Source organism: Pseudoalteromonas sp. 2CM39R (genome assembly GCF_023161845.1).
This window is the reverse complement of sequence record NZ_JALNTM010000002.1, coordinates 57,672-115,342: the sequence shown is the minus strand read 5'-3', so window position 1 is coordinate 115,342 and position 57,671 is coordinate 57,672. Positions and strand designations below refer to the sequence as shown.

The following is a 57,671-nucleotide window of genomic DNA, read 5'->3' as shown; positions in this document are numbered from 1 at the left end:
TGCAGAGCCAATTACGCCGATACCTACCCAAACTGCATAAGCCAAACTAAGTGGTAATGATTTAAGCGCCACGCTTAAGCAATAGAAGCTCGCAGCCATGGTTAAGAGTGTAAAGAATGAAATGAGTGGTTTAGTAAAACCGTTTGATTGTTTTAGGCCATAAGCCCAAGCGACTTCAAGTAAGCCAGCAGTAATAAGTAGGATCCAATTCATGGTCGACCTCTTTATGGGGTCGTCCCCGAATTTAAATTACAACTTTAAGGTCGTCCTTAAAGCGGTGTAGTACATCACCACACCCGACTAAATCTAGCACGTCCAAGTTAGCAAGGCAAATATACAAAAAAAAGCGAGCAACCTGCTCGCTTTTCTCTACTTGGTTTTGTTTATCGCCTATTAACTCACATTTAGTGACCAATAATCAGTGCGCCACCTTGAGCTAATAAGTTTAAGGTTAACTTACCACTACTGCTTACAGTGACTTGCTTAGTACCTGCACTGCCATCTTTGTTATCAAACAACAGGGTGACTTTTTTGCCCGCTAACATAGGTAAATCAATATCTAATGTTTTGGCTTTATTTTCACCATTAACGGCTGCTACCCACCATGTTTGCTGATGACGCCTTGCGATCGTTGCATCTTGACCCGGCTGACCTGCAATATAGCGTGTTTCATCCCATACCGTTGGCATCGCCTTTAAAGTATCAATAACAAATTGAGGTTGCTCTTCAAGGTTATTTGGCGTCAGGCCAAAATGTTGCACTGGTGATTGATAAAGCACACCTGTTGCCAGTTCAAATGTATCTGTGGTTTTACGAATAGTGCCTACTGTTTGATCTTGAGATAAGCGTTTGTTTAAAAAAACTGGGGCAAAATCCATAGCGCCAATAGCATTACGGGTGAACGGTAAAATAGTCGCGTTATAGGCATGTAAGTCTAACGAATCTTGATGAAAAACAAGGTTTTCCGATGCCAGTACCGCTTCAGATGTGACGAAGTTCGGATACATTCTTTCCCAACCACGCGGGATGGTACTACCATGAAAGGTGATCACTAAACCATACTGATTTGCATCTGTGAGAATATCTTCATAAAGTTTAATGGTTTCTTGTTTATCACCACCAAAAAAGTCAACTTTAAGGCCTTTAACACCAATACTTTGCAGCCACGCCATTTCATTTCGACGTGCAGGTGCACTGTTCATTCTATTTTGCGGGGTCTGTGGTGCATCATTCCACCAGCCATTTGAGTTGTACCACAAAATAACATCAACGCCCTTTCCATTGGCGTACTTAACCAATTCAGCCATTCTCTCGCGGCCAATGTTTTTATCCCACCAATTGTCGATTAATACATATTCAAAGTTTAATGACGCAGCTAAATCGATAAATTTGATTTGGTCATCGTAGTTGATACTTGGGTCTTGCCAAACAATCCAGCTCCATGTTGAACGACCCATTTTATAATCTTGGCTTGGTTGATAAAGGGGTTTAACTAAATCAAACGCCACGGTTGATTCAACGATTGGTTTTAAACTTGCTCCTAACGTGATGGTGCGCCAAGGTGTTGTTGCAGGCATTGCCATAGCCGCATAAGTTGCACCAATGCCATTGTTTTCTCCAGCCTGAGGAAATGAAATACGATATACACCGTCTTTCGTGCCTTCGCTTAATTTTGAGCCAACATAATGGCTATCAACACCGGTTTCAGAAATTAAAAGCCAGCCTTTATCGCTATTTTTAAATAATGCAGGAAAGGTATAGCCCACGCCGTTCGTTGATGGTGTTCCAATGGCTTCGTTAAAGGTGTAAGGCTCTTCGTAACTTGGTTTTGTTTGCATCCAGCCTGTTTCAGGTAAGGCTTGTGGGCTTATAAACGTGGTTGCATTATCTGGTAGGTTAAAAGCACTGTATTCAGCTAACACCTTAATACGGGTATCAGTATCAGCTCCCGATATCTGATAACGAAATGCAACATCGCTATCAGACACGTTAAACTCGACACCAAGCATTCTGCCGTCTTGGTTTTCAAATTGCGCTTTTAAGGTATTCGCCGTGTAGTTTACTTCACTCACCTTTGCATTATGCAGCTTATATCTTTCATTGACTAAAGCTGTTGTATGGCTTTTATATTTTAGGCTTTGTGAAAAATCACCCAGGTTGGTATTTAAACCAAGCTGTGATTGCTGCAAAAACTCTTGGTTGCCATAATTTACGCTATAAACAAGCTGATTTTGTTGTTTTTCGAGTTTTACAGTTATTTGTCCATCTGGGCTTGTAACGCTAAGCGGTAATTGTGCGTGAGCAAGCATAGAGCTTGTGAGAAGTGATATATAGATACTTGGTTTTATCATTGTTGTTATCCTTAAGCTGCAAAAGCATTAAGTGATATCATAATACAAATGTAAACTTTTTGTCACTCAAGTCTATTAATATAAGCTGTGATCGAAAAATGTACTCCATCCGTTAGATATTGTTACAGTTACTAGGTTGTATATTTACGGCAAAAGGCTAAGCTTTAGATAAATAACAAAAACTTAAACAATTTATGAAACTACTGACCGTATTTTTTTTATTCGCCTCATATCAAGCTCTTGCGGGCCTAACGCCTGTTAGTTTTGTGAAAAATAGCGAAATTGCCACTGAAGAAGCTGTGCGTTTCAACGGCGGATACGGTTATAACCTAGATGCTAAACACGTTTTAAAGCTTGTTACTTTGGATTGGCCTCCTTATATTGATGAAAACTTATGTAATAAAGGCTGGCTTTACCAATTTGCTGTAAGCTCTTTACTTGAAAAAGGCTATGGCGTGCATATCAGCTTTTACCCGTGGGCACGTGCCGTAAGAGAAGCTGAACTAGGTCGCGCTGATATTCTCTTTCCTGAATATTTCATTGAAGATGATGTCATTTCAGATAACTTCCTTGATAAAACCCGCAACGATTTACTTGCCTTGAGCCATGCCATTCCAGGTGGGGATCTTTCTTTCGTGGCGTTAAAGGGAACTCAAATTCCATTTAATGGGGATTTAAACTCTGTAAAAGACTTGCCTATTGGCGTAGTTCGCTCATATAAAAACACCAAAGAACTCGATGCCATGATTGATAATAAAGAAATCGATACAATCGTCGCTAATAATGAGTACCAACTAATTCATCTCTTACTTAGTAACCGCGTAAGCCTGATTGTGGCAGATCTTGAAGTGTTAAAAGCAAGCGTTTACAAGTCTGAATTATCAATTAGCGGCAAACGACAAATGCTAGAATCACTGGTTGCATTGGAACCTAAACTTGAATACAAACCGCTATATTTTTCTGTCAGCAAATCAACGCCGCACTGGCAAAAAGTTTTAGAAGACTTAAATGACGAAATAGAACTAATGCAACAAAGCGGCAAGTTTGATGAGTTTATTGAAGGCATGAAGCAACAATGCTACGGATTAGACAAAGCGGCGTAACCGCCGCTTTATTTTGATTAAACGTACTACTGAGGCACTCGAACCCAGCCTTCCATTAATACACGCGCACTTCGGCTCATACTTGCTTTTGTGACTTGCCAATTGCCATCAACAAGTGTTGCAGCAGCGCCCACTTTTAAAGTGCCAGAAGGATGACCAAAGTTTACTTCCTGACGCTCACCACCACCTGCAGCAAGATTTACCAAGGTACCAGGAATGGCTGCAGCGGTACCTATTGCAACCGCAGCCGTGCCCATCATGGCATGGTGCAATTTACCCATCGACATAGCGCGTACCACTAAATCAATATCAGCTTCGTTTACAACTTTACCGCTTGATGCGTGATAAGTTTTAGCTGGTGCAACCCAAGCTACTTTTGGCGTATGTTGACGTGCCTTTGCTTCATCAATATTAGAAATTAGCCCCATTTTCAACGCCCCATAGGCGCGAATCGTTTCTAACTTTTCAAGTGCCGATGCATCACCGTTAATGGCTTCTTGCAGCTCTGTACCATCGTAGCCAACTTCACTGGCGTTAATGAAAACAGTCGGAATACCCGCATTGATCATCGTTGCAGACAACATACCAATACCTGGCACTTCTAATTCATCGACTAAGTTACCTGTGGGAAATAAGGCTCCTTCGCCATCTGCAGGGTCCATAAATTCAAGTTTCACTTCAGCGGCTGGAAAGGTCACGCCATCAAGCTCAAAATCACCAGTTTCTTGCACTTCACCGTTAGTAATTGGCACGTGCACTATGATGGTTTTACTAATATTGACTTGCCATACTTTAACTTCAACAACGCCGTTCTCTGGAATTTTGCTGGCATCAACAAGACCGTTTGACACAGCAAAGGCCCCGACTGCTGAAGTTAAATTGCCGCAGTTACCACTCCAATCTACAAACGCTTTATCGATAGCAACTTGACCAAATAAATAATCAACATCGTGATCAGCTTTAGCGCTTTTCGATAATATCACCGTCTTACTGGTGCTTGAGGTTGCACCGCCCATACCATCAGTTTGTTTTTGGTAAGGATCGGGGCTACCAATCACACGTAATAACAGATTATCGCGCGCCTCACCTGCCACTTGGGCAGGCTCAGGTAAGTCAGTTAAGTTAAAGAACACCCCTTTACTGGTGCCGCCACGCATATAGGTCGCTGGCACCTTAATTTGTGGTTTAAACGCCATCACTTAGTGCTCCTCAGATTCTAAGAAATCTTGCGCGAAACGTTGCAGTACACCACCAGCTGAATAAATTGACACCTCTTCAGCGGTATCTAAACGGCACGTCATTGGTACTTCAACGATTTCACCATTGGCACGGGTAATCACTAGTATCAGTGTTGCGCCAGGTGTTGGCTCACCATTCACACTAAAACTCTCACTACCATCAATACCTAGCGTAGTTCGCGTCGTGCCTGCTTTAAATTCTAGTGGTAATACACCCATGCCAATTAAGTTAGTGCGGTGAATACGCTCAAAGCCTTCTGCTGCAATCACTTGAACACCAGCTAGGCGAACACCTTTTGCAGCCCAGTCACGTGATGAGCCTTGGCCATAATCGGCACCAGCCACAATGATAAGCGGTTGTTTGCGCTCCATGTAGGTTTCGATAGCTTCCCACATACGCGTCACTTTGCCTTCTGGTTCAATGCGAGCATATGAACCTTGCTTCACTTCACCATTTTCTTTAACCATTTCATTCAATAACTTAGGGTTAGCGAATGTAGCCCGCTGTGCTGTTAAATGGTCACCTCGGTGAGTAGCATACGAGTTAAAATCCTCTTCTGGGAGACCCATTTTAGCTAGGTACTCACCAGCAGCACTTGACGCTAAAATCGCATTCGAAGGTGATAAGTGGTCAGTAGTGATGTTGTCGCCCAACACAGCTAAGGCACGCATATCACTCAAAGAGCGTTCACCCGCTAATGCGCCTTCCCAATAAGGAGGACGGCGAATATAAGTGCTTTGTGGACGCCATTGGTAAAGCGGATCGTTGTCTTCGCCATAATCTACACTTAAATCAAACATTGGCTCGTAAACCTTTTTAAACTGCTCTGGTTTAACACTTTGTTTGATCACCGCATCAATTTCTTCATCTGATGGCCATAAATCCATAAGGCGAATTTCGTTGCCTTGTTGATCATGCCCTAATACATCTTTTTCGATATCAAAACGAATAGTACCGGCAATAGCATAAGCAACAACCAGTGGTGGTGAAGCTAAGAATGCTTGTTTAGCATAAGGGTGAATACGACCATCGAAGTTACGGTTACCCGACAATACAGCGGTTGCGTATAAATCACGGTCAATCACTTCTTGCTGAATTTTTGGATCAAGCGCACCACTCATGCCGTTACAGGTTGTACAAGCAAAGGCAACAATACCAAAGCCAAGCTGCTCAAGTTCAGGTAATAAATTAGCTTCTTCTAAATAAGACTTAACCGCTTTAGAACCCGGTGCCAGTGATGTTTTAACCCATGGCTTTCGAGTTAAACCTTTAGCGTTGGCATTACGAGCAAGTAAACCTGCAGCAATAACATTGCGTGGATTACTGGTATTGGTACAACTTGTGATTGCAGCAATGATACAGGCGCCATCTGGCATTAAGCCTTCTTCATTCTCAACAACGCCAGTGATACCTGCTTTATCAAGTTCGCTAGTTGCAACACGGCGATGTGGATTTGAAGGGCCCGCAATATTGCGACCAACTGAAGACAGATCAAAAGTTAACACACGCTCATACTCGGCCGTTTTTAGGCTATCACTCCAAAGGCCAGTCTCTTTTGCGTAAGTTTCAACTAGTTTAACTTGCTCTTCTTCACGGCCTGTTAAACGTAGGTAATCAAGTGTGTTGTCATCGATGTAGAACATCGCAGCTGTTGCGCCAAACTCTGGCGTCATATTAGAAATAGTTGCTCTATCACCTAGGGTAAGTGCATCGGCACCTTCACCATAAAATTCCAGGTAGGTCGACACAACTCTTTCATTACGTAAAAATTCGGTGATCGCTAGTACGATATCGGTTGCAGTAATACCTGGTTGTGGCTTGCCTTTGAGCTCAACACCCACAATGTCAGGTAAACGCATGTAAGATGCACGGCCAAGCATTACGCTTTCAGCTTCAAGGCCACCTACACCGACTGCAATAACACCTAACGCATCAACCATAGGTGTGTGGCTATCTGTACCAACTAAGGTATCTGGGAATGCCACGCCGTCACGTTTTTGGATCACCGGTGACATTTTCTCTAAATTAATCTGATGCATAATGCCGTTACCCGGCGGGATCACATCTATATTTTTAAATGCTGTTTTTGTCCAATTGATAAAGTGGAAACGGTCATCGTTACGACGGTCTTCAATAGCACGGTTTTTTTCAAATGCGTCAGGTTCAAAACCTGCGTGTTCAACCGCTAATGAGTGGTCAACAATTAACTGTGTAGGTACCACCGGGTTTACTTTTGCAGGATCGCCGCCTTTTGCAGCAATAGCATCACGCAGACCTGCTAAATCAACTAACGCTGTTTGACCTAAGATATCGTGACACACAACACGAGCAGGAAACCATGGAAAATCTAAATCACGCTTACGATCAATCAATTGCGACAGTGCATCATTTAGCATTTCAGGTTCACAGCGACGAACTAAGTTTTCGGCAAGTACTCGCGATGTGTAAGGAAGTGTGGCATAGCTGCCCGGTTTAATTGCATCAACAGCAGCGCGAGTATCAAAGTAATCGACTCCGGTGCCTGCTAATGGTTTTCTAAAATTTGTATTCATGATGATTCTACTTGTACTTGGTGACGGTGAACAAAGGTGGGCTGATTGTTTTTGTATTTATTTCGCCCCTTCATAAAGGGGCAGCTAAGCTACCCCTATCACTGATTTAATTACAATTAACGCTCAGAAATTGGCGTGTAGCTACGCGCTTCAGGGCCCGTATAATCTGCACTTGGGCGAATAATACGGTTATTAGCACGTTGCTCTTTCACGTGTGCTGTCCAACCTGTTACACGGCTCATCACGAAAATTGGCGTGAATAACTTAGTTGGGATACCCATGAAGTGATACGCAGATGCATGGAAGAAATCAGCATTACAGAATAATTTCTTTTCACGCCACATAACTTCTTCACAGCGAACAGACACAGGATAAAGAACATCGTCACCCACTTCTGCAGCCAGTTTTTCTGACCATTTTTTGATGATCACGTTACGTGGATCTGATTCACGGTAAATAGCGTGACCAAAGCCCATGATCTTGTCTTTACGCTCAAGCATACCCATCAATGCATCTTCAGCTTGGTCTGCACTTGTAAAGCCTTCAATCATATCCATAGCCGCTTCGTTCGCACCACCATGTAATGGGCCACGTAAACTACCAATAGCACCCGTTACACAAGAGTGAATATCAGACAATGTTGATGCACACACACGCGCAGTAAATGTTGATGCATTAAACTCATGCTCTGCATAGAGAATTAAAGAGACATTCATTACTTGCTCAAACAGTGCTGATGGTGCTTCGTCATGTAATAAACGTAAGAAGTGTGCACCTACCGAATCATCATCTGTTTCAGTTTCAATACGAACGCCGTCATGGCTAAAACGATACCAGTAACAAATAATGCTTGGGAATACGGCAACTAGGCGGTCAATCGCATCATTCGCTTGTGAAAAATCTTGCTCCATTTCTAGGTTACCTAGCATTGAACAACCAGTACGCATTACATCCATTGGATGCGCGTCTTTAGGAATGTTCTCAAGCACTGTTTTTAGTGCATCTGGTAAGCCACGTAGTGATTTTAGCTTTGCTTTATATTCAGTAAGCTCAGCCTCTGTTGGTAATTCACCACGCGACAGTAAAAAAGACACTTCTTCAAACTGCGCTTTATCTGCTAATTCACTAATATCATAACCACAATAAGTTAAACCTGAACCTGATTGACCTACTGTACACAGTGCTGTTTCACCTGCTACTTGACCACGTAAACCTGCGCCGCCTAATGCTTTATCTACCATGAGTGTTCTCCTTATATGTTGTCGTTATGATTTTTTAGCTGAGAAAAGGTTATCGAGTGTGTTTTCATATGAGTGATAATCTAAAAACTCATATAATTCCGCACGTGTTTGCATATTGTCTACTTGGCTTTGTTGCGAGCCTTCGCTAAGAATAGACGAATACACATTAAGTGCTGCTTTGTTCATCGCTCTAAATGCACTAAGTGGATAAAGTACAATTTCAACACCCACTTCGCTCAATTGCTCTTTTGTATAAAGTGGCGTTTGACCAAATTCAGTGATATTTGCAAGAATTGGTACATTTAACGCTTTAGCAAACGCTTGGTAATCTGCTAAATCATGTACCGCTTCTGCAAAGATGGCGTCTGCACCTGCTTCAACACACGCTGCTGCGCGGTCAATCGCGGCATTTAAGCCTTCTTTTTGAAATGCATCAGTACGCGCCATAATATAAAAATCACTGTCTGTTTTGGCATCAACCGCAGCTTTAATACGATCAACCATTTCATCTTTAGACACGATCTCTTTATTAGGACGGTGACCACAACGTTTTTGTGCTACTTGGTCTTCAATATGGAAGCCCGCTGCACCTGCTTTGGTCATTTCTTTAACAGTACGAGCAATATTAAATGCACCGCCCCAACCTGTGTCAGCATCAACAAGAAGCGGTAAGTCGGTAGCGCTGGTGATTCGACGAATATCTTCAAGTACATTATCAAGGCTAGTCATACCTAAATCTGGCATGCCGTATGATGCGTTAGCAACACCCGCACCTGAGAGGTAAAGTGCTTGGTGACCTGTTTTTTCTGCCATCATTGCGCAGTACGCGTTGACGGTACCAACCACTTGCAATGGCTTGTTGTTGGCGATTGCCTGTTTGAATTTCAATCCTGCTGACATTGGATAACTCCTATCTTTGAACGGTTTTAGCTCTTTGGCTAACTCTATTTTTTAAATCTAAATTGTGACTGTTTAACTAAGGCGCTACTAATTTTTTGCTGCGAGTAAGTCAAACTTAGTCTGAATATTTGCCTGAGACGCACTGATATGGCGCTTCATAAGCATTTCGGCTAATTCACCGTCATGGTTTTCAATGGCATTAATAATAGCCAAGTGTTCATCAAACGCTTTTGATACACGTGGCCCAACCATCCCCATTTGTACACGGTACATTCGAATTAACTGGTACAACTCATTACATAAAAGATGAATTAAGTGTGCGTTTTTCGACCCTTTAATAATGCGATAATGAAAATCAAGGTCGCCCGCTTCTTGGTAGTATGATTCACCTTCTTTTACACGCTGTGTTTGTAAGTGCTGATTCAATAACTGTTTTAAACCCTGCACTTCTTCAGGTTCCATGTTGTCGGCAGCTAACCGACAAGCCAGCCCTTCTAAGGCACTACGAACCTGATAGACTTCGATTAAACGCTCGGCTGTTAGTGCAACAACACGGCAACCGACATTTGCTTTACGCTCTACCAAATAACAGCTCTCTAAACGATTTAGCGCCTCACGTAAGGTGGCACGGCTTACACCATAGCGTTTAGCAAGTTCTGGCTCAGAAATTTTGCTGCCCTGCTCAATGGTGCCTTGGACGATTTCACGACGCATGTCGACAAACACTTGGTCTGATGCTGTTGTTATCGTGATATCGTTGTAGTTATCGTTGGCTTTTTGCTCTGTCATAATAGGTCTATCAAAGTACTAAATTAAGATTGTCGACAATTCGTGAGTTCACTATGCGCCCTATCATTGCAAGTGTCAACCTTGAGATCGGATAAACAGGCTAAAAAACCAGCAAAATGTCGACACAAATTGATATTTATCAAAAATAATGGCTATAAAGAACATTTATATTGGCAATGTGTCGACACTTCAATATCACTGTTAAAAAGCTAAAAATATCCCCTGATAGCGCTATAAATGGTATGATCCAGCTATTATTACGTGATGTGAGAGCCATTTAGTGGACGCTAATACATATATTCCTGACTCATTTATTGATGATGTAAAAAGCTACCTTCCCGAACATTTATCATTAGACGACTTTATTGCAGCCTGTCGCCGCCCACTGAGACGATCTGTTCGCGTAAATACCTTAAAAATGTCAGTCGATGAATTTCAGCGTCAATGCGCCAAAAAAGGATGGGAGTTAACAGCAATTCCATGGTGTGAAGAAGGCTTCTGGCTAACACGCCCAAGCGACGAAGAAGCCGCCCTTGCAATCGGTAATACTGATTTACACTTAAGTGGTGCTATGTATGTGCAAGAAGCAAGCTCAATGTTACCGCCGGTAGCACTGAGAGCCGAAGTTAAGCAAAGCGATGCAGTACTTGATATGGCATCGGCTCCAGGTTCAAAAACATCACAAATCGCCGCAATGATGGATAATAGCGGTGTGTTAGTTGCCAATGAGTTGTCATCGTCACGCTTAAAAGTATTAGCAGCAACCCTCAAACGTATGGGTGTAGGTAATTGTGCATTATCACATTTTGACGGTGTGATATTCGGGGATTACATGTATGAGTGTTTCGATAGTATTTTGCTAGATGCCCCGTGTTCAGGTGAAGGCACGGTTCGTAAAGATGCAGACGCCCTAAAGAATTGGTCAATCGAATCTAATATTGATATAGCTGCTGTACAAAAAGCCCTTATCAAAAGTGCCTTTTATGCCTTAAAACCTGGCGGTACATTAGTGTATTCGACCTGTACTTTAACACCGCTTGAAAACCAACAAGTGTGTGAGTATCTATTAGCAGAGTTTCCTGATTGCATCGAAGTACAATCGCTCGATAGCCTGTTTGATGGTGCAGACAAAGCGACAACCAGCGAAGGTTATTTGCATGTTTGGCCGCAAACTTACGACAGTGAAGGTTTCTTCATCGCTAAATTTAAGAAAATAGCGTCAAGCGATAACCCAAATCAAAAAGTTAAGAAAGGCGCATTTCCGTTTGCTGAGTTTGATAAAAAGCAAAGCCAAGCGTTTATGCAAACAATTAAAAAACAATTCGGTCTAAAATCACTCAAAGGCACGTTAATGCAACGTGATAAAGAGCTCTGGTTGTTTCCAGATGGTTTTGATGAACTGCAAGATAAAATTAAATACTCACGTTTAGGTATTCAACTTGGTGTGATCCACAAAGGAGGAGTTCGCTTAACTCACGAGTTTGCCACTGTGTTTGGCCAAGATTGCGATAAAAATACCTTTGAGATGTCTGCTTGCCAAGCAAACGATTACTTTAACGGTAAAGATATTCGACTCGAAAAACCAACGCAAGATAATGGTGAAGTAGTTTTAATGTTATGTGGTTGTCCGGTAGGCCTAGGTAAGTGGCAAAAGAATAAAATTAAGAACTCATTACCTCGTGATTTGGTCCAAAATGCCCAGTTGATAACTTGGGTATAAGTTGCGCATAAAGACTGTATAAATAAGGTACTAATTTAGGTAAAAAGCTGTAACAGACTGATTTTAAACTAGTATAAAATTTGTACATTTACCGTGCAATTTCCTGCTGATTAACTACACTTAAAAGTACTTTCTACTTCTCCCTACTGAATTTAGAAGGTGTTTTTTTATAGTTAGCGCAGGCTCACACGAGCCACCCCCTAAGCCCAGAACAATGCGGATTCGTTCTGGGCGTTTTTTTATTCAAAAGTCGCATAGCAAAGCATTAGCCTTTTTGATTTCATTGTAAAAACAATGATAAAGGATTGATTATGCTTAAACCCTTGTGCGTCGTACTACCATTTTTAATAAGCTGCCAAACTCTGGCAAAAAGCAGTGACTACCTAGGCTTTGACTACCCTAATAAGGCTAAAAATGCTGTCAGTATCACTTTTGATGATGCAAGACATAGCCAAGTTGATAGCGGTTTAGCGCTCTTAAACAAGTACCAAGTAAAAGCGACATTTTATGTATCTCCTTTTAACGTTAAAGAACGTGTTGAAAAGTGGCAAATGGCAGTAAAAACAGGTCACGAAATTGCTAATCATACGGCAAGCCACTTATGTACCGGCAACTTTGAATGGCTACGTGAACTTGGGGTGTCGCTTGAACAATTTACGTTAAAAGAAATGGAGCAAGATATTCTAAAGGGGCAAGACTATATAAAAGCCACACTCAACGTGACACCAACCGCTTTTGCCTACCCTTGCGGTAACACCTTTGTTGGCCGTGGTGTAAATACTAAAAGTTATGTACCGTTAATAGCCAAGCACTTTAAAACAGGTAGAACTTGGCTCGACGAAACGTCGAATAACCCCAACTTTACAGACTTTTCGCAGTTAACCAGTTTACCCATTGATGGGCTTACTTTCGAAGAAATTAAAAAAAACATAGATCAGCACCGAACTAACAATAGTTGGATCATTCTGGCAGGCCACGATATTGGCAAACGAAATCAGTACACTACAGGCACCGACGCCCTAGAGCAGCTCATAGTTTATCTACAAGATCCTAAAAATGGTTTTTGGTTAGATACAGTAAGTAATGTTGCTGACTACGTTGAGGAGAATCGCAAAGCAATCGATTAATTATCGTTTAAATCAAATTCAGTTATTTGGTTATCAGCGTGAATAAGTTCATATTTAGCGAGTAAACCATCATTGAGCTCAATTAAGCTGATAGCCGCATTACTGACCAAATACTTTTGCCCTTCGCCTATGGTTTGGTGTTTATCAACTTCCATCTGCCAACGTTTAGTGAAAAAGTTAAGTGGGCTTTTCGGGGCATATAAAATTGAGTCGAGCTTATCGAGTACATTAATAAGTTTGCGTGGGAACTCATTTTTAATACCACTGGCGGTTAACTGCCAAATCCGGTTTTTATGTTTACCAAAGCGCTTTTGAACTGAAAAACAAAATGAATAATGAACATCACCAGAGAGGATCAAGGTTTCTTTTGGTGTATCTTCACGGCGAAAGGTATCTAGCAGCTTTTTAGCAGAACCTTCATGGGCCATCCAGTTTTCCACATCAACCAACAAGGGTTGCCCGCAAAAATTAAAAATCGCTTGAATTGCTTCAATCGATTTAACACCAAACACCGGAGCTGGAGATACGATAATAACTTTATCGTGAGACAATAAGCTTTCTTCTAATTCAGTGAGCCTTTCCCAATCAAGTAAACCTGATGGTTCATTGAAGTTTTGTTCATTGCGCCAGCGGTGGGTTCGGGTATCGAGCACCACAACTTTGGGGATGGTATTAAGCTCGTAATGCCAATGGTTAAAATTGAGTATTAGCTTATCAAAGTCTTTAAAATGCCAGCTCTGTTGTTGAAGACTTTGTTTAAAACTGGGTAATAAAGACAGTGATTTATCACCTGCATCATTACCAATCCCCTGCATTAACCAATAACTAATTAAGCCATTATTTACAATACGGCGGCTAGCTGGGTGCTGATAAATAGCTTGCTCCCAGCCTGCGGTTAAGTTCCAATCATCGGTGACATCATGATCGTCGAACATCATTAATGTCGACACATTGGCGAATAACCTTTCAACACTTTGAAGACCCTTTGCAAAGCCAACCAGTGCGTCCTTTTCAAGTTTAAATAGGTTAGCGTATTTAGGGGCTAATGCTGGGCATTCAATTGATTCAAACTCAATTAGCTGCCAAGTAACAGCGCTGAAGTTTAATAAATAAAGCGCTATAAATTCTTGAAAATGAATTAAGTGGTTTTCAGCTTTTAAGCTTGAGAAGTGTGGCTCGTCTTTTTTGAGCCAATAACCAACACCAAATTTGCTCCGTTTTTGCCAAGGTACTTTAGGTAAGTGTAAATGGCGCTGATAAAGTTGCTGCTCGAACTCTTCTGGTAAATCTAAATCAAGCGCTGGCTCTTGAAACACACCAAATAGACTAATCACTTTTTCAATCGCGAGCAGCATTGGCCCTGCGACATCATCCGCATATATTTGGTCGCCAGATAACAATAATAGGTCAGCACCTGCATTAAGCGATTGGCGCTGATCATTTTGCCAATTATCTGCAGCAACAAGGCTGTCTTTTGCAGGGTGATGAGGATTACGACACGAACCATGAAGAATTCTATCGAGTCGATTTGGGATCACAAATGCCGGAGATTCGGCACGTTCATAGCAATAAGACGACAAATCAAGGCTTTTATCTTCATCATGTAATGAATAATAGATCAGTGAATCAACTGCAAACTGGCCACTGACTGGCATGACATTAATGAAATTTAAGTAAAGGTGTTGTCCTAATTGGATTGACTCTAAGCTAGAGAATGTTTCAACACCTTTAAACTCTATTCGGTATTGGCAATGCTCAGTGGTTACAAATTGAAAGCATACTCGCCCTGCATCTGCTCGGCGTACCATTGGCCCCATAACTAACTGAGGTAAGTTCGATACGCCGTCCACTATTACGCTCTTTTAGCCTGATTGAACAATGAATAAAAGTTGTTAGTTGTTGCTTCAGCTAATTCGTTAAAAGTAAGCCCTTTTAACTCAGCAATGTAGTAAGCGACATCTTCAACATAGGCTGGTTGATTTGTTTTACCACGATATGGCACAGGCGCTAAATAAGGTGAATCTGTTTCGATTAGTAAGCGATCTAGCGGAATTTGCTTTACAACGTCTTTTAACTCTACTGCATTTTTAAACGTAACAATGCCCGAAATCGAAATATAAAAGCCCATATCAATGGCTTTTTTGGCCATTTCCCAGTTTTCTGTAAAACAATGCAATACACCGCCACAATTCTCGGCATTGTGAGCGCGCATTAAGTTAATAGTGTCTTCTCTAGCGTCTCGTGTATGAATAATAAGCGGCTTATTTAGCTCATTGGCAACGTCGATATGACCAACAAAGCTTTCTTGCTGAACAATATGGGTGTCTTTTGAGTAATAGTAATCAAGACCCGTTTCGCCAATAGCAACCACTTTGTCGTGGCTTGCAAGTGAAATAAGCTTTTGCTTATCGAGTGCGTCTTTTTGATCGAGTGGATGCACACCGCATGATGCAGAAACATCTGGATAGTTCTTAATTTTATCCAGCATACTTGGGAATTGATCTAAAGTTACGCTTACACATAAAAAGTGTTCAACCTTTTTAGCGCGAGCATTATCTAGTACTTGGTCTAAGTCTAAGTCTAGTTTTTCAAAATCTAAACGATCTAAATGACAATGAGAATCTACAATCATGGTACTACTTTTATTACATGGTATAGGTCGGATTGCCGGAGTTTAACATAGTACCGAGTAGTTTTTCGATTTTCGCATTCAAATTGGTTTTATCATCGATAAAATTAACACCGATACCTGGTGGGTTTGAGCTTTGTGCACCTTGCGGTGTGATCCAAGCAACTTTACCCGTTACTACATCATCTTCTAGTGCATCTGGTAATGTGACCTTTAAAGCCAGTGAATGACCCATTTCAAAGCGCATATTAGTGCGAACAAACAAACCACCATTTTTTAGATAAGGCATGTAACAGCGATATAATTCTTCTAAGTCTTCAATATCTACTAATAATTCTTGCACGATACTTCCTAATTTTGGCTTTCACGTAAAGTAAACGCTAATTGTGAAATGGCTAGTTCCATATTCAAGCCAAGCACATGTGAGTTATTATAAAGAAACTCTGAAATTGCAGTTTGTGCTTTCTGATAATTGAAAAAGTCCATTCCTAACATTAATTGCGTTTTAAGATGCTCTGTTAAGAACAAAGCAAATACATTAACCAAGCTATGATCTTTATTAAGGATGTCGACTAACGCACTGAAATTATGGCTGTCTTTTATCTCAGTTGCAAATTTATAAAGAGAATCGACTGCTTCAAGTTGGTTGTCATTTTGCCACTGCTGAACAAGTAAAGGTTGCCTAGCGAACAACTCTAACCATGAATAATTAGCAATGCTTAATGATGCTAACCATTTTTTCGTATATTCAGGGTTAACCTTTATTTCGTGTACGGCACAGCGACTTAAAATTGTTGCAGGTAATATTGCTGTTTGTTCGCACGTTAACAATAAATAACGGCGCAAACTTGGCTCTTCAAGGGTTTTTAATAAAGCATTAGCAGCTGCAGTGGTCATTTTGTGACACTGTTCAAGCACAACTACTTTGTTACCATTTTGCGCTGCTGAATGGTTGATAAAATCACTGATCTCACGAATTTCATCAACGCCTATTGTTTGGCCTTCCACCTTTACAACGCGTTTATCAGGGTGAGTACCCGCTTGATTAAGTTGACAGCTTTTACAATTACCGCAGGCTTTTAAGTTTACAGGTGAGGCACAAAGTAAGCCATCGGCGAGCGAATCGACTAAACCTTGTTTGCCAACACCTTTATCACCATTAAATAGCTGGGCATGATGAAAGCGTTGCTGTGCAAAACTTTGCGCTAGTTGCTGATAAAGCCCTTCAAGCCACGGCAAAGGCATATTAATTTAAACCTGCAAAAAAGTTATCAAGCACGGTTGTGATTGCCGCATGTACTTCAGGCATTGTTTGGTTTGCATCCACTGTTTTGATACTGCTATCAGTTTTAGCTATTTCAAGGTAGCGTGTGCGAGTGCGCTCAAAAAAGCCTAATGCTTCTTGTTCGATACGATCAAGTTCACCACGGCCTTTTGCACGAGCAAGCCCAACTGCAGGGTCAATGTCTAAATAAATGGTTAAATCAGGTTTTAAACCATTTAGCACCATATCAGCTAAAAAAGAGAGTTTAGTCTGTTCAATACCACGACCACCACCTTGATATGCTTGTGATGAAAGATCATGGCGATCACCTAAAACCCAAGTGCCCTTTTCAAGTGCCGGATTAATAACATTAGCAACCAATTGCGAGCGTGCTGCATACATGATTAATAGCTCTGTTTCACCCGTCACTGTTTCTTGGTGAGCCTGTTTTACGATATTACGCAGCTCTTCAGCCATAGCTGTACCGCCAGGCTCACGTACATTAATAAAATCGACTTGCTTGTTTTCTAAATAAGCTTGGCATACGGCAATGGCCGTTGATTTTCCGGCCCCTTCTAGGCCTTCAATCACTATAAATTTCGCTGTCATATGACTCAATTCTGGTTGTTAGTTTAATTGGTACTGCTTTACCGCACGATTATGTTCTTGCAATGTTTTCGAAAATTGATGGCTGCCATCCCCTTTCGCAACAAAATACACATATTCAGACTCAGGTGGATTAACCGCGGCCAAAATTGCAGCCTTCGAAGGCATGGCGATGGGTGTTGGCGGCAAGCCTTTTATCTTATACGTGTTATACGGAGTATAGGTTGTTAAATCTTTTCGTTTTATATCACCATCAAAATCAGCACCAATGCCATAAATAACCGTTGGATCGGTTTGTAAGCGCATATTCGTTTTTAAACGATTGGTAAATACCGCAGAAATTAATGGTCGCTCAGAAGCAAGGCCCGTTTCTTTTTCGATGATAGAAGCCAGTATTAACGCTTCATACGGTGAACTTAATACTAAATCTGGCGCTCTAGTTTGCCATGCGGTGTCTAATTCCTGCTGCATTTTGTTGTATGCGCGTTTTAATAAGCCGCTGGCACTATCTTCGCTATGGTAGTGATAGGTATCAGGGAACAACCAGCCTTCTAAATTCTCTTGCGAGTTACTTATCTGCGTCGCTAAATTTTCTGTATCTAAGTCTTGGCTTAAATGCGCTTGCTTTTGAATATTAGCAACAACGTCTCGAAGTGGCTGACCTTCAATAATTGTGAAGCTAAAGCTTACTTGTGCACCTTGATTGATACGACGAATATTATCAATAACAGCGCTTGTGTCCAGCTCATAAAGACCCGCTTTTAAATCAGTAAGCGTAGGATCTAATTTAGCAAGTACCTGAAATTTAAAACAGCTATCAACCCACTGCTTTGTTTGCCATGCTTGGCAAAGCTGATTAAAGCCAGTGCCACGTTCTACTTTAAATAAAGTACTGTTTTCAACCTTTAACGGCATTTTTAATGCTGATTGAAGCTGTTGATAGCCAATACCACAACATAGCAATGCTAATAACAGCACGCTAACAATGACTTTTATCACACACTCTCCTTGGCAAACTGCGCCGTTAATAGCGCTTTACTGCATTCAATATCAAACTGTGTATCAGCAATCCGTGCAACGGGAACCACGCCCATTAAACTGTTACACATAAATACGGCATCCATAGCTAAAAGCTCACCTAGTTGGATTGCTTTAAATTCAATGGCTAACTTATCACATAAAGCGCTGAGATAAACCCCAGTGATACCGCAGCGGTCTAACTTAGGTGACATAACTTGACTGTCTTTAATAGCAAAAATATTTGCAGCAGAGCATTCAATCACATTGTTATCATAATCAAGAACAACAACCTCTTCACATTCAAGGCTGCTCATTTGCTTTTTGATAAGTACTTGCTCTAAACGGTTCAATGTTTTTAAGCCTGCAAGTAAAGGTTGATGTGCAAGTTTCACGTCGCTGATTTCAAGGTTTACACCCTGCTGCTGCCAACTTTTATAATGTGAAACCGCAGGCATGATACTGATCAGCACTTGGATACTTGGTTTGTCTGGTAAGCCATAACCACGCCCACCTGCACCTCGGGTGATAACTATTTTTAAAATACCGGTTTGTGTATCACTGATTGCGTGATTTACTTCATGCTCAATTGCAGTTAAATCTAATTCGGGGAAAAATAGTCTTTGCGCGCATTCTTCTAAACGCGCTTTGTGTAAATCCCAGTGCTTAACGACAGAATTCACCACAGAGGCTGTGGTAAAAAAGCCGTCACCATAATTTAAGCCACGATCTTGCGTGCTTATTGTGGTGTCTGGTGTGATTATTTTTATTGTTTGTTTTAATTTACTCATACAAAAAAGCCCAGTTAAACAACTGGGCTCTTCTTTTTAGTCCGTTGTTAAAAAGAATTATACCTTTTTAAACAGCAACGAGCCATTAGTACCACCAAAACCAAATGAATTACATAGTGCGTAATCCAATTTAGCGTCACGTGCAGTGTGCGGTACGTAGTCTAAATCACAGCCTTCATCTGGGTTATCAAGGTTGATTGTAGGGCTTACTTTCTGGTCAACAAGTGACAAGATAGTAATGATCGACTCTACCGAGCCTGCTGCACCTAACAAGTGACCCATCATTGATTTAGATGAACTTACCATCACATCTTTCGCTGCATCGCCAAAAATAGTTTTAACAGCTGATGTTTCGGCTTTATCGCCTGCATTCGTCGATGTACCGTGAGCATTAATGTAGCCAACTTGGTCTGCATTAACTTGTGCATCGTTTAGGGCATTTTCCATCGCTAGAGCTGCGCCTGCACCGTCTTCAGGTGGAGACGTCATGTGATATGCATCACCACTCATACCAAAACCAACGAGTTCAGCGTAGATTTTCGCGCCACGTGCTTTAGCATGCTCATATTCTTCAAGTACGATAACACCAGCACCATCAGCAAGAACAAAACCATCACGGTCTTTATCCCAAGGACGAGATGCTGCTTGTGGATCGTCGTTACGAGTTGATAATGCACGTGCTGCATTAAAGCCACCCATACCAATTGGTGTCGATGCCTTTTCAGCACCACCGGCTACCATTGCATCTGCATCGCCGTATGCAATCATACGCGCAGCATGACCAATATTATGTAGACCTGTAGTACAGGCTGTAACGATTGAAATATTAGGGCCACGTAAACCGTGCATAATCGATAAATGACCAGAAATCATATTGATAATGGTCGAAGGCACGTAGAACGGAGAAAGCTTACGCGGGCCGCTATTTAATAATTTAATGTGGTTTTCTTCAATTAAAGTTAAACCACCGATGCCAGAACCCACTGCTACACCAACACGAGTGGCGTTTTCTTCAGTGATCTCTAGACCAGAATCTTGTAGTGCTTGTACACCCGCTGCAATGCCATATTGGATAAACAAATCCATTTTCTTTGCATCTTTCGGTGACATGTAAGCTGATGCATCAAAGTCATTCAGCAAACCTGCGAATTTGGTGCCGAAACTTGAGGTATCGAAATGCGTGATAGTTTGAATACCACTTTTACCGTTTAACAAACCTTGCCAAGTAGATTCAACATCATTACCTAGCGGTGTCAACATTCCTAAGCCAGTTACGACGACTCGACGTTTAGCCACGGGTTGCCTCCAATAAGGAAATTATTTTAGGTGGGGTGTATACCAAATTTATTAGTATCATTCTATAGATAGACTAAGGGCAGCTTGAAGCTGCCCTTAAAATCAAAATGCGTAAAATTACTCAGCGTGAGCTGTAACGTAATCGATTGCAGCTTGAACTGTAGTGATCTTTTCAGCTTCTTCGTCTGGGATCTCAGTGTCGAACTCTTCTTCTAGAGCCATTACTAGTTCTACAGTGTCAAGTGAATCAGCACCTAAGTCGTCAACGAAAGAAGCTTCATGTTTTACTTCTTCTTCTTTAACACCTAGTTGCTCAATGATAATTTTCTTTACGCGTTCTTGGATGTCGCTCATTCTTCTTTCCTTTATTAAAAACGCCAATGCGTTATTTTCAGATTGCGGCGTAGTTTACGCCGCATAATTCTGTGATTCAAGGATTTGCTGATAATTACTTATCTGGTCAAACCTCTCGAATAGTATTTGTTCATTTATCGCTTATTTTAATAGCGAATTCAAGTATGTTTAAAGCAAGATCACAAAAAATTCAACAATTTTCGATAATCTTTCGTTAGCAAATTTTTGCTAACTTTCATTAAACCATGTACATCGCGCCATTTACGTGCAATGTTTCGCCTGATACATACGCAGCAGCGTCAGATGCTAAATAACATACCGCAGCAGCGATTTCGTCAGGTTGGCCTAAACGCCCTGCAGGTACATTTGCAAGCGTAGCTGCTTTTTGGTCTTCAGTCAGTTCGTCTGTCATATCTGTTTGGATAAAACCAGGTGCAACAACGTTCACTGTGATACCACGTGATGCAACTTCGCGTGCTAATGACTTAGTAAAACCAATTACACCCGCTTTCGCTGCAGCATAGTTAGCTTGACCCGCATTACCCATAGTGCCCACTACAGAACCGATATTAATGATACGGCCATTTTTCTTTTTCATCATAGGGCGTAAAACAGCCTTAGATAAACGGAAAATTGAGCTTAGGTTAGTATCGATGATGTCATCCCACTCACCGTCTTTCATACGCATTAATAAGTTATCGCGAGTAATACCTGCATTGTTAACTAATACGTCGATATCGCCTAAATCAGCCTTGATCGCAGCAAGTGTCGCCTCTATCGATTCAGGATCTGTAACGTTAAGGGCATAACCTTTACCGTTGTCACCTAGGTATTCACTGATTTTAGCAGCACCTGATTCGCTTGTAGCAGTACCCGCTACTTTTGCACCTTGTGCAACTAGCGTATTTGCAATCGCTTTACCAATACCACGGCTTGCACCAGTGATTAGGACAACCTTGCCCTCAAGAGAAAATAAATTTGTCATTCTATTCCTACTTATTTCGCTTCATCAATAGCAGCTTGCGTATTAACCGCACCACATACCATTGCTTTATCAATTCGTTTAGCAAGACCCGTTAGTACTTTACCTGGGCCAAACTCATAGCTTTGAGTGATACCTTGCGCAACTAATGCTTGTACAGTTTCAGTCCAGCGTACTGGGCTGTAAAGTTGGCGTACTAATGCATCTTTAATTGCTTCACTTGATTGCTCTGCTTTTACATCAACGTTGTTGATTACATCACACTTAGGTGTATTAAATGTTAAAGCAGCTAAATCAGCAGCTAATTTTTCAGCAGCTGGTTTCATTAGTTCACAGTGAGAAGGTACGCTTACTGCAAGTGGTAAAGCACGTTTAGCACCTGCTTCTTTACATGCTTCTGATGCACGCTCAACTGCCGCTTTGTGACCGGCAATAACAACCTGACCTGGTGAGTTGTAGTTTACTGGTGAAACAACTTCACCATTTGCTGATGCTTCACACGCTGTTTTGATTTCGTCGTCACCTAAGCCGATGATTGCAGCCATAGAACCAACACCCGCAGGTACTGCTTCTTGCATATATAAACCACGATTTTCTACTAGTTTAACGGCTTCGCTTAAGCTTACAACGCCAGCACAAACTAATGCTGAGTACTCGCCTAAACTGTGACCAGCCATAACAACATCGGCATCAGGGTTTGCGTCTAACCATTGACGGTAAATAGCAACACTAGCAGTAAGAAGTGCTGGTTGTGTACGATGGGTTTGATTTAATTCTTCTTCTGGACCATTTAGTACAAGTGCAGCTAGATCATAGCCAAGAGCTTCAGATGCTTCAGCGAATGTTGCTTTAGCAATTTGTGAATCAGCTAATAGTTCAGATAACATGCCCACAGTTTGTGAGCCTTGACCTGGAAATACGAGTGCAATTTTATGTGCCATACTTTGCTCTTATAATTAAACAAAAAAATATTCTGTAGCAGGCAGCATAACAAGTTTTAGATATGCTGCACTACTTTGTTGTTGGATGTGTTTGCTCAAAAATCGCAGCGATTTTTTCAGGGAGTTGGCGTTCGACTTCCCGCGCGGCTTCATCAATAGCAGCATGAAACGCCTTTGGTGAGGCATTGCCATGGCTTTTAACAACAATACCGCGCAATCCTACCAGACTTGCGCCGTTATACTGGTCGGGGTTCACCCGCTTGTAGAGTTTTTTTATCACTGGACGCAATAAAAACGCTAAACTTTTGTATAAGAAATGTTTGTGTAAGGCTTTGGTGAGTTTATGCATGATCAGTTTGGCAATACCTTCACAGGTTTTTAATGCCACATTACCTACAAATCCTTCGCACACAATAACATCAGCTTTTCCGCTGAAAATATCACTACCTTCACTGTAACCTGTGTAGTTGAGATATTCACACTGCTGCATTAACTGTGCAGCTTGTTTTATTCCTTCATGCCCTTTGATGTCTTCAGAGCCAATATTCAATAAACTAACTCTTGGGTTATCACACCCAAGTGCCTGCCCTGCTACCACAGAACCCATAATGCCAAATTGATAAAGGGTTTGTGCGTCACAATGCACATTAGCGCCTAAATCAAGTAAATAAACAGGGTTTTTACGTTCGGTTGGAACAGCAGAGATTAATGCAGGACGTTTTACGCCTGGAAGCATCTTTAATACATAATGCGCCATAAAAAATAAAGCGCCTGTATTACCAGAGCTAACACACGCTTGCGCTTCACCCGATTTAACTAAATCGAGGGCAACTCGCATTGATGAATCTTTTTTAGAACGAACCGCTGAAGCAGGTTCACACGCATTTGTGACGACTTCGCTACAATGGCGAATAATTAAACGAGGGTGTGAAACAGAATCGAGTGCTTCGAGTTCTTTTAGAATAACTTGCTGATTACCACATAAGATGAGTCTTAAGTTGGTATTAGCATTTACCGCTTGCACGGCAGCGGGGATAGATGAACGGGGGCCGTAATCGCCCCCCATCATATCTAACGCTATGGTTAGATTGGTCAGCATATAGCAATCTCTTAGTTAGAAATTACTTTAACGCCTTTGTAGTAACCGTCAGCAGTTACGTGGTGACGACGGTGAGTCTCACCAGAAACTTGATCTACAGTTAAAGTTGGACCACTGATCGCATCGTGTGAACGGCGCATGCCGCGTCTTGCACGAGACTTTTTGCTTTTTTGTACAGCCATTAGTCTTCTCCTAAGAATCTTTCTTAAGTTGTTTCAAAATATCAAATGGATTTGGTTTGTCATCTTTTGCTGCTAATTTACCAAAGCTAGTAGGCTCTGATGAATAACTGCATGAAGCTTCGTTGTGTGTAGGCACTATTGGAATAGCTAAAATCAGTTCGTCTTCGATTAACTCAAATACGTTGATTTCACCGTTTTCGTCCAGCTCTACTTCATCGTAACCTTCAGGTAGATGATCTGACTCTGCATCCAAACCAATTGGCGAATACACAAAGTCTTGTTCCAAATCCAACCCTAATTCTCCATTACAGCGTTGACAAGTTACAGTTACATGTGTTGATAAGTTACCACTTATTACCACTAAACCTTGCTCGTCAATTTTGCAATGAATCTTTACCGCTATTTCACCTGCTTCCTCCTGCACAACTTGCTCTAAACGAGAAAGTTTTTCAAGCGGGACAATACCGTCATACGTTAAACGATGTTGAGCTGCTTTGCTGGGATGAAGAGTGATGGGAATTTTCACCTTTTGCATAGGGGCTGCATCATATAGATAGTTAGTAAGTTAGTCAAAGTAAAAAACCAATTTTGGTAGGTTTTTAACGATCTTCTGCTTTGTTTTCGGATTCATTGTGGCTTATCCTTGGCAAAATACAATTTTCATCCAGAATTTATTATGAAACCAACACTTATATTAGCGTCAAGCTCACCATTTAGACAGCAATTATTAACTAAGTTTAACTTACCTTTTCAAAGTTTTTCTCCAGATATTGATGAGTCCCCTATCGCAGCTGAAACACCAGAGCAATTAGTGGCTCGTTTAAGCGAGCAAAAAGCCCGAGTTGCCAAACAACATTTTAGTGACGGTTTGGTGATCGGCTCTGACCAAGTTGCGGTATTCAACGATACAATTTTAGGTAAACCTCATACTAAAGAGAATGCCATTAAGCAGCTATCATCGTTTAGTGGCCATACAGTGACCTTTTTAACGGGTTTAAGTGTATTTGATATACAAAGCGATAAAGCAATTACCACCGTGGTGCCATTTGATGTGACATTTAAAAGCCTTACACATGAGCAGATCAATGCTTATTGCGATGCTGAGCAGCCATACAACTGTGCAGGCAGCTTTAAAAGTGAAGGATTAGGCATCTGTTTATTTGAAAAGCTCAGTGGCGATGACCCTAATACATTGATAGGCCTGCCACTGATCACATTAACTAAAGTGCTGGCTGAGTTTGGTGTTGACGTGTTAACGCTGCAAGGGGCGTAGTTAAAACCTGCAAAAGTTGTTGGTATGAATCAACAACACATAACGGCGTATGTTGTTGCAACTGCGCCGGGCTATGGGCACCAAAACTCACTCCAATACAAGCAATACCTGCAGCATTAGCCATTGCCATATCCAGTTGACTGTCGCCAATCATCACAGCATCACCTTTTGCTATGCCCTGCTCGTGCAATATTTGCTCAAGCATATCTGGAGATGGTTTAGACTCAGCATCATCTGAGCATTTTACATTCAAAAAGTACTGACCAAGACCTGACTCATTAAGAAGCCTATCGATACCTTCACGTCCTTTACCGGTAGCAACAGCCAATTGTATACCTGCATCACTTAACTGCTTCAAAACGGATTCTACATCTTTAAATAAAGGTGTAGGTGTTACATCTAACTCACGGTACTGTGCTTTATAACCTGCAACGAGTTCGTCGTTTAAATGTAAATGCGCCGGAAAAAGTACTTCAGTGGCTTTTGCCAGCGACAAACCAATAACGTCTTTTGCTTGTTGCTCTGTTGGAACAGGAATACCTAAGTCTCGCGCAGTATTTCGCAGGCAGGTAACAATTTTTGGCACAGAGTCCATCACTGTGCCATCCCAATCAAAAATAACCAGCTTAAACTTGTTCATTATCGGCACGTAGCTTTTTGATACAGTTTTGAAGTGCATTATCGAGTGGTGCTTCAACATGCATAGTTGTTTCGTTTTTAGGATGCATAAAACGTAAATCATGAGCGTGTAAAAACAAACGGTTTAAACCAGTCAGCTTATTCACGTATTGATCAAACTCTGCAACACCGTATTTATCATCACACGCAATTGGGTGACCTTTACATTGCGTATGCACACGAATTTGGTGAGTACGGCCAGTCACTGGCGACGCTTGCACTAATGAGCACTCAGCATATCGCTCAAGCACACGAAAACGCGTATGAGATGGTTTACCTTCGGTATTATCAACACGCACCACACGCTCACCAGACTTCAAGGTGTTTTTACGAAGTCCTTCGGTAACGTTTTTCGTTTTAGAATCCCATTGACCATCAACTAATGCCCAATAGTTTTTCTCCATGGTTTTTTCACGTAACTGTTTATGTAAATCAGTTAACACTGAACGACGTTTAGAAATAAGCAAGCAACCTGATGTGTCACGGTCTAGGCGGTGTACAAGCTCTAAACTACGCTCTTCAGGGCGAAGTACGCGAAGTGCTTCAATTAAGCCATAACTTAGGCCACTGCCACCATGCACAGCCATACCCGAAGGCTTGTTGATCACCATTAAATACTTGTCTTCAAACAAAATGGCGTCTTCAAGTTGTTTTACTTTATCGAGTTTCTTTGGCACAAACTCTTCTTTTTCGGCCACTTTTATAGGTGGAATACGAACCACATCATTTAGTTGTAGTTTGTAGACAGGTTTTATGCGTTTTTTATTTACTCGCACTTCGCCTTTACGAAGGATTTTATAAACTGCACTTTTAGGCACACCTTTTAGGTGGGTAATAAGAAAGTTATCAATACGTTGACCTAGATGGTCTTCACCTATGGTAACAAACGAAACTTGTAAGCCGGTTTTTTCTGACATTGCCTAATCACTGATTTAAGTAAATAATTTAGTTGCTAACGCGACGGTAATAGTGGGATAATCACCGTCGCGAACATAAAGTTTGCAAGTAACAACGGTGCTTTTATCACATTAATACATTCGTGAAGCATATTCTGGGTTGCCGATCATACAGATCCGCGCTAAGTTTTCCAAAGCTTTTATAATTACCCAGCCAACACGAGCGTTCAATTATCGGCGATGCGCGTAATATATTGCCTGAATAATTTGAGCACGAATGTTGATTAATGAACATAAAAAGCAATTGAACAAGATAAATTGACTGATAGTGACGACGTAGCAACGTCATTCAGAAGCAGCTGTTGTAGCAAGACATTGAATAAAAATTTGAACATGGTCGACTTCGGGACAAAACTCGTACATTAAAACCGCAGAATTGGCGGCAGTTTTGACACCTATAAGAATTTAATAACGTGAGAACATGTTATTGTCAGCCACACTTAGTGATGCTCAATGTAAGCAAACAACTTCAGGTTTTGACTTTACCCAGTCGTGAGACTGCACAAAAACAACCGTCAGAAACCACTGAACAGACGAGTTTATATCGTCATGTCAGCGACAGAATTAGTAGAGTAACAATATGAAACGTATGCTAATCAATGCGACGCAGCAAGAAGAAATGCGCGTTGCACTGGTTGATGGCCAGCGCCTGTATGATTTAGACATAGAGAGCCCAGGTCACGAACAAAAAAAAGCAAATATTTACAAGGGTAAAATTACCCGTATCGAACCGTCACTAGAAGCTGCCTTTGTTGATTATGGCGCTGAGAGACACGGTTTCCTTCCTCTTAAAGAAATAGCTCGCACCTACTTCCCACAAGGCTATACATTCCAAGGTCGTCCAAATATCCGTGACGTGATCAAAGAAGGCCAAGAAGTCATTGTGCAAGTTGATAAAGAAGAGCGTGGCCAAAAAGGCGCTGCGTTAACGACTTTTATCAGCGTTGCAGGTAGCTATTTAGTACTTATGCCTAACAACCCTCGTGCCGGTGGTATTTCTCGCCGTATCGAAGGGGATGAGCGTACTGAACTTAAAGAAGCACTAAGCCGTTTAGAACTACCTAAAGGCATGGGCTTAATTGTTCGTACTGCAGGTGTTGGTAAATCATTTGAAGAACTAGAGTACGACTTAAAAGCACTATTAGTGCATTGGCAAGCGATTCAGCAAGCTGCTGATAGCGGCCCTGCTCCGTTCTTAATTCACCAAGAAAGTAACGTAATTTTCCGCGCAATCCGTGACTATTTACGTCGTGATATTGGTGAAATTTTAATTGATAAAGCACGTGTATTTGAAGAAGCGAAAGCGCATATTGAGCGTTTCCGTCCTGACTTCATGAGCCGCGTTAAGCTTTATCAGGGCGATGTACCACTATTCACCCACTACCAAATTGAAAGCCAAATTGAGTCAGCTTTCCAACGTGAAGTTCGCTTACCATCAGGTGGTTCAATTGTAATTGACCCAACTGAAGCGCTTACGTCTATCGATATCAACTCATCTAAAGCCACTAAAGGCGGTGATATCGAAGAAACAGCACTTAATACCAACTTAGAAGCTGCAGACGAAATTGCCCGTCAATTACGTTTACGTGACTTAGGTGGTCTTATTGTTATCGACTTCATCGATATGACACCTCCACGACACCAACGCGAAGTAGAGAATCGTCTAAAAGACGCAGCTCGCCCTGACCGTGCCCGTGTACAGATTGGTAAGATCTCACGCTTTGGTCTGCTTGAAATGTCGCGTCAGCGCTTACGCCCTTCATTAGGTGAAGCAAGCCAAGGTCCATGTCCTCGTTGTAATGGTCAAGGTACGATTCGTTCTAACGAATCAATTGCACTGTCTATCCTTCGTTTAATCGAAGAAGAAGCAATCAAAGACAACACATCACAAGTAAATGCACAAGTGCCTGTGGCTGTTGCCGCTTACCTATTAAACGAAAAACGTCGTAGTGTTCAACGCATCGAAAAGCGCCATAACGTTGATGTTGTGATCATTCCTAATCAACACATGGAAACGCCACATTACGAAGTAGTTCGCTTACGTAAAGACGAAACAATCGAAACAGTAAGCTACGAGCAAGTTGTTGCTCCTGAGCCAGAAGCATTTGAAATGGCTAAAGCGCCTTCAGCACCAGTTCGTGAAGAGCCGGTTCTTAAAGGTGTTGTTATGCCTACTACACCTGCACCTCAAGCTGCACCAAAAGCTGAGCAAACGACTCCTGCGGCTAAAAAGTCAGAAGGTGGATTATTTGCTGCACTTGGTAAGTTCTTCAAGTCGTTATTCAGCAATGCCGAAGAAGAAGCTGAAAAAGAGCAAGAAGAGAAAAAAGCAGCACAAAGACGTAGCAATAATCGTCGCAACAACGACAACCGTCGTCGTAGCAACAACCAACGCCGTCGCAACTCTCGTAATAAACGTCCTGACGATGCACAAGCTAAAGAAGAAAACACAAATACTTCAAATAAGCCTGAGCAAAAAGAAGGTAACGAGAATCGCAACAAACGTCGTCGTAATTCTAACAACAGAAAACGTAATGAAAAACGTAATGATGATGTAGAACAAAAGAATAAAGACACTGCACCAGAGACGAAATCTGAGCAACCAAAGGAAACTAAACCTAAGGTTCGTCGTCAACGTCGCAACTTACGCAAAAAAGTTCGCGTAACAGATGAAAGCGCAGATGAAGCAAAAGCAGTACAAACGACTGAAACAACTGAGCAAGCACCTAAAGCTGAAAAACCAGCTAAGCCTGCAAAAGAAAAAGTAGCAGTTGAAACTGAACAAGCAGAACAGCCAGTTGCTGAAAAGCAAGTACCTGCAGAACCAGTAAAAGCTGACGCTGAGCCTAAACAAGCAGAGCAAACTGAATCGGTAGTTGAATCATCAACTGATGAAGAACAAGCTCAACCTCGTACACGCTCTCGTCGTTCACCTCGTCATTTACGTGCAGCTGGTCAACGTCGCCGTCGCCCTGAGCACGATGAAAAATCAACTGATGAGAAAGCTGATGCGCCAGCATTTATTCCTGTTGCCGATCAAGCTGCTGCTGAATATGAAGCTGAGCTAAAAGCGAAACAAGCTCAAACTGAAGAACCAGTTCAAGCTGAAGAGCCAGTTCAAGCTGAAGAGCCAGTTAAAACTGAAGAACCAGTGAAAACTGAAGAGCCAGTTAAAACTGAAGAACCAGTTAAAACTGAGGAACCAGTGAAAACTGAGGAACCAGTTAAAACTGAAGAACCAGTGAAAACTGAAGAGCCAGTGAAAACTGAAGAACCAGTTAAAACTGAAGAGCCAGTGCAAGCTGAAGAACCAGTTAAAGCTGAAGAACCAGTTAAAGCTGAAGAACCAGTTAAAGCTGAAGAGCCAGTGAAAGCTGAAGAACCAGTTAAAGCTGAGGAACCAGTGAAAGCTGAAGAGCCAGTGAAAGCTGAGGAACCAGTTAAAACTGAGGAACCAGTTAAAACTGAAGAGCCAGTTAAAACTGAAGAGCCAGTTAAAACTGAAGAACCAGTGAAAGCTGAAGAGCCAGTGAAAGCTGAAGAGCCAGTGAAAGCTGAGGAGCCAGTGAAAGCTGAAGAACCAGTTAAAGCTGAAGAACCTGCTAAAAATGAAAAAACTGTTTTAGTAAAAGGTTCAGCAAGCGCTGCAATGGCAAAACCTACGCCAGTTGCAGATAGTGAGCCAGAGCCAACACCAGCAGCTATGGCCCATGACAAGCGTACAGCTATTCCAGATAGCGGCCTTCGAGCAGGTTCAATTAAACCTGCTGGTAGAGCCCGTGCTGATATGGCAAAAACCTTAGCGGCTGATTAATTTAGTCGCTTAATAAAAAAGCCGCGTTATATAACGCGGCTTTTTTGTATGTAATGCTTTTAAATAACAACCTGTTGAGTACCTAGGTGATTGGCATAGCCACCTACAAGAACCTTATAAACACCCTGCTCATCCGAATAAACACTGGCAGAAATATGTGAACTGCACCCCATTGCTCGGCCTTGTTCAAACTTGAAATGGTTTTCTTGCTGTACAAATACGTGTTTTGATAAGTAGCATGCAAGCGCACCACTTGCGCTACCGGTTGCTGACTCTTCGGGTATACCAACCAAAGGCGCAAAGTTACGACAACTTGCGGTCAGCTCACTTTGCTCTTCACATAATTCAAAGGCATGCACACCTATCACGTTATGTTGTTGGCAGAACTCACTAAGCGCTGCCTCATCAATGACAATTTGACCTAAGTAGCCATTCGGTACAGCGACTATAATATCTGGCAATCCTGTAGTTATTACATCGATTGGCAAGCCTGTTTCTACCAGAGTCGTTTCATCAAGCCCTAATAAGCCTGCAATGTCGTCATAAGCAAAATTACCTAAGTATTTTGGCAAGGCTTGCTCCATGGTAACTTGACCGTCTTCGGCAATTGTTACGCCTAACAAGCCCGCTTTTGTTCGCTGAGTGTAATAACCAGGTTTTAATAACCCTTGTTCGAAGAGCGTAGCAAACACCGCTAGGGTTGCGTGGCCACAAAAATCAACTTCTTCAGTTGTCGTAAAAAATGACACAGCAAAGTCAACTTCATGATCTTGCGCCACAAATGCGGTTTCTGAAAAGCCAATTTCTTTTGCAACCGTCAGTTTTTCTGCGTTTGTGAGTTTATCTGCATTCAACACAACCCCTGCTGGGTTGCCGCCTGTATTATTTGCACTAAACGAGTTAACTAAAAATGCGGTTATTGTCATTATAGTTTGCCTTGGTTTAAATTAAATTCATAAAACAACATGCCATTTTCCTTAGATGCTTGCTCTTCAAAAGCCAATTTTTTTAAAAGTTTAATTGATGGTGTATTTGATTCATCAACACCTGCGATGAGTTTATGCCAGTGTGACTTAGTACCAGCGAGGTTTATAAATCCCTGCAATAACTCGAATGCAAGGCCCTGCCCCCAGTACTGCTCAGCTAATAAATAACCTATGTGAGCATCATGGCTTTCGGTATATATAAATAAAAGCCCAACAACTTCTTGATGTTGAGATTGCACCATTAATAAGCTGCACTCGTTTAGCATGTTAGCCAACCACTTTTCTGCAGCAGCTATAGAATCAATACCTTGAAAATAACCTGGTAAATTAGCAACTACAGCGGGGGTTAATATCGCCGGCAAGGCAATCGTTAATTGATGATGCTCAACCATTGACGAGCTTGCGTCTATTTCAATCACATTTAATCTTTTCGTAGTGAAAGATAAATTCATTTTTCATCACCCAGAAAAGCATTAGTTAAGCCATTTATTTGAAACAATTAAGATTGCAACACTAACGCTTATTACAGCAAATAAAAGACCTATAAGCAGTTGCTGATATGCAATGAAGATCGAAAATCCAATAGCGGCACCGATACAAAAAAGTAGTCCAGTATTAGCTTTGTTACGTTTTATCATGGTCGTGTCCCTCAACTGTTAGCTCATCCTTGATGTTTATTCTAATTTTTACTGTTTCGGTAAGTCAGGGTCGAGTTTCCCGCCTTCGTTGATATATGTGCTGTCTTTTATCAATTCCGACAAGTACCCGGCATAGCCTTTTAACTCAGGATCAGTCACCAATTTCAATGATGTTTCCAAATCGTCTAAGTAATCTACATTTTTATTTTGCTCTGCAAACTGTTTTGAGTAGTTAGTCGCCAGATAAAGATATTCAAGTCGTTTATATCCATCTAAATCTCCATTTAGGGCATGTTGAATATCTTTAAATGCTCTAGCTCGATAATTATTTGCCTTATCAAGGTTCCCTAAAGACTGCTGCCAACGAGCAAGGATTCTTAGTAACTTATTTTTAAAAAATTCATCTTTTTCGCGAAGTGCGTAAGTTTGCTCGAGCAAAGCTAATTTTTGCTCTAGAGTTGGCTTCGAAATGTGTTGAGACGAAAGAAATTCCGATATTCTCTCAATTTCTACAGGTTTAAGTTCGTCAAAATCACCAATTAAAGCTATAAAACCCGATGTTTCGCAAAACCAAATGCCATTACTATCCGTATGTGGCCAAAACACCTGGTCATATTTTGATGGCCAACTGTAAATATAACCACCATAGCTTGCAGGCTCAGCAACCTTGCATTTTGCATCCTTAACTATTGGGTCATCTACTTCTAACTCTCCCCACGTTGTTGAGTTAGCAAAAGACGATAAAACCAAAAAAGCCACCGATAACTGTTTTTTCATAAAAACTCCCTTATAAACACCTTTAAAAATTAGATTTGTTGTTACATCTTCACGATATTCACTAAAACGTTTCAAAATCAGTTAAGGGGTTATAATTGTCATTATAATTTTCAGCTGTTTGGTTTTGTGGATTAATTACCACTTGCCTGCGGCCTCCTGAGGGCATGCATTTTTTATCTCTGCAACAAGCTTTCTTTGCTGAGACGTCGGTTCACCTTCAACATTAGCTACCTCATCGACGAGATAACAAATTGAAACTGCTTGATCTTTTGTTACTTTATCTAAGCATCGCTCAATAACTTTGTGAGGTTTATCGTAAACGTCACTAGTATGCCCTAATAAATGCACACTTGAGCGTAATAAATCTGTTGCTTCTTTCATACTTAAATGAAATTCACTGTTAAAAAGAGCTAAAATTTTTTCTTTTTGTTCTTTACTCATTTCTCCATCTATTTTGGCCACTGCGACCATATATAACGCAGCCACATCCATCGGTGAATCTAACTTAAATGCAGGATTTAAATCATGGTGTTTTCTGAACTTACGACGTCGGTGCCAGCTAAAAGGATTCAACCAACCAATATCTATCCCACCTTCTTGAAGTCGATTCAGTAACACCAAAATGGTCACTACAATACCTAAAACACCTAATACAACATGCATAGTTTTTCCTTATTTTTATCGCAGTCAATTGTTATTTATTTTTTAAATTCTTCAGCTGTAAAATTGCTTTTAAATGTGAAAGCATGTGGTGTGTCGCCGTTTTCTCGCAGATACTGCAACCTCTCTAATGCCTCTTGAGGGGTTGGAATATGGTTATCTTCAAGCCACCATAAAACATAGCTATCTTCTGCTAAGCGGTGAAACCATTCACCTTTTCTGCGCATAAAATCTCTGTGGTGAGTACGAAACATAAAATTTTTGAGATCTTCAACGCTTTCCCACACAGACATATTGATTATCATATTCGGATCATCAAAAATTTTAATATTTGTGGCATCACCAGATTCGTCTTTTAATCGCCATACAAAACCAGCACTGCTTTCAGCAACGCCATTTATTAAATCAAGATTATCAACAAAATCTTTTATTTCTGGCGCATCTAATGGATATTTAGCAAGAGCGATATTCAATTGAGCAAGTTTCATTTATGACTCTCCTTAGCCATCGGGGAAGTTTGTACCTTGAGTGTATTAAAACTAAGCGATACTGAAAGAAAAGAAAAGCACTTTTACGCCTTCCACTATTCGAATTTTTATATTAATCATGCTAAAAACCATCTGTAGATGTTTTACTAAATCAATGATGGCAAATGGAATTACTTTTCCTAATCTCCGCCACCGCAATCACCGCCGCCGTCAGAACATGAACTGTCTGATGAACTAAAGCAAAGTAAATATTAGAAGTAAATTTTTACTTAAGCTTAGGTAAAGCGAGTTGAAATTCTAAAGCTGTAAATTCATTTCTAGTGTAAGGCCCAAAAACAAACTCATTATGTTCTGCATATTTATGATCGTTCACTTTATCAATATAAAAGTAAGAACAGATATTTTCAGGGCAAGCCAAAACCGAAATGTATTTATCGTTAGACGCAATCAATTTAGGTTCATCTATACGTCCAATGAATGCACCTTCACCAAGCGAGTAGCCTAACTTTTTTGAGTTATCACTAAAATAGACTTGATATGGAGGTTCTTCCCAAAGCGGTGAACAACCAAGAACAAACAGTGATATGAATAATATAAGTTTCTTTGTCATTAATATACGAGCTAATTTTTGTTGTTATTTAACCATTCAAAATACTTCTCTAAGAACAAATGAGCATCACCCAACACAAGTTTATCATGTGCCATTACAAGCTTCTTAGCATGCCAACCTAGCATGGTATTAAGATAGCTTTTGATCCTTAATCTCTTGGCATATAAGTTTAAACTTTGCTTTTTTAAAGCGATTCATAAAAGAGTTTAAATAAATTAACTGACCGTATTCATCCATCGTTGACTCTCTGTGAGATACACCTAACCAATGCTGGTAAAAGTCATCAAAGTCAGAATAAGCAATTTCTTTTGAGGCCCCTTCTACTAACCAACAATGTTCTATATCTATAAAATCGAGATTAATTGTTTTGCTTAAACTCAGCCCGTGCATTGCAAGCAATAATTTGAGCTCTTCTAAATTATTCAGGCATACAGATTCTTGCAACTCAAACCGAGACTCTAAGTTATTTAACATATTAGTATCTAAACTATTTGACGCTACAAAACTATAGTGATGCAATGTTTCTTCCTTGTAGTAGTAATAGTGTTTTAAAGTACCCAAAACTAAAAAGCCCAGCAAGTGCTGGGCTATAAAACGAGTATCTATCGGCTTATCACTTAAGACTTAGAGCTTTAAGCTTGAGCCAAATTAACTTTCGTCTTGCTCCATAAAGCGCTGAAGCTGGTCTTTAAGATTAGGTGGAATACCTTTAATCACTAGTGTATCGGTTGCTTCGTTGTACATTACGCGCTCACCTAAATGTTTACGTTCAAAGCTCACGCTAACACCGCCGCCCATGCCAGAAAACTTCACCATGCTGGTAACTGTTTTTTTATCAACAGGGAACGACTCTTCTAAGTCATAACTTTGCTCTTGGCAGAAGCTTTCAAATGGACTGTCGTCATTTTTCGATAAGGTTGCAGAAAGCTCTTTAACGTTGGCATCTTCACCTGTGGTTACGCAATCATTACAGTAATCAAAAACTTGCTTACGTAGCTCATCTTTCTCTGACTTGTCGTATTGTTGCTCAGATAAATAGTCTTCTACAGCACTAAGCATAACTTGGCTTTGCTGTTTAGGATCAATGCCCTCTTCGCAGCCTAAAAAGTCTAAAAAGAAGTCAGCCACTTTACGACCTGCACGACCTTTAATAAACGACACATAGCGATTATCTTCTGGTTGTGTATCCCACGCAGTTAAATCTACACGTGCAGCTAGTTGCATACGCGAAATATCTAAGTGACGAGATGACGCTAAATCAAGCTCAGAAGTAATTGAGTAATGCTCTTTAATATTGATCATCGCAATTAACAAAAAGTCACTTGCAACATATTGATAATGGCAAAAAACTAAATAACCCGTTTCGTTAAAGGCATACTTATTTAACTCTTCTTTTAGCACATTTGTTGCTTGCTCTGTCATGTGCCAAAAACCAAGTTCGTCATTACGGTAACTTTGCATAGCCGAAGCAACAATGCTGTTTTTCTCGCCGCTGAATGCACAGTAGCCTTTACCTGGCTTACCATTATATGCATGGTGTAGCTGCTCTATAAAAACGGCTACTTTATCGTTAACAACCATCTCATCATTGCGTAAATGAATATCTGTATCGTCATCTTTTTTGTCTACATAATGAACGACTAATTTTTTAACATCTATTGTCATCTTTGTTTTTCACGCCTCTGGTGTTAAAATACGGGAATATAACTCTTTTTATCGAACCAACTGATGCCTATCATATCAAAATATTCTAATGAGCAAGTAGAACAAATCGTTGATCAGCTGATTGATGTACTAACAGAGCACAAAGCGCCTGTTGATTTAAGCCTTATGTGTTTAGGAAATTCTATCACGCATATTTTAAAAGAGCATGTACCATCAGAGAAAAGACAAGCTGTTGCCGACAACTTTGCCAAAGCATTAGCGCAGTCGGTTAAATAAGATTTATGAATTTATCGCAACAAAGTCAGTTTTCTTCAAAAGTAAGTCAGCTTTTAAGTTGGGGCCATTGGTTCACCTTTGCAAACATAGGTTTAGTGCTATTTATTAGCTTAAGCTACTTAGTTGCAGACAGTGCACCGACAACCTTCATGGGCTATTTATACATGCTCGTGACCTGGTTAAGCCACACCAGCTTTATTACTTTTATTGCCTTTGTTTTAACGATATTTCCATTAAGCTTAGTGTTTCCATACCCTCGGCATATCCGAGGGATGGCAGCCATTATTGCAACCCTCGGTGCGTCATTCTTAACGCTTGATGCCTATGTATATTTTAACTTGGGTTATCACTTAAATACGTCTGCTCTACCTGAAATCGTTTCTTTGTTGTGGCACCGCTTAACAAGCTCACCAGCATTAACAACGATTCTTGCAGGCGGCATTGTGCTGCTAATTTTAGCGTTCCAGTTATTAGTCAGTAACTACACCTGGCACCACTTAGCGCGTTTAAAACAATATAAGTTCCCGCGCTATGCAACCAGCACTATTTTAGTGTGCTTTGCACTTAGCCACAGTATTCATATTTGGGCTGATGCCAATTTAAAATTTGATATTACTAAACAAGATAATGTATTGCCGTTGTCTTACCCTACAACAGCTAAAAGCTTATTAGCTAAAAACGATTTGCTAGATCTAGAAAGCTATAAAGAAGCACACGATGTGAGGCTTGACCCACATAATATTGATTACTTAGCACCTACTCCACTTGCCGAGTGTAAAGCTGAGTCGAGTGCGACTATCGATATTTTAGTATTTGAGAATAATGCTGACCTAGAGCAATTTGTTGCCACTGAGCCTGCACTACGCAAGACAGACTTGTTCTTACAACCTGTAGAAACCGAAGATACGTTATTTAGTTTAGTGTACGGTCTGCCAGCATTTTACAAAGCCCCTATTCTAGACAAACAGCAACTGCCTGTGTGGCTTGCTGATAATCGCTCAATTCAAATTAATGGTTTTGAGCAATTCGAATTTATTAATAACGACGACCAAAACCCAGCGGTTCGCCTTGTACGTGCAGAAGCTACAACACAAGCGCGTGAATCTGCTAATGCCGTATTTGCCTTTAGTCTTGCACAGCAAAGCAATGGTATTGTTACAGCCTCTCGCTTATACAGCTCAGATAAAAAAGTTGTACAAACCGAAGGCCTTATTCAACCAAGTGATATTATCGCCACCAGCGTAGGCCATTATTTAGGTTGCAAAACCCTAGCTAAACAAAGCATGTTGGGTAGTAACTTATACAAACGCCATGACGACACTGGTGTTAACTACTCGCAAAATGTGTTCATCGCATTTAAAAAAGACAGAATTACTCTGATAGATTCAGACGGTAACTTTAAAAACATTTCAGCAGCGCAAGGCTTTGCCATTGAACAAGGCTTAGATATTCCATTCTTAGTGCAAAGCATTAAAAAGCTGAAACGATATACGCCCTAGCTCTTATTGATAAATCAATATTTCGAGCTAGCTTTAGATATTAGACACCTTATTTGATTAGGAGACACGGACGTCATGAAAGCCATAATCATTTATCTAATATCACTTACACTACTTTGTTTTACTAGTACCTCACTTGCTGCAACCACAGAATACTATAAATGTGTCACAGACAGAGGCACCGTATTTAGTGAGTTCCCCTGTGGTAGCCGTGCAACCAAGCATAAAATTCAAGTAACCGACCCAGACTTACAAGCTCCGCAAAACTTTGTTAAAGAGCTCAACGAGCTTGAGCGCCAGCAAATTATTAGAAACCTCGAAGCTGAAATTCGCAGCTATAAGCACCGTTTAGATATTTTAAGCCGTGATCGAGACCGAGCTCAGTACCAGCAAGAACAGCGCTTAAACCGAATTTTGTCTGATAAAGAAGCGAAGCAAATTAATAAAGACATTAAAAAACAGCTAAAAGCAATTAACAAGCAATACGGGCGCGACGTAAAAAGCGTTAATAAAAAACTCGCAAAACTTGAGAAAAAACTAGCTCGCTATAATTAAATACACTTTACTATTGGGTTTGAAGAATAAATAACATATTCTTAACACCAATAGAGTTATTGCTCTATGTTGGTATAAGTAAGGAGTTTATATGCAGCCACAACACATTGCAGAGTTAATTTTATCTGGGTTTCGCAATCACTATAAACTCTTTCAAGCAATCACCGCCAAAGCACCACTCGCGTTTGCACATCGAGATTGGCAAAAAATAAATGAGATAAGCAAACTCAGAATTAGCCATTACGATGATCGGGTTAATGAAACCATTGCTAAGCTAAAGTCGCTCAACGAACAGCAAATTATTACCTTAGATCAAACCTGCTGGCTCGAAACCAAACAGCTCTATCAGCAGTTTTTGTGCTTTCACCCTCAGGCAGAACTCGCCGAAACTTTTTACAACTCAGTTTTTTGTCGTTTATTTCATCGTCGTTATTTTAATAATGACTTTATCTTTGTAAAAGCAACGCTTGCAGATGCCCCCGCACTACCAATGGAAGTTGAATACCGCAGTTACCACCCTGTTGTTGATGGCTTAAGACCTACGATACGCAAAATTATTAATCAGTTTGATTTTAAAGCGCCCTTTGTTGATTTAGAACGCGATATTCGCTTGCTGGTAAAAGCCTTTTATAAACAAGCGCCCGACACACATCACCAAGCATGGCAAATGCGCTTTGATATATTGCAAGCCCCGTTTTACCGAAACAAAGCGGCTTATATTGTTGGCCGTGTGGTATCAGAAAGTGGCGTACAGCCATTTATTATTGCGGTATTGCACCATGAAGACAAAGGGCTATACCTTGATGCCCTACTCACCAAATCATCGCAAATGCGGGTTATCTTTGGTTTTGCGCGTGCTTATTTTATGGTTGAAACCCACGCGCCATCAGCGTTAGTACGCTTTTTAAATCAACTTATGCCAAACAAGACCCTGGCAGAGCTTTACAATGCAATAGGCTTTCATAAACAAGGTAAGACCGAGTTTTACCGAGAGTTTTTAAGTCATTTAGATCATTCGAACGATCAGCTTGTAATTGCCCCTGGTACACCGGGTATGGTGATGATGGTATTTACCCTGCCTTCGTTTGGCTATGTGTTTAAAGTCATTAAAGACACCTTTGGAGAAAGCAAACCCTTTGGCCGCGATACCGTATTAAAACGCTATCAATTAGTAAAAAGCCATGACCGTGTTGGCCGCATGGCCGACACCATAGAGTATTCGAACGTCGTATTTCCACTAGCCCGATTTGATAGTAAATTACTTGCAGAGTTACATAAAACCATTGGTTCTTCGATGATTATTGAAGGCGAATGGTTAATCATCAAGCATTTGTATATAGAAAGACGGATGACACCGTTAAATCTGTATCTTGAAAATGCCAGTGAACAACAAGCGTTTGAAGCAATAGAAGAATATGGCCAAGCTTTAAAAGAAATGATCGCTGTAAATATTTTCCCAGGCGACATGTTGTTGAAAAACTTTGGGGTGAGTAAACATAACCGCATTATTTTTTACGACTATGATGAAGTTCAGTACCTAACAGACATGAACTTTCGCGCCTTACCAAAAGCAAAGTCATACGATGATTACTTGACCAATGAGCAAAGTTACTCTGTGGCACCACAAGATGTGTTTCCAGAGCAATTATGTACCTTTGTGACGGCAAACCCGGTGTATAAGCAGTATTTATTGAGTACACACCCAGAGCTTGAAGATCCAGCCTATTGGCGACAAGCACAATACAATTATAAGCAAGGTGTAGTTAGCCACATTTATCCATACCCTGCTGCACAACGATTTATCCATTATTGGTAAACACCAAGGACACACAATGAATATAAGTAAAATAGATTTAAACTTACTTGTTTACCTAGATACTTTACTAAGGGAGTGTAATGTAACTAAAGCTGCTAACCAGCTAAGCATTACCCAGCCTGCCATGAGTAATGGCTTAAAAAGACTCCGTAATTTATTTAACGACCCTATTTTAGTGCGTACCAGCGAAGGTATGGTACCAACAGAGCGCGCAAAAGAATTACAGCCGGTGATCCGCGGCATTTTAATGACTCTTGAAGAAACACTTGCCCCAAACCGCGAATTTGAAGCATCACAAAGTAAACGTGTTTTTCGTATCATGGCCAGTGACTACGCAGCAAGCACTCTTGCCCCACGCTTATTAAGTAAATTACACGAAGAAGCGCCCGATACCACACTCGATATTTTGACCCCAAGTGATGTAACCTTCCACGATGTTGAAAACGGTAAGGTAGATATGGCTATCAACCGTTTTGAAAACTTACCGCAATCGTTTCACTATAAACAAATCTGGAAAGACAGCTTTTGTTGCCTAGTAAAAGCAGATAACCCAATTATCAAAGACTTTAGCCTCGACAGCTATTTAAAAGCGCGTCATATCTGGGTAAGTAAAACAGGCTTTGGTGTAGGTGTTGGTATGGACCCTAAAGATGTGCAAAAACTAGGTTGGGTTGATGAAGCGCTCGCTCACTTTGGTAAACACCGTAATATTGCCACCTTTACCCGTAACTACCATGTAGCTATTCACTTAGCGAAAGAACAAAACTTGGTTGCAACGCTGCCTTCAAAAGCCGCAAATATTTATTTAGACGATCCGGGCCTGAAAATTCTTGAGCCGCCATTCCCTATTCCGCCGTTTGAGCTCGATATGATTTGGAGCCCGCTATTACACCGTGATGCAAGCCATATTTGGTTACGCCAAAAGGTTGCAGAAGTAGCCGACGAGCTTAAGTAAGATTTTACCAACCAAATTGTAATTATTGCTGATAAGCAAAGTGTTAGCTTAGCTTATCAGCAACTTTCCTCCCGCTAAAAACCATTAACCACCTGAAATATAATAACTTTATATTTAAGTGATGAACTGGAATATGCTTTGCAAATATCTAATTGCATTGTTTTTAATATTCAAAAAGAGGTCATTATGAATACTCATCAAGGACAAGACGTTCATCATATTGCAGATATCATCCAAGTTATGAATAGCGGTATCGATTTTTATGAAAAAGCACAGGAAAAAGTAACCGACCCAAGCATTATTGCCTTATTTCAACGCATGATAGATGCGCGTAAAGTAAGTGTTGAGCGCTTACAACCTTATGCTATTAACGAAAATGGCGAGCGCGAAAATGGCTCTGATTTTGCTGTAGAAGCGCGTAAAGCTTATACATCAGTAATCACCAAACTCGGTGCCGACAAAAACGCCACCTATGTTAGCGAACTTGAAGAAGTTGAAGATAAAACACTAGCAGAGATCAAACACGCGCTTAAAAAACCACAACCACATGATTGTGAAGCCGCGTTATCAAAAACCCTGCTGACAATTCAAAGTTGTCATGCCGAAATGAGTAAAATGAAAAAGCATTAAATTGTGAGAGTGCAAAGCCCAGTTAAGCTGGGCTTTTATCTGTATAGATATACATGAGCAGTTTGTATCTTATCTGAGAGTTTAACTACTAGGCTTAAACTTCACCTAATGCTAGCTATTTACTATCTCAGTAGTATTCGTAAAGCCAGTTTAAATAGAAGTTATAGAACCTATAATCGTTAAAAACTAGTAATTGTTATTTTCCTGCTTAGGCAAATTACTAGATTTACCCAGTTATTATTTTTGAATCTTCCTTTTGACTTTTCTTAAAAACTTTATTCAATAAGCTCGGCTGACTTCTCTTTTTATACTTTTTAATTATCTCGCCGTGTATTACTGTTATACTCTCAGTGAAGTCTTTATAGATTCCTGTAAAGAACTTATCTTTATTTTCCTTAGTAACCCCCTCTAATACTTCTTGAAGTGGAAAATCTAGCTCATCATCTTCATCTTTATTATAATCTGATATTTTTTCCAAATTAGATGTTAAAAACTCAAAGTAAACTCCGGATGAAATTAAATTAAAAATAATTGGTTGCAAAAGCTTCATATGAAAATATGTGCTCTCATTATCGTTAAACTCAATTCTTAAGCCTATTGATATACTTTTTTTCTCTATCTTATTTTTCTCATCTACGGATTTAGAAGCTTTTACTGAGTTTGGTGCTCTGAAAGGTATTGCAACAGACTGAATTACTTTTTCTATACCGTTGTGCATTGTGTGCCCGTCAATTTCTGCTTTTACTGTTTCAACATTAAACATCTCTTTAAAGCAAGGTATATAATAATATTTAGCGTAATTATCAAAATCTTCTGCACTTAAAAAACTTAACACTGCGCCATACTTTCTTTCTTGCTCAGCAAATTTTACCGATTTATAAAAATTCCTAATATCATGAATACTTTGCTTCTTTATATAAACAGCAGCATAATATTCTTGAAGTGATTTATGTGAAAAAGCTAATAGGTCATAGCCATCACTACATAAAATTCCAGTACACTGCTTTATGACATTAACTAAGTTTTTAGAGCAAATACCTTCATAACATTCGCTACTTATAGCTTCTTTCATATAAGCAGAAGCTTCTCTATTAGTAAATGTATCCATATTTTCGCTAAAAGTAGTGAAACAAAAAACACTAAAAACATCTTCTATTTGGTGATCATTAAGAGGAATGTCTATACCGCGATCTATTTTTTTACCTGGCTTAAGTGAATCATGATGGGTAAGAAGAGTGATGAATATTTTTTTGTAAAAATCAGCAAGATTATCTGGTATTTTTGACCAAGCTCTATATGTTATAAAAAGTAAAATAGCTAAAATAGGAGTTTTTGTGATTTCTTCTATGCTTGGATACTTTTGAATTTGTTCAATAGCATCATCTGTTAAATCAACATTATTATTAGATATATTAAGAAACAAGTTTCTAACATTATCTTTTGTAAGCTCAAGCACATTGTAATTACTAATAAAAGGCTCGGTTGTTATAAGTGTATCAGGACGTGTCGTTACAATAATGGTGATCTTTGGGTATGCTCGAGATAGATCTTTAATCAAAGCTAAAGCTTCATCATGTGCTGCTGGATGTATCTCATCAAAACCATCTAAAAACACCTTTATGTAACCATTTTTCAAAAGTCTAGCAACGCCTTTTTCTGATATTTTTAAATTATGGCGTTCGAACCATGTTGAAAGCTGCTGTAAAAAGTCAAATTCAGTAGATAAATACTTAAGCTCAAAAAAGATTGGAATAGTGTTCCCTGATTTAAGCTCATTTATTAACATCTTTCGTAAAAATGTAGACTTACCTTGCCCAGCTCGGCCTATTATATTTGTAATACCCTCGCTGTAAAAACTCAGATTAGAAATTTCATACTGCTTTTCTAGTTCATTGATTGGAGACATAAAAAGAGGTACATATACGTCATCTATGAATACATCTTGCTGTCTTGAGTAGAGGGTTCTAATATTTATATACTCGTCACAAGCTTTACAAAATGCGATGAGATCCTCCTCATTAAAAGATGCTGAGAATTCTTCAGCAACTTTATTCCATCCTAAATCAACAAATTTCTTAACTAAATTTGTTGTCAGACTGGTTAGCCCTTTGATTGCAATCCCTTCCAATATTCCCATTAGATTTCCTGTATTTCAAATACTTAAAAGCCGTATAGTGCCTAAAGAACAGGCGTTTTAGCGGCATGTGGTTTGTTTTACATAATCACTTTTCGGACTGAGTTGAAATTACTAACGCTATGGATTTATTTATAAAGAGGCATTTTGGGGGACTCTAATTTAATCTTCTTTGCTATTATTTGAACTTTCCAAGCATTTCTCAGTGTTGATTATGCTTCCATTACACCTAAACCTGGCTATTTTAGCAACTATTAATTTACATATGTAAGATTAAAAACCACTCAAATAAACAGGTTAAACACTTTATGTTAGTAAATAATCTTTTAGCTAGTTCGTTAGCTTGGCTGTGGTTACCGCTCCATAGTTTTATTTTATTATATTCGACTAACAGGTTTATTAATTCCTTTTAATCAAACCTGACAGATACACTTAAGATTTATTGCCCCGTTAAACGCTTTGCAAATGAAATTGCATAAGCTGTTGAGCGTAATTTAAGTACTTTGTCATCACTTGGCATAAAGCCTTTAGATAGTAGATTTGGATCATAGTTAGTAAGGTCGCAGCCTGATTCACCTGTCGATTCTATGGTGAGCTTTCCTAAATTAATTGTTTTGCGATCAGCGGGCCAACGAACTGAAGGGTCAGTTAATGCATCACCGGGCTCGGCTAATTCAGCTTGAAAACGATAATGAACCTTCCCTTTTGCGAAATCTTCTTCAAGTCGCTTAGCCAGAAATGATTTAGGGAAGGTTTTCATTTGCTCTTCTGTTAACACCTGTTCTGGCTCTTCTGGCACCATGGTCCATCTAAAGGCATGTTTAGCGCCCTTTTCATCAACCATGTAAAAGGTATGCACACCAAAATAACGCGAAGACACATACGATGCTGGCGGGTTATGGCTTTGCAGCCAATTAAATTGCCCTAAGGTACTCGGGTTTTGCTCTCTGTATGCTTTTACTTTTGCAAAATCGATTTGCCCTGTTTTTTCGTCAGGTACTAAGGTACTAAGCAAACCAAAAAATGCTTCTGGGCTGTTACCTGCAAATACAGGCGTAGTAAGCCCTGCAATATTATGTACATCACCATTTTCTAGCACAAACTGCACCCCCATCCCGCGTGGAGAACGTGATGTTTCATCAGCGTGAGGGTTACCCCCGCCCATAGAAAAACGAATATTTGCTTTTGATGGTGCGTTAAATAAAGGGCTGATTGAATACTGCTTTGCTGCTTGATTAGGTGTAAATGTGCCAACAGCGCACACCCCTTTGGCGTGACCTTTTCTGATTCCGGGGTGCTTCCCTGAAAGCTTTTCAAATAAATTGATAAAATCTTGCCCGTTTACTGGTTGCTCAGCAAAGCTTGCTATTGGTAAAACAAGGCACACAGCACAAACTAAAGACTTAACTTTTAGCATTTATCCATCCTTTAAACTTAGTTCCAACAAACATGACCTGACTAACCTGAAAATCATTTCATCAAAGCTAATAAATATTTTCACCAACAAAAACGCTACAAACATTTAATAAACTTAGAATATTTATTTAACTACCGTATTTTTAAAAGCTGCTAACTTTAAATTTAGGATCCTAAAAACTGCTGTGGCGCCCAGCATTTTAAAAATAATCCGTGGTATTAATCACGACTATGGCTAGTCCACTTAATCGTAAATTTTGTGGCTTGGCAAAAACAACAAGGACCTAATTATGGTGAAACAACATAAAAAAACCACTGCAAACGCTGATGTAGATATGACTCCAATGCTCGATATTGTGTTTATCTTGCTGATATTTTTTATCGTCACAACCTCATTTGTTAAAGAGCGCGCTATTGAAGTAAATCGCCCTTTAGCAAAACCAAGTCTAGAAAGCCCTATAAAACAAGCGCAATTTACTATCACTGAAAACGACAGTATTTACTTTGCAAACCGGCTTATCACACCAGAGCAAATAATAGCTAACCTGGCGTTATTTGCCGCACAGTTTGAAATGACCAACGTGCAAGTAACAGCAAGTGAGCAAAGCAGCCACAAAACCTTAGTAACCTTGCTTGATAAAATAAAACAATATCAAGATGTGCCAATTTCTATAAGCACGTCTTTATAACTAAAAAAAGGGCCTAACGGCCCTTTGCAAGTTAAATAATAAAGGAATCTAAAGGGAGTTTAGAACTTGTACTCTGCACCTACGTAGTAGTACGCACCGTTAAAACCAAATGGTGCTGAACGACGTGAGTAAGTGAATACACCAGGGCTTGAAACAATTGTGTTGCCGCTAGCATCAACAATCGTACCCGAGCGTGAATTACCAATGGTGTTCTTATCTGGATAAACATCAAATAAGTTATTTGCACCAATGTTAAATGATAGGTTTTCGTTAAAGAAGTAGTTAACTTTAACATCAGTTAAGATTTCAGCACCGTATGTTTGACGGCCACCATCTTCAACTGTGTATTCACCGTAACGGTTTAGAGATAGGTTTACAGTCCAATCTTCTAAACGGTAAAGCGCGCTTAAGTTAATGCGATCTTCTGGTTGCCATTCTTCAATAATTGATGTTTCTTGGGCAGAAAACACATCTTCTACCGGAATAGTCTCAAGACCACTGCCTGATGGCGTAAATAAATCAACTACATCTGTTTTAGTGAAGTTAGCAGCAAAGGTGAAATCTAGCGTACCGCCAAGGCCTTCTGTATTCCATGTAGCAACTAAATCAACACCTTCTGTTTCTGTGTCTGCACCATTTAAGAAGAACTGACCCGCACCTGCGCCTGAGCTTTCAAGTGCAGCATCTAGCGTATCTGATAAACCTTTACCTAAACGGTTAGAAATAACGATACGGTCGTCGATATCAATCGAGTAGTAATCAACGGTTAAATTGATATTGTCGGTTACGTTATACACAATACCTAAACTACGGTTTTGTGATTTCTCTTCTTTTAGCTTAGGAATACCAATTGATTGCGCTAAGGTACTGTCGTTTCTAAACGTACCTACTTGCTCAGCCACTAAGCTGCCATCATCGCCTACAACAAACTGTGTACTTACGTTATTAAAGTAAAGTTGTTGCATAGAAGGTGCTCTAAAACCTGTGCTTAATGCACCACGTAGAGACACATCTTCAGTGACAGACCAGTTACCCGCTAACTTAAAGTTAACAGTATCTCCAAAGCCTTTGTAGTTATCGTAACGTACCGCACCTGAAATAATTACATCATCGATAACATAGGTTTCTGCATCCATATAGAATGAGATCACATCGCGCGACTCATCAACTGATGATGCCGGATCTGAACCACCAAAACCTTGCGTGCCGCTTGCAGCGTCAACACTACCAACCCCGCCATTCAAGCCAGAATAGATGCTCATACCATCAACAGTGTCGTAATCACGGTATGCGTTTTCGCTACCTTCAAGAATACGGAACTCATCAGTACGAAGCTCAGCACCTAGTGCTAATGAAAAGTTGTCGTAATCTTTAGTGTAATCAAGATTTAAAGTTTGCAGCGATAACTCAAGGCCATATGCATACGCTGAACGCGGGATAGTGGCACGAATTTCATCAGCCGTTAAACCTTGGTCATAGCGAAGGTAGTTAGCGTAAGAGCCGTTGATAGTGTCGCTTGTGGTGTAATCAATGCTGTTTTCACCGTAGGTGTACGATAAATCAATGCTTGAATCATTATCGAACGATTTTTTATAACCAAAGTTATAAGACACGTCATCAATGACAGTATTAATTTTTGGTAAGAAACCCATAGGAATGGTTGCATCACCATCTTGTAATACAGGGTTGCCATTTGCATTTGCGTTATGACGGAAAAACGCAGCTGATTCGTTTTCACGATTTGAATAAGTGATAAAGCCATATAGCTCACCACCAGCAAGCTCATAGCCTGTGTTAACGGTTAGAGCGAATTGTTGTGAATCTGCATCACCAATTCTAAACGTATCACGAGGTGCCGTTAACTCACGAGGGTCGCCTGCTAAAAGCGTACCGTCATCAAGTTCAGTACAGCCGTAAAATTGACATGAGCCATGAAGACCTGCACGGTTAGTAGGCGCACGGTCACGGTAGTTAATTGTGGTGTTTAAATAACCTTCGTCACCTAAAGCAAAACCTTTGTTGAAATCTACAGTTACAGTTTCGCCATCACCTTCTGAATACTCACCGTAGTTGATAGCCGCTTTACCGCCCTCTTCAGCGTCTTTTAATACGATATTAATAACACCTGCAATGGCATCTGAACCATATTGCGCAGCAGCACCATCACGTAATACTTCAATACGTTTGATTGCAGCAGCAGGAATAGCATTCATGTCGGTACCCGCCGTACCACGACCTACTGACGTATTAATGTGAATAAGGCTCGCTTGGTGGCGGCGTTTACCATTGATAAGAACTAAGGTTTGATCTGGCCCTAAGCCACGTAATGTTGCAGGACGAAGTGCATCAGTACCATCACTGATAGACGAGCTTGAAAAGTTAAAAGACGGTGCAATAGCCTGAAGCATACGGCCTACTTCTGTTTGACCTGTATTCTCGAGTGCTTCGGCACTTAAAATATCAACCGGAACCGGTAAATCTTCAACCGAGCGTCCTGCTACACGGCTACCGACAACGGCAATTTTTTCGATGTTTTGTTCTGCTGATTGATCTTCTGCTAACGCTTGCGTATTGGCGGCAAGCAGTAATGGCACGACTGCAGCGCTGACCCCTGATACTTTGATCATGTTATTATCTATCCTATCTACTTGTTTGAGTTTTATACTCAGCAAGCCTTGTTGATCAACAACCGCATCGAGCTCAGTGCCTTCTAGCATCGCATTCAGTGCATCAAGTTTGGTGTAAAAACCAAACACAGATTGCGCTTGATATTGCTTTGCTAATTCGAAAGAAAAAATGACTGTTTGTTCGGTTTGCTTTGCAAATTCGATTAACGCCAAATCAGCTCGTTGCGCTTTGATGTCAAATTGCAGCATCTGTTTTTCAGCCGCTATTGCTACTTGGCCTGCTGTGAGGCCATAAATAACAAAAGAGGCAGGTAACAATGGCAATTGCTTACTGCGCAATTTAAACAAACAAGTGAGGAAGAAAAATCCGCTATGTAAATTTAACTTTTTTTTAATTAATTTTTTGTGACGAGAAGGTGGCGCACAATTAACATCATTACATTGGCGTATTCTCATGGGCAGAACTAACCTTTTGCAGCGATAGTTAAACTAACACGATGTTCACCTAAACGTTGATGTTCTACACCTAAGTTGGCCTGTAAAGAATCAAGCAAACCTTTAATGTCGCCAGTTTTAAACACACCAGCCACTTTTAATGAGGCAAGTTCTGGGTCATTTAATTCAAAACGTGTTGCAGTATAACGGCTTACTTCTTGTAGAGCTTCGCCTAAAGACTCACCATTAAAAATCAGCATTTCTTGTTGCCATGCCAAATCACGCTGAACGTCATCAACCGATAACTGTTTAATTGGCTCAGTTTTACTTTGTTTTATCAGGGCTTTCTCACCAGATACAACAACATTAGCGCGAAGTGCTTTAATATCTGCACTGTTATCTGAGGCATCTTTTAAACGATTAAAGTCGCTAGCATCAATCTGAGTATTCGGATCAGCAATCATCACCTTGCCCTCAGTCACTACTAGCTCTAAGTCTGAAGCAGTATTTCGCTGAACATTAAACACTGTACCAAGTGCAGTAAATGATTTATCACCAGCAATAACCGTAAACGGACGGCTCGGATCTTTGGCTACATTGAAGCGCCCTTCTCCTCGGCTCAAAATCAACTGACGGCGATCGCCTGAGTAGGCAACTTCGAGTTTAGTATTGGTATTAAGCTGCACAATAGTGCTGTCTGGTAACACAAATTCAGCTTGCTCACCCACTTTTGTGCGGTAAATTTTGCTGAATTTGGCGTAATCGTTTTCTTCGCTTTGCCAATAGCTTGAATAAATAAGCATGATAGAACCAAGCAGCATTGCCACTAAAAAGCTAGCAGCGGTTGCCATACCAAAGACTGCAGGTTGTTTTTGCGGTGCTTTATAAGGAAACAAACTACTTAACTCATTAAGTACACTCATTTCATCCCATAAGGTCGCAAGTTCAAATAATGCCTCTTGATGAGCCGCACTTTGGTGAGCCCATAAATGTAATTGGCTTACTTCATCTTTAGATAGGCCACGATCAATGGCACTGATCCATTGACTCGCTTGCTCTTGAATCATGTCTTTTGATGAAAATGGATGGACATTACTCATTTGTTCACCTCTTTTGCAGTGAACTCTGTGGTTGGGGTAAATGCCTGGGGTTGTACATCGTGTGATTTCATTGCTCGGTGAACATGTAATAAGCCTTTGGCTATATGTTTTTCAACAGTACTTTCGCTAAGACTCATTTTAGCTGCAATTTCCTTTTGGCTTAAGCCATAGACTTTTTTTAAGATAAAACATTTTTTAACCTGAGGGCTTAATTCGTTAGTCACTCGGCAAAAAAACAAAAAACGCTCTTTAGAAGTCACTTCATCTTCAAGTGCCATTGAACGCATGTGATGCTCAACCTGCTGTTGTTCATCTAACGATTCTTTGTATTTATTGTCCCATTTAGCAATATGATTTAGCGCCAAATGCTTAGCTGTTTTCAGCATGTAACTGTGAGTATATTCGATATTTTGCTTAAGATCAGCTTCATAACTTTTTATAAACGTCTCTTGCACAATATCTTCTACATCATCAGGGCTGACGATACGTGATACAAAGCGCCTAAGCTTGCTCGATATCTCGGTAAAAGCGGTGATAACCCCAGTTCTATCTGTCATCCTTAACTCACCTTTATTATATTTTTATTGCTTTAGGGTACGAGATTTCAGTTTAATTACAAGCCATTTGTTAAGTTTTTGTACCTTAGGTAAACAAAGATTTCATAAACTCATAAAAAACCTCTGTTTTGCGCGTCACTAGGCTGTTTTGTGGTTTTAAAAACCACACTGGCGCGTCAGCATCAACAAGGCTATTAGGGAGTATTTCGATTAACCGCCCTTCGGCTAAATCATCTTTAATTGCAATATAAGATTTAATCGCTATGCCATGGCCTGCAATCGCAGCCTGTGTCATGTTATCTGAGTTAGATACAGTAAAACGCGTTCTCGCATTATAATTAATGACTTGTCCGCCTTCGTTAAATTTAAGCTGTCGCTGCCATGGCAAACACACCCAGTAATGGTCTTTAAGATCAGCCACCGACTTAGGTTGCCCATATTTTTCAATATAGCTCGGTGCTGCGCACAAAATACGAGAGTTACTAACAAGCTTACGAGAAAGTAGGTTTGAATCTGCCAACTGACCTACTCGAATAGCCACATCTTGGGCGTCATCAACAATATTCACAAATTGATCTGTAATCATAAAATCGAGTTTTAAGTCGGGAAATTGCTGTTCAAAGTGGCCAAGCTCGGGCATCACAAATTTCGAAAAGACCCAAGGCGGCATAGTGACTCTTAAAAGCCCTGTAACCGCTGAGCCCCGAGCGCCAATTTGATGTTCAGCATCATATAAAGCTTCTAAAATGGCACCAGCTCGTTGATAAAACAGCTCCCCTGCAGGTGATAAGCGTATTCGCCGACTATCACGAAACAACAATACAGTACTTAAGGCTTTCTCTAACTTACTTAAGCGATGACTTACCGTCGCAGGTGAGAGGCCCTGAGCTTTAGCGGCGGCAACTACACCTTGGTTTTCAACTATGGCAATAAAGGTTTCTAAATCACATAAACTGTACATGGCTTTGATTCAACATTTTCGAATTTAGGTTTCAGTTTTGTATTGTATATATAAAAATTTAAAACTCTATACTTGCTACAAATTGTAAAAAATGATTGGAGTATGTATGTCTTTAAAAACCCAAATCGACGCATTTGAAGTGCAAAAGAAAGCCAATGTCCCAGCTGATATCTTAAATTTGATGGATGTCACGACTGAAAAACTGATTGCAGAACAATTAAGTAAACATGCTTTAAAAGTCGGTGATAAGTTTCCAGCATTTGAATTACCCGACAGCAAGGGCAAACAAATCAGCTCGACTGAATTGCTAACTAAAGGCCCGCTTGTACTGAGTTTTTACCGTGGTGGTTGGTGCCCGTATTGTAATTTAGAGCTTCGCGCGCTTAACAATATGCAACAAGCATTTGCTGATCAAAATGCACAGTTAGTTGCTGTTTCGCCGCAGTTACCTGATGAATCACTGTCTACCCAACAGCAAAACGAGCTGGCTTATACGGTGCTTTCTGATGTGTCTAACTCTTTGGCTAAAAAGTGTGGCTTGGTATTCACATTAGATGAACGCTTAATCCCTGTTTACGATCAACTTGGTTTAGATATTCCAAAAGCCAATGGTGACGAAAGCTACGAATTACCACTACCAGCAAGCTATGTTATTGATAGCCAAGGAGTGATTCAATTTGCATTTGCTCATGAAGATTACACACTTAGAGCAGAGCCTTTAGATGTTCTTAACGCTGTTAAGGCACTAAACCATGTTTAAAAAAGCATTTTTTAGTCTAGTTTTATTGGTAACCCTAACTTACTCGGGAGGCACAATGGCAGAGTCTCAACACCAAGCAAAACCAAAAGTAATTGTGTTTGATGTCAACGAAACCTTGCTTGATCTTGAACAAATGCAAAGCTCAGTCGCTGAAGCGCTTAATGGTAATACCCAGCTATTACCGCTTTGGTTTTCGACCATGCTGCATCATTCCTTAGTGAGTACGGTGTCGAATGACTATCATGACTTTGGTGAAATTGGCGTCGCTGCACTGATGATGGTGGCAAGTAATAATCAAATTTCGTTAACTAAAGAGCAAGCAAAGCAAGCGATTGTGCCACCGCTTTTATCTTTACCTGCCCATAGCGATGTTAAACCTGCTTTAGCGAAATTAAAGCAAGACTATAAACTAGTCAGCTTTACAAATTCGTCAAATAACGGTGTAAAAACGCAGTTTCAACATGCAGGCTTAACAGATTACTTTACTCACCGTTACAGTGTTGAAGATATTAAAGTGTATAAACCCGATCTGCGCGCTTACAAGTGGTTGCTTGAACAATTAAATGTAGCGCCTCACGAAGCTTTAATGGTTGCTGCGCACGGTTGGGATGTAGCAGGCGCTAAAGAAGCGGGTATGCAAACAGCGTTTATCGCAAGGCCCGGTAAAGCGCTTTACCCACTGGCAAAGCAACCAGACTACATTGTTAAAAACCTAGAAGAGTTAGCCTCTTTACTAACGAAAAAGTAAAAAACGATTTAAACCGTTATATCAACGCAAAGCGAAAATGCTTTGCGTTTTTTTGCGCCTAACAAAAAAGTAAACTACAGGGTGTACCTTTCTCTTTTTTGGGTATAAACTAAACGCTAAATGAATATGCATAGTGACGTCTTTCATGCTAATAGACTATTTTTTATGCATACCTACTTAACAATTGGACTGTGGAGTAAACATGCGTCTGCCTTTCGCACCTGCCAAATTATCATTATCTGCGTTGTTATTAGTTTCTGCTCCTTTGCTACTGCAAGGTTGTTCTGAAGCGCCACAGCAACAACAGGGTCAAATGCACCCCGCTGCTGTCGCGACTATGACAATGGAAACTCACGATGCCCCTTTTACGATTGAGCTACCAGCGACGCTGTCTGGTTCAAAAGAGGTTGAAGTTCGTGCCCGTGTCACTGGTATTCTTGAATCACGCAACTTTGAAGAAGGTCAGCGTGTAGAGCAAGGCCAATCACTGTTTACAATTGACCTAGAACCTTATCAACTCGCAGTTGACCGAGCACAAGCTGCACTTGATGGTGCAAAAGCAGCGCTTGTTCAAGCTGATCGTGACGTTAAACGATTAGCTAAACTACGTGCCGAAAAGTCTGTTTCACAACGTGATTACGATAACGCAAGCTCAGCCAATGATATTGCTAAGACAGATTTAGCCGCTGCAAAAGTTGCGTTAAAAGAAGCACAACTAAATCTTGAATATGCGCAAGTAAAAGCTCCTGTCGCAGGTGTAATGGGACGTGAGTTTGTTTCTGAAGGAACCTATGTTTCTGGTCCAGATTTATTACTGACTCAAATGACTCAGTTTGACCCTATTCGTATTCGTTTTGGCTTATCTGAGCGTGAACAACTGCAAATGCGTCAAGATGTTAAAAATGGCTCACTGACATTACCTGAGCAAGGCCACTGGAAAACACAAATTAAACTTCAAGACGGCTCTTTATACGGACAAACCGGTGAAGTTAACTTCTCTGATGTGCGTATTAATCCAAACACAGGTACCAGTGAGTTTCAGGCAATTATTCCTAACCCTGATTTTCAACTTCGCCCGGGCCAATTCGTGCGCGTTGAGTTAAGTGGTGCAGTACGCAAAAACGCTTTCATTGTTCCGCAACGTGCAGTACTTGATAACGGCACCGGTAAGTTTGTTTATGTAGTAAGTAAAAACGAGCAAGGTATGGATGTCGCTTTACCTGCCCCTGTTACTGTAGGTGAGTGGATCAAAAAACCAGAAAACGAGCAATACCAAAACTTTTGGTTAATTCGCAGTGGTTTAAAAGAAGGCGACCAAGTTATTGTTGATGGCATGGCACGTATTTTCTTCCCGGGTATGCCAGTCAATGTTGGCCAACCTGCCGCTAACCCAAGCCACGCAGAATAAGCACAGGGAGTCTTATGTTTTCTCGTTACTTTATAGACAGACCCATTTTTGCGTTTGTTATATCTATTGTTATTGTGCTTGCGGGCCTTGCTGCGATGCGCAGCTTACCTGTGGCGCAATATCCTGAAATAGCACCACCGGTTGTACAAGTAACCGCAGCCTACCCGGGTGCATCTGCCGATGTGCTTGAGCAAACGGTTGCGACACCGATTGAAAATGCCATTACCGGTGTTGAAGGCATGATGTATATGTCTTCAACGTCAACCAGTGCAGGTTCAACCACAATCGAAGTTACTTTTGAAATTGGTACTGATGTTGACCAAGCAGCCGTTAACGTAAACAACCGTGTTAAGCAGGTTGAAGCACGTTTACCTGAAGAAACACGCCGCCAAGGTGTGGTAGTTCAAAAAGGTTCTTCTAGCTTTTTACAGGTTCATGCCTTTTACTCACCAGATGGAACACGTTCAAGTTTATGGACATCAAACTATGTCACTATGAACGTGCTTGACCGTGTTAAACGTATTCCTGGCACTACCAGTGTACAAATTTTTGGTGCCAAAGATTACGCAATGCGCATTTGGTTGCGCCCTGATGTGATGAGCCAATTAGGTGTTACTGTTGAAGAAATTGCAGGGGCAATTCGCGTACAAAACTCACAATACGCGGCTGGTAAAATTGGTGCGACACCTACTACGCAATCTCCACAAGAGCTCGTTTATAGTGTGACTGCACAAGGGCGTTTGTCTGAGCCTGAGCAGTTTGAAAATATCATTATTCGTTCAAACACAGATGGTAGTAGCTTACGCTTAAAAGACGTAGCCCGCGTTGAGCTTGGCTCAAAAGACTATAACTTCAAAGGAACAATTAACGGTAAAGAAGCGGTACTGTTAGGTATCTTCTTGCAACCGGGTGCAAACGCTCTTGATGTAGCTGAAGAAGTAAACAGTGTTATTGAAGAAATGAAAAGCCAGTTCCCTACCGGACTTGCCCATTTAACTTCTTACGACACAACCCGCTTTGTTGAAGTATCAATCCGTGAAGTTGTAAAAACACTACTTGAAGCCATGGTATTGGTATTCTTAGTGGTGTATTTATTCTTACAAAACTGGCGCGCAACGCTTATTCCAACCCTTGCAGTACCAGTATCACTACTGGGCACATTTGCCGGCATGTATATGCTGGGTTACTCAATTAACTCACTCACCTTATTCGGTATGGTGCTGTCGATTGGTATTGTTGTTGATGATGCCATCGTGGTACTTGAAAACGTTGAGCGTATCATGCATGAAGAAGGGTTAGGTGCCAGAGAAGCCGCCGTTAAAGCGATGGGCGAAGTAAGTGGCCCGGTGGTGGCAATTGTTTTAGTACTTTGTTCAGTGTTTGTGCCAATTGCGTTTTTAGGTGGCTTAACCGGTGAGTTATTCCGTCAGTTCGCTATTACTATTTCGATTGCTGTAAGTTTATCGGGTGTTGTTGCTTTAACGATGACGCCAGCGCTTTGTGTACTTATTTTAAAACAAGAACACAAGCAAACTGCCCGCTTCTTCTTATGGTTTAACGACATGTTTACCAAGATCACCGGCCGTTATGTTGGTGCTGTTGGATTTATGGTGCGCCGTGGTCTGTTAGGGCTGATCTTAATGACAGGTATGATTGCAGCAACGATTGGTCTTTGGCAAAACACCCCTGGTTCGCTTGTGCCAGATGAAGACCAAGGTTATTACATCTCTGCAATCTTCTTACCTGACGGTTCATCACTTGAACGCACAGAGCAAGTCACACAACAGGTTGTTGAGGCCGTGCAATCAAACCCAGCGAACGAAAACGTGGTGGCATTTACCGGTTTTGACTTTATTGGCGGTGGCTACAAAAACAGCGCTGCAACCTTATTCGTGACACAAAAGCATTGGGATGAGCGTGAAGTTGATACCAAGGCACTGGTGCAAGAGCTCTTCATGAAAACAGCAGGTATTAAAGAGGCGCTCGTTCTTGCCTTTAACCCTCCGGCTATTTTTGGTTTAGGTAACACAGGTGGCTTTGAGTTTTATATTCAAAACAAAGGTGATAGCGACCCAGACAAACTTCAACATGCAATGCAATTAATGACAGCTGAAGCACAAAAGAGCCCTATCATCAGTGATCTGCAAACACTTTGGCGCCCTGATGCACCACAGCTACGTGTTGATGTTGACCGTGAACAAGCCCGCGCCATGGGTGTAGAAATTGATGATGCGTTCACTGCCCTTGCAGGTAACTTAGGTACTTATTACGTTAACGACTTCAATAAATTTGGTCGCGCATGGCAAGTACTAATGTCTGCAGATGCTGAGTTTAGAATGAAGCCTGATGACATTGGTCGTATCTATGTTAAAAACAA

The 57,671-nt window shown here is 40.6% G+C and carries 53 protein-coding genes (2 of these 53 cut by a window edge); 16 read left to right on the top strand and 37 right to left on the bottom strand.

The window, feature by feature from the left end; all coding sequences use genetic code 11:
• Positions 1-213: the 5' portion of a multidrug efflux SMR transporter gene (locus tag MTF66_RS04555; RefSeq protein ID WP_058584908.1), read on the bottom strand. It extends 102 nt beyond the left edge of the window; 213 of the gene's 315 nt are visible here — the first part of the coding sequence; it begins with the start codon at positions 211-213; the stop codon falls past the left edge of the window.
• Positions 214-404: 191 nt separating this feature from the next.
• The gene (locus MTF66_RS04550; RefSeq protein WP_248526550.1) at positions 405-2,351 is read right to left on the bottom strand and encodes a glycoside hydrolase family 97 protein; all 1,947 of its coding nucleotides are present in this window, start codon (positions 2,349-2,351) and stop codon (positions 405-407) included.
• 194 nt (positions 2,352-2,545) lie between these two features.
• On the opposite strand from MTF66_RS04550, the gene MTF66_RS04545 reads away from it, so the two are divergent.
• Positions 2,546-3,454 (top strand): ABC transporter substrate-binding protein, encoded by a 909-nt coding sequence (locus MTF66_RS04545; RefSeq protein WP_248526549.1) that lies wholly within the window; start codon positions 2,546-2,548, stop codon positions 3,452-3,454.
• A 26-nt stretch (positions 3,455-3,480) separates the two neighbouring features.
• Here the strand turns inward: MTF66_RS04545 and prpF are convergent, their stop codons facing one another.
• The 5 genes from prpF to MTF66_RS04520 form a co-directional block, all read right to left on the bottom strand.
• Positions 3,481-4,650, bottom strand: coding sequence for a 2-methylaconitate cis-trans isomerase PrpF (gene prpF, locus MTF66_RS04540; RefSeq protein ID WP_248526918.1), 1,170 nt, complete (start codon positions 4,648-4,650; stop codon positions 3,481-3,483).
• Positions 4,651-4,653: 3 nt separating this feature from the next.
• Positions 4,654-7,245 (bottom strand): Fe/S-dependent 2-methylisocitrate dehydratase AcnD, encoded by a 2,592-nt coding sequence (gene acnD, locus MTF66_RS04535; protein WP_248526548.1) that lies wholly within the window; start codon positions 7,243-7,245, stop codon positions 4,654-4,656.
• A gap of 116 nt (positions 7,246-7,361) precedes the next feature.
• Positions 7,362-8,486, bottom strand: a complete 1,125-nt coding sequence (prpC, locus tag MTF66_RS04530; RefSeq protein WP_248526547.1) for a 2-methylcitrate synthase — start codon at positions 8,484-8,486, stop codon at positions 7,362-7,364.
• A 24-nt stretch (positions 8,487-8,510) separates the two neighbouring features.
• The gene (gene prpB, locus MTF66_RS04525; RefSeq protein WP_054561375.1) at positions 8,511-9,386 is read right to left on the bottom strand and encodes a methylisocitrate lyase; all 876 of its coding nucleotides are present in this window, start codon (positions 9,384-9,386) and stop codon (positions 8,511-8,513) included.
• A gap of 87 nt (positions 9,387-9,473) precedes the next feature.
• The gene (locus MTF66_RS04520) at positions 9,474-10,175 is read right to left on the bottom strand and encodes a GntR family transcriptional regulator (protein ID WP_054561374.1); all 702 of its coding nucleotides are present in this window, start codon (positions 10,173-10,175) and stop codon (positions 9,474-9,476) included.
• A gap of 280 nt (positions 10,176-10,455) precedes the next feature.
• Here MTF66_RS04520 and rsmF point away from each other — a divergent pair, with 280 nt between their 5' ends.
• On the top strand, positions 10,456-11,895 hold the full coding sequence (gene rsmF / locus MTF66_RS04515) for a 16S rRNA (cytosine(1407)-C(5))-methyltransferase RsmF (protein ID WP_248526546.1): 1,440 nt from the start codon (positions 10,456-10,458) through the stop codon (positions 11,893-11,895).
• A 311-nt stretch (positions 11,896-12,206) separates the two neighbouring features.
• Positions 12,207-13,022, top strand: coding sequence for a polysaccharide deacetylase family protein (locus MTF66_RS04510; protein ID WP_248526545.1), 816 nt, complete (start codon positions 12,207-12,209; stop codon positions 13,020-13,022).
• On the opposite strand, the gene MTF66_RS04505 is transcribed toward MTF66_RS04510, so the two are convergent.
• From MTF66_RS04505 to yceD, 14 genes are all read right to left on the bottom strand, one after another.
• The gene (locus MTF66_RS04505) at positions 13,019-14,875 is read right to left on the bottom strand and encodes an alkaline phosphatase D family protein (protein ID WP_374236798.1); all 1,857 of its coding nucleotides are present in this window, start codon (positions 14,873-14,875) and stop codon (positions 13,019-13,021) included. The genes MTF66_RS04510 and MTF66_RS04505 overlap by 4 nt on opposite strands.
• On the bottom strand, positions 14,875-15,654 hold the full coding sequence (locus tag MTF66_RS04500; protein WP_054561371.1) for a TatD family hydrolase: 780 nt from the start codon (positions 15,652-15,654) through the stop codon (positions 14,875-14,877). The genes MTF66_RS04505 and MTF66_RS04500 overlap by 1 nt, the downstream gene beginning before the upstream one ends.
• 13 nt (positions 15,655-15,667) lie before the next feature.
• Positions 15,668-15,994 carry a PilZ domain-containing protein gene (locus MTF66_RS04495; protein WP_054554720.1) on the bottom strand — a complete coding sequence of 109 codons (327 nt, stop codon included), beginning with the start codon at positions 15,992-15,994 and terminating at the stop codon, positions 15,668-15,670.
• Positions 15,995-16,002: 8 nt separating this feature from the next.
• Complete coding sequence (locus tag MTF66_RS04490; protein ID WP_248526544.1) at positions 16,003-16,896, bottom strand: DNA polymerase III subunit; 894 nt, start codon at positions 16,894-16,896, stop codon at positions 16,003-16,005.
• Between the two features lies 1 nt (position 16,897).
• Positions 16,898-17,524 (bottom strand): dTMP kinase, encoded by a 627-nt coding sequence (gene tmk / locus MTF66_RS04485; protein ID WP_058584898.1) that lies wholly within the window; start codon positions 17,522-17,524, stop codon positions 16,898-16,900.
• An 18-nt stretch (positions 17,525-17,542) separates the two neighbouring features.
• On the bottom strand, positions 17,543-18,520 hold the full coding sequence (gene mltG, locus MTF66_RS04480) for an endolytic transglycosylase MltG (protein ID WP_248526543.1): 978 nt from the start codon (positions 18,518-18,520) through the stop codon (positions 17,543-17,545).
• Positions 18,517-19,329: an aminodeoxychorismate lyase gene (gene pabC / locus MTF66_RS04475; protein ID WP_248526542.1), complete on the bottom strand. Its 813-nt coding sequence runs from the start codon at positions 19,327-19,329 to the stop codon at positions 18,517-18,519. Before pabC ends, mltG begins: the two co-directional genes overlap by 4 nt.
• Before the next feature lie 57 nt (positions 19,330-19,386).
• Positions 19,387-20,625 (bottom strand): beta-ketoacyl-ACP synthase II, encoded by a 1,239-nt coding sequence (gene fabF, locus MTF66_RS04470; protein WP_054554715.1) that lies wholly within the window; start codon positions 20,623-20,625, stop codon positions 19,387-19,389.
• Between the two features lie 117 nt (positions 20,626-20,742).
• Entirely contained in the window at positions 20,743-20,979 is a 237-nt protein-coding gene (gene acpP / locus MTF66_RS04465) for an acyl carrier protein (RefSeq protein ID WP_016707440.1), read from the bottom strand.
• A 238-nt stretch (positions 20,980-21,217) separates the two neighbouring features.
• Positions 21,218-21,964, bottom strand: a complete 747-nt coding sequence (fabG, locus tag MTF66_RS04460; RefSeq protein ID WP_130051612.1) for a 3-oxoacyl-ACP reductase FabG — start codon at positions 21,962-21,964, stop codon at positions 21,218-21,220.
• Positions 21,965-21,975: 11 nt separating this feature from the next.
• The gene (gene fabD, locus MTF66_RS04455) at positions 21,976-22,902 is read right to left on the bottom strand and encodes an ACP S-malonyltransferase (RefSeq protein ID WP_058584895.1); all 927 of its coding nucleotides are present in this window, start codon (positions 22,900-22,902) and stop codon (positions 21,976-21,978) included.
• 70 nt (positions 22,903-22,972) lie between these two features.
• The gene (gene plsX, locus MTF66_RS04450; protein WP_054554712.1) at positions 22,973-24,001 is read right to left on the bottom strand and encodes a phosphate acyltransferase PlsX; all 1,029 of its coding nucleotides are present in this window, start codon (positions 23,999-24,001) and stop codon (positions 22,973-22,975) included.
• 11 nt (positions 24,002-24,012) lie between these two features.
• Positions 24,013-24,183, bottom strand: coding sequence for a 50S ribosomal protein L32 (gene rpmF / locus MTF66_RS04445; protein WP_036967969.1), 171 nt, complete (start codon positions 24,181-24,183; stop codon positions 24,013-24,015).
• Positions 24,184-24,193: 10 nt separating this feature from the next.
• The gene (gene yceD / locus MTF66_RS04440) at positions 24,194-24,718 is read right to left on the bottom strand and encodes a 23S rRNA accumulation protein YceD (protein ID WP_054554711.1); all 525 of its coding nucleotides are present in this window, start codon (positions 24,716-24,718) and stop codon (positions 24,194-24,196) included.
• 141 nt (positions 24,719-24,859) lie between these two features.
• Between yceD and MTF66_RS04435 the strand changes: the two genes are divergently transcribed.
• Entirely contained in the window at positions 24,860-25,456 is a 597-nt protein-coding gene (locus tag MTF66_RS04435; protein WP_248526541.1) for a nucleoside triphosphate pyrophosphatase, read from the top strand.
• On the opposite strand, the gene MTF66_RS04430 is transcribed toward MTF66_RS04435, so the two are convergent.
• Together MTF66_RS04430 and rluC are read right to left on the bottom strand one after the other, a co-directional pair.
• Positions 25,404-26,096 (bottom strand): HAD family hydrolase, encoded by a 693-nt coding sequence (locus tag MTF66_RS04430; protein WP_248526540.1) that lies wholly within the window; start codon positions 26,094-26,096, stop codon positions 25,404-25,406. The two genes, MTF66_RS04435 and MTF66_RS04430, sit on opposite strands and share 53 nt — an antisense overlap.
• Positions 26,083-27,051 carry a 23S rRNA pseudouridine(955/2504/2580) synthase RluC gene (rluC, locus tag MTF66_RS04425; protein WP_054561362.1) on the bottom strand — a complete coding sequence of 323 codons (969 nt, stop codon included), beginning with the start codon at positions 27,049-27,051 and terminating at the stop codon, positions 26,083-26,085. Before rluC ends, MTF66_RS04430 begins: the two co-directional genes overlap by 14 nt.
• Positions 27,052-27,670: 619 nt before the next feature.
• Between rluC and rne the strand changes: the two genes are divergently transcribed.
• Entirely contained in the window at positions 27,671-30,904 is a 3,234-nt protein-coding gene (rne, locus tag MTF66_RS04420) for a ribonuclease E (RefSeq protein ID WP_248526539.1), read from the top strand.
• Between the two features lie 59 nt (positions 30,905-30,963).
• Here rne and MTF66_RS04415 read toward each other — a convergent pair whose 3' ends face one another.
• From MTF66_RS04415 to yejK, 8 genes are all read right to left on the bottom strand, one after another.
• The gene (locus tag MTF66_RS04415; RefSeq protein ID WP_248526538.1) at positions 30,964-31,830 is read right to left on the bottom strand and encodes a PhzF family phenazine biosynthesis protein; all 867 of its coding nucleotides are present in this window, start codon (positions 31,828-31,830) and stop codon (positions 30,964-30,966) included.
• Positions 31,830-32,342 (bottom strand): GNAT family N-acetyltransferase, encoded by a 513-nt coding sequence (locus tag MTF66_RS04410; protein WP_248526537.1) that lies wholly within the window; start codon positions 32,340-32,342, stop codon positions 31,830-31,832. Before MTF66_RS04410 ends, MTF66_RS04415 begins: the two co-directional genes overlap by 1 nt.
• 234 nt (positions 32,343-32,576) lie before the next feature.
• On the bottom strand, positions 32,577-33,305 hold the full coding sequence (locus MTF66_RS04405; RefSeq protein ID WP_248526536.1) for a hypothetical protein: 729 nt from the start codon (positions 33,303-33,305) through the stop codon (positions 32,577-32,579).
• Between the two features lie 135 nt (positions 33,306-33,440).
• The gene (locus tag MTF66_RS04400) at positions 33,441-33,968 is read right to left on the bottom strand and encodes a TerB family tellurite resistance protein (RefSeq protein ID WP_248526535.1); all 528 of its coding nucleotides are present in this window, start codon (positions 33,966-33,968) and stop codon (positions 33,441-33,443) included.
• A 35-nt stretch (positions 33,969-34,003) separates the two neighbouring features.
• Positions 34,004-34,453: a DUF3291 domain-containing protein gene (locus MTF66_RS04395; protein ID WP_248526534.1), complete on the bottom strand. Its 450-nt coding sequence runs from the start codon at positions 34,451-34,453 to the stop codon at positions 34,004-34,006.
• A gap of 265 nt (positions 34,454-34,718) precedes the next feature.
• On the bottom strand, positions 34,719-35,063 hold the full coding sequence (locus MTF66_RS04390; RefSeq protein ID WP_054561353.1) for a hypothetical protein: 345 nt from the start codon (positions 35,061-35,063) through the stop codon (positions 34,719-34,721).
• A 129-nt stretch (positions 35,064-35,192) separates the two neighbouring features.
• Positions 35,193-35,582 carry a hypothetical protein gene (locus MTF66_RS04385; RefSeq protein WP_248526533.1) on the bottom strand — a complete coding sequence of 130 codons (390 nt, stop codon included), beginning with the start codon at positions 35,580-35,582 and terminating at the stop codon, positions 35,193-35,195.
• 129 nt (positions 35,583-35,711) lie between these two features.
• Positions 35,712-36,728 carry a nucleoid-associated protein YejK gene (yejK, locus tag MTF66_RS04380; RefSeq protein WP_054554703.1) on the bottom strand — a complete coding sequence of 339 codons (1,017 nt, stop codon included), beginning with the start codon at positions 36,726-36,728 and terminating at the stop codon, positions 35,712-35,714.
• A gap of 63 nt (positions 36,729-36,791) precedes the next feature.
• Between yejK and MTF66_RS04375 the strand changes: the two genes are divergently transcribed.
• From MTF66_RS04375 to MTF66_RS04350, 6 genes are all read left to right on the top strand, one after another.
• Positions 36,792-37,004, top strand: a complete 213-nt coding sequence (locus MTF66_RS04375; RefSeq protein WP_036967930.1) for a DUF1414 domain-containing protein — start codon at positions 36,792-36,794, stop codon at positions 37,002-37,004.
• Between the two features lie 5 nt (positions 37,005-37,009).
• A complete protein-coding gene (locus tag MTF66_RS04370; protein ID WP_248526532.1) occupies positions 37,010-38,503 on the top strand; it encodes a DUF3413 domain-containing protein in 1,494 nt (497 codons plus the stop codon).
• A 75-nt stretch (positions 38,504-38,578) separates the two neighbouring features.
• Positions 38,579-39,058 (top strand): DUF4124 domain-containing protein, encoded by a 480-nt coding sequence (locus tag MTF66_RS04365; RefSeq protein ID WP_248526531.1) that lies wholly within the window; start codon positions 38,579-38,581, stop codon positions 39,056-39,058.
• A 91-nt stretch (positions 39,059-39,149) separates the two neighbouring features.
• Complete coding sequence (gene aceK, locus MTF66_RS04360; RefSeq protein ID WP_058584882.1) at positions 39,150-40,874, top strand: bifunctional isocitrate dehydrogenase kinase/phosphatase; 1,725 nt, start codon at positions 39,150-39,152, stop codon at positions 40,872-40,874.
• A gap of 16 nt (positions 40,875-40,890) precedes the next feature.
• Positions 40,891-41,829, top strand: coding sequence for a LysR family transcriptional regulator (locus tag MTF66_RS04355; RefSeq protein WP_054554698.1), 939 nt, complete (start codon positions 40,891-40,893; stop codon positions 41,827-41,829).
• 186 nt (positions 41,830-42,015) lie between these two features.
• Positions 42,016-42,459 (top strand): PA2169 family four-helix-bundle protein, encoded by a 444-nt coding sequence (locus tag MTF66_RS04350; RefSeq protein WP_058584881.1) that lies wholly within the window; start codon positions 42,016-42,018, stop codon positions 42,457-42,459.
• A 226-nt stretch (positions 42,460-42,685) separates the two neighbouring features.
• On the opposite strand, the gene MTF66_RS04345 is transcribed toward MTF66_RS04350, so the two are convergent.
• Both MTF66_RS04345 and MTF66_RS04340 read right to left on the bottom strand, forming a co-directional pair.
• Complete coding sequence (locus MTF66_RS04345; RefSeq protein WP_248526530.1) at positions 42,686-44,596, bottom strand: NACHT domain-containing NTPase; 1,911 nt, start codon at positions 44,594-44,596, stop codon at positions 42,686-42,688.
• A 436-nt stretch (positions 44,597-45,032) separates the two neighbouring features.
• Complete coding sequence (locus tag MTF66_RS04340) at positions 45,033-46,010, bottom strand: catalase family peroxidase (protein ID WP_248526529.1); 978 nt, start codon at positions 46,008-46,010, stop codon at positions 45,033-45,035.
• Between the two features lie 289 nt (positions 46,011-46,299).
• On the opposite strand from MTF66_RS04340, the gene MTF66_RS04335 reads away from it, so the two are divergent.
• Positions 46,300-46,698, top strand: a complete 399-nt coding sequence (locus tag MTF66_RS04335) for a biopolymer transporter ExbD (RefSeq protein WP_248526528.1) — start codon at positions 46,300-46,302, stop codon at positions 46,696-46,698.
• A gap of 59 nt (positions 46,699-46,757) precedes the next feature.
• Here MTF66_RS04335 and MTF66_RS04330 read toward each other — a convergent pair whose 3' ends face one another.
• The 4 genes from MTF66_RS04330 to MTF66_RS04315 all read right to left on the bottom strand — a co-directional run bounded on the left by MTF66_RS04330 (position 46,758) and on the right by MTF66_RS04315 (position 52,378).
• The gene (locus MTF66_RS04330; protein ID WP_374236796.1) at positions 46,758-49,664 is read right to left on the bottom strand and encodes a TonB-dependent receptor plug domain-containing protein; all 2,907 of its coding nucleotides are present in this window, start codon (positions 49,662-49,664) and stop codon (positions 46,758-46,760) included.
• A 125-nt stretch (positions 49,665-49,789) separates the two neighbouring features.
• Positions 49,790-50,860, bottom strand: a complete 1,071-nt coding sequence (locus MTF66_RS04325) for a FecR family protein (RefSeq protein WP_248526526.1) — start codon at positions 50,858-50,860, stop codon at positions 49,790-49,792.
• Positions 50,857-51,417: an RNA polymerase sigma factor gene (locus MTF66_RS04320; RefSeq protein ID WP_058584869.1), complete on the bottom strand. Its 561-nt coding sequence runs from the start codon at positions 51,415-51,417 to the stop codon at positions 50,857-50,859. Before MTF66_RS04320 ends, MTF66_RS04325 begins: the two co-directional genes overlap by 4 nt.
• 85 nt (positions 51,418-51,502) lie before the next feature.
• Positions 51,503-52,378 (bottom strand): LysR family transcriptional regulator, encoded by an 876-nt coding sequence (locus MTF66_RS04315; protein WP_248526525.1) that lies wholly within the window; start codon positions 52,376-52,378, stop codon positions 51,503-51,505.
• 106 nt (positions 52,379-52,484) lie between these two features.
• Between MTF66_RS04315 and MTF66_RS04310 the strand changes: the two genes are divergently transcribed.
• From MTF66_RS04310 to MTF66_RS04295, 4 genes are all read left to right on the top strand, one after another.
• Positions 52,485-53,138 carry a peroxiredoxin-like family protein gene (locus MTF66_RS04310; protein ID WP_248526524.1) on the top strand — a complete coding sequence of 218 codons (654 nt, stop codon included), beginning with the start codon at positions 52,485-52,487 and terminating at the stop codon, positions 53,136-53,138.
• Between the two features lie 55 nt (positions 53,139-53,193).
• Positions 53,194-53,886: a haloacid dehalogenase type II gene (locus MTF66_RS04305; RefSeq protein ID WP_058584936.1), complete on the top strand. Its 693-nt coding sequence runs from the start codon at positions 53,194-53,196 to the stop codon at positions 53,884-53,886.
• Positions 53,887-54,088: 202 nt separating this feature from the next.
• Positions 54,089-55,294: an efflux RND transporter periplasmic adaptor subunit gene (locus MTF66_RS04300; protein ID WP_054561341.1), complete on the top strand. Its 1,206-nt coding sequence runs from the start codon at positions 54,089-54,091 to the stop codon at positions 55,292-55,294.
• 14 nt (positions 55,295-55,308) lie between these two features.
• On the top strand, positions 55,309-57,671 hold the 5' portion of the coding sequence (locus MTF66_RS04295; protein ID WP_248526523.1) for an efflux RND transporter permease subunit. 811 nt of this gene lie beyond the right edge of the window; 2,363 of the gene's 3,174 nt are visible here — the first part of the coding sequence; it begins with the start codon at positions 55,309-55,311; its stop codon lies beyond the right edge, outside the window.

What these genes read in the sequence shown, in the direction of transcription:
- MTF66_RS04300 (WP_054561341.1), top strand. Translation starts at nt 54,089, where the DNA reads ATGCGTCTGCCTTTCGCACCTGCCAAATTATCATTATCTGCGTTGTTA.
- MTF66_RS04550 (WP_248526550.1), bottom strand. Translation starts at nt 2,351, where the DNA reads ATGATAAAACCAAGTATCTATATATCACTTCTCACAAGCTCTATGCTT.
- prpB (WP_054561375.1), bottom strand. Translation starts at nt 9,386, where the DNA reads ATGTCAGCAGGATTGAAATTCAAACAGGCAATCGCCAACAACAAGCCA.
- MTF66_RS04350 (WP_058584881.1), top strand. Translation starts at nt 42,016, where the DNA reads ATGAATACTCATCAAGGACAAGACGTTCATCATATTGCAGATATCATC.
- rne (WP_248526539.1), top strand. Translation starts at nt 27,671, where the DNA reads ATGAAACGTATGCTAATCAATGCGACGCAGCAAGAAGAAATGCGCGTT.
- tmk (WP_058584898.1), bottom strand. Translation starts at nt 17,524, where the DNA reads ATGACAGCGAAATTTATAGTGATTGAAGGCCTAGAAGGGGCCGGAAAA.
- MTF66_RS04320 (WP_058584869.1), bottom strand. Translation starts at nt 51,417, where the DNA reads ATGACAGATAGAACTGGGGTTATCACCGCTTTTACCGAGATATCGAGC.
- MTF66_RS04405 (WP_248526536.1), bottom strand. Translation starts at nt 33,305, where the DNA reads ATGAAAAAACAGTTATCGGTGGCTTTTTTGGTTTTATCGTCTTTTGCT.
- MTF66_RS04415 (WP_248526538.1), bottom strand. Translation starts at nt 31,830, where the DNA reads ATGACAATAACCGCATTTTTAGTTAACTCGTTTAGTGCAAATAATACA.
- MTF66_RS04400 (WP_248526535.1), bottom strand. Translation starts at nt 33,968, where the DNA reads ATGCATGTTGTATTAGGTGTTTTAGGTATTGTAGTGACCATTTTGGTG.
- rluC (WP_054561362.1), bottom strand. Translation starts at nt 27,051, where the DNA reads ATGTCAGAAAAAACCGGCTTACAAGTTTCGTTTGTTACCATAGGTGAA.
- MTF66_RS04370 (WP_248526532.1), top strand. Translation starts at nt 37,010, where the DNA reads ATGAATTTATCGCAACAAAGTCAGTTTTCTTCAAAAGTAAGTCAGCTT.
- MTF66_RS04410 (WP_248526537.1), bottom strand. Translation starts at nt 32,342, where the DNA reads ATGAATTTATCTTTCACTACGAAAAGATTAAATGTGATTGAAATAGAC.
- prpF (WP_248526918.1), bottom strand. Translation starts at nt 4,650, where the DNA reads ATGGCGTTTAAACCACAAATTAAGGTGCCAGCGACCTATATGCGTGGC.
- MTF66_RS04315 (WP_248526525.1), bottom strand. Translation starts at nt 52,378, where the DNA reads ATGTACAGTTTATGTGATTTAGAAACCTTTATTGCCATAGTTGAAAAC.
- plsX (WP_054554712.1), bottom strand. Translation starts at nt 24,001, where the DNA reads ATGCTGACCAATCTAACCATAGCGTTAGATATGATGGGGGGCGATTAC.
- MTF66_RS04430 (WP_248526540.1), bottom strand. Translation starts at nt 26,096, where the DNA reads ATGAACAAGTTTAAGCTGGTTATTTTTGATTGGGATGGCACAGTGATG.
- MTF66_RS04325 (WP_248526526.1), bottom strand. Translation starts at nt 50,860, where the DNA reads ATGAGTAATGTCCATCCATTTTCATCAAAAGACATGATTCAAGAGCAA.
- MTF66_RS04365 (WP_248526531.1), top strand. Translation starts at nt 38,579, where the DNA reads ATGAAAGCCATAATCATTTATCTAATATCACTTACACTACTTTGTTTT.
- MTF66_RS04545 (WP_248526549.1), top strand. Translation starts at nt 2,546, where the DNA reads ATGAAACTACTGACCGTATTTTTTTTATTCGCCTCATATCAAGCTCTT.
- yejK (WP_054554703.1), bottom strand. Translation starts at nt 36,728, where the DNA reads ATGACAATAGATGTTAAAAAATTAGTCGTTCATTATGTAGACAAAAAA.
- acnD (WP_248526548.1), bottom strand. Translation starts at nt 7,245, where the DNA reads ATGAATACAAATTTTAGAAAACCATTAGCAGGCACCGGAGTCGATTAC.
- MTF66_RS04395 (WP_248526534.1), bottom strand. Translation starts at nt 34,453, where the DNA reads ATGAAACTTGCTCAATTGAATATCGCTCTTGCTAAATATCCATTAGAT.
- fabD (WP_058584895.1), bottom strand. Translation starts at nt 22,902, where the DNA reads ATGGCACATAAAATTGCACTCGTATTTCCAGGTCAAGGCTCACAAACT.
- aceK (WP_058584882.1), top strand. Translation starts at nt 39,150, where the DNA reads ATGCAGCCACAACACATTGCAGAGTTAATTTTATCTGGGTTTCGCAAT.
- MTF66_RS04435 (WP_248526541.1), top strand. Translation starts at nt 24,860, where the DNA reads ATGAAACCAACACTTATATTAGCGTCAAGCTCACCATTTAGACAGCAA.
- yceD (WP_054554711.1), bottom strand. Translation starts at nt 24,718, where the DNA reads ATGCAAAAGGTGAAAATTCCCATCACTCTTCATCCCAGCAAAGCAGCT.
- MTF66_RS04310 (WP_248526524.1), top strand. Translation starts at nt 52,485, where the DNA reads ATGTCTTTAAAAACCCAAATCGACGCATTTGAAGTGCAAAAGAAAGCC.
- acpP (WP_016707440.1), bottom strand. Translation starts at nt 20,979, where the DNA reads ATGAGCGACATCCAAGAACGCGTAAAGAAAATTATCATTGAGCAACTA.
- MTF66_RS04335 (WP_248526528.1), top strand. Translation starts at nt 46,300, where the DNA reads ATGGTGAAACAACATAAAAAAACCACTGCAAACGCTGATGTAGATATG.
- MTF66_RS04375 (WP_036967930.1), top strand. Translation starts at nt 36,792, where the DNA reads ATGCCTATCATATCAAAATATTCTAATGAGCAAGTAGAACAAATCGTT.
- MTF66_RS04500 (WP_054561371.1), bottom strand. Translation starts at nt 15,654, where the DNA reads ATGATTGTAGATTCTCATTGTCATTTAGATCGTTTAGATTTTGAAAAA.
- prpC (WP_248526547.1), bottom strand. Translation starts at nt 8,486, where the DNA reads ATGGTAGATAAAGCATTAGGCGGCGCAGGTTTACGTGGTCAAGTAGCA.
- pabC (WP_248526542.1), bottom strand. Translation starts at nt 19,329, where the DNA reads ATGAGTAAATTAAAACAAACAATAAAAATAATCACACCAGACACCACA.
- MTF66_RS04390 (WP_054561353.1), bottom strand. Translation starts at nt 35,063, where the DNA reads ATGACAAAGAAACTTATATTATTCATATCACTGTTTGTTCTTGGTTGT.
- rpmF (WP_036967969.1), bottom strand. Translation starts at nt 24,183, where the DNA reads ATGGCTGTACAAAAAAGCAAAAAGTCTCGTGCAAGACGCGGCATGCGC.
- MTF66_RS04340 (WP_248526529.1), bottom strand. Translation starts at nt 46,010, where the DNA reads ATGCTAAAAGTTAAGTCTTTAGTTTGTGCTGTGTGCCTTGTTTTACCA.
- fabG (WP_130051612.1), bottom strand. Translation starts at nt 21,964, where the DNA reads ATGACAAATTTATTTTCTCTTGAGGGCAAGGTTGTCCTAATCACTGGT.
- MTF66_RS04305 (WP_058584936.1), top strand. Translation starts at nt 53,194, where the DNA reads ATGGCAGAGTCTCAACACCAAGCAAAACCAAAAGTAATTGTGTTTGAT.
- MTF66_RS04520 (WP_054561374.1), bottom strand. Translation starts at nt 10,175, where the DNA reads ATGACAGAGCAAAAAGCCAACGATAACTACAACGATATCACGATAACA.
- MTF66_RS04345 (WP_248526530.1), bottom strand. Translation starts at nt 44,596, where the DNA reads ATGGGAATATTGGAAGGGATTGCAATCAAAGGGCTAACCAGTCTGACA.
- MTF66_RS04355 (WP_054554698.1), top strand. Translation starts at nt 40,891, where the DNA reads ATGAATATAAGTAAAATAGATTTAAACTTACTTGTTTACCTAGATACT.
- MTF66_RS04510 (WP_248526545.1), top strand. Translation starts at nt 12,207, where the DNA reads ATGCTTAAACCCTTGTGCGTCGTACTACCATTTTTAATAAGCTGCCAA.
- MTF66_RS04490 (WP_248526544.1), bottom strand. Translation starts at nt 16,896, where the DNA reads ATGCCTTTGCCGTGGCTTGAAGGGCTTTATCAGCAACTAGCGCAAAGT.